53 protein-coding genes, 1 riboswitch and 1 other annotated feature (1 of these 55 only partly in view) are annotated in these 57,671 nt (G+C 37.0%); of the genes, 47 read left to right on the top strand and 6 right to left on the bottom strand.

Annotation, left to right across the window (positions count from 1 at the left end):
• Nucleotides 1-1,023 carry the 5' portion of a hypothetical protein gene (locus K0R93_RS07100; protein WP_300299409.1) on the bottom strand. The gene continues 501 nt to the left of window position 1, outside the view, so only the first 1,023 of its 1,524 coding nucleotides appear in the window; it begins with the start codon at nt 1,021-1,023; its stop codon lies off the left edge, out of view.
• A 185-nt stretch (nt 1,024-1,208) separates the two neighbouring features.
• Between K0R93_RS07100 and K0R93_RS07095 the strand changes: the two genes are divergently transcribed.
• Complete coding sequence (locus K0R93_RS07095; RefSeq protein ID WP_300299407.1) at nt 1,209-2,054, top strand: hypothetical protein; 846 nt, start codon at nt 1,209-1,211, stop codon at nt 2,052-2,054.
• A gap of 125 nt (nt 2,055-2,179) precedes the next feature.
• Here K0R93_RS07095 and K0R93_RS07090 read toward each other — a convergent pair whose 3' ends face one another.
• The 3 genes from K0R93_RS07090 to K0R93_RS07080 all read right to left on the bottom strand — a co-directional run bounded on the left by K0R93_RS07090 (nt 2,180) and on the right by K0R93_RS07080 (nt 6,161).
• Nucleotides 2,180-3,643, bottom strand: a complete 1,464-nt coding sequence (locus K0R93_RS07090) for a hypothetical protein (RefSeq protein ID WP_300299405.1) — start codon at nt 3,641-3,643, stop codon at nt 2,180-2,182.
• 191 nt (nt 3,644-3,834) lie between these two features.
• Entirely contained in the window at nt 3,835-5,091 is a 1,257-nt protein-coding gene (locus K0R93_RS07085; RefSeq protein WP_300299403.1) for a UDP-glucose dehydrogenase family protein, read from the bottom strand.
• Nucleotides 5,088-6,161, bottom strand: a complete 1,074-nt coding sequence (locus K0R93_RS07080; protein ID WP_300299402.1) for an NAD-dependent epimerase/dehydratase family protein — start codon at nt 6,159-6,161, stop codon at nt 5,088-5,090. Before K0R93_RS07080 ends, K0R93_RS07085 begins: the two co-directional genes overlap by 4 nt.
• Before the next feature lie 200 nt (nt 6,162-6,361).
• Between K0R93_RS07080 and K0R93_RS07075 the strand changes: the two genes are divergently transcribed.
• The 30 genes from K0R93_RS07075 to K0R93_RS06930 all read left to right on the top strand — a co-directional run bounded on the left by K0R93_RS07075 (nt 6,362) and on the right by K0R93_RS06930 (nt 36,870).
• Nucleotides 6,362-7,363: a glycosyltransferase family 4 protein gene (locus K0R93_RS07075; RefSeq protein WP_300299400.1), complete on the top strand. Its 1,002-nt coding sequence runs from the start codon at nt 6,362-6,364 to the stop codon at nt 7,361-7,363.
• 167 nt (nt 7,364-7,530) lie between these two features.
• Nucleotides 7,531-8,460 carry a putative nucleotide-diphospho-sugar transferase gene (locus K0R93_RS07070; RefSeq protein ID WP_300299398.1) on the top strand — a complete coding sequence of 310 codons (930 nt, stop codon included), beginning with the start codon at nt 7,531-7,533 and terminating at the stop codon, nt 8,458-8,460.
• Nucleotides 8,461-8,502: 42 nt separating this feature from the next.
• On the top strand, nt 8,503-9,363 hold the full coding sequence (locus tag K0R93_RS07065; protein ID WP_300299397.1) for a putative nucleotide-diphospho-sugar transferase: 861 nt from the start codon (nt 8,503-8,505) through the stop codon (nt 9,361-9,363).
• Between the two features lie 253 nt (nt 9,364-9,616).
• Nucleotides 9,617-10,381 carry a glucose-1-phosphate cytidylyltransferase gene (rfbF, locus tag K0R93_RS07060; protein WP_300299395.1) on the top strand — a complete coding sequence of 255 codons (765 nt, stop codon included), beginning with the start codon at nt 9,617-9,619 and terminating at the stop codon, nt 10,379-10,381.
• Between the two features lie 37 nt (nt 10,382-10,418).
• Complete coding sequence (locus K0R93_RS07055; protein ID WP_300299393.1) at nt 10,419-12,344, top strand: putative nucleotide-diphospho-sugar transferase; 1,926 nt, start codon at nt 10,419-10,421, stop codon at nt 12,342-12,344.
• A gap of 115 nt (nt 12,345-12,459) precedes the next feature.
• The gene (locus tag K0R93_RS07050; RefSeq protein ID WP_300299391.1) at nt 12,460-13,050 is read left to right on the top strand and encodes an AarF/UbiB family protein; all 591 of its coding nucleotides are present in this window, start codon (nt 12,460-12,462) and stop codon (nt 13,048-13,050) included.
• Between the two features lie 32 nt (nt 13,051-13,082).
• A complete protein-coding gene (locus K0R93_RS07045; protein ID WP_300299389.1) occupies nt 13,083-14,078 on the top strand; it encodes a phosphotransferase in 996 nt (331 codons plus the stop codon).
• Nucleotides 14,079-14,212: 134 nt separating this feature from the next.
• Nucleotides 14,213-14,662 carry an RrF2 family transcriptional regulator gene (locus tag K0R93_RS07040; protein ID WP_300299387.1) on the top strand — a complete coding sequence of 150 codons (450 nt, stop codon included), beginning with the start codon at nt 14,213-14,215 and terminating at the stop codon, nt 14,660-14,662.
• 17 nt (nt 14,663-14,679) lie between these two features.
• On the top strand, nt 14,680-15,861 hold the full coding sequence (gene nifS, locus K0R93_RS07035) for a cysteine desulfurase NifS (protein WP_300299385.1): 1,182 nt from the start codon (nt 14,680-14,682) through the stop codon (nt 15,859-15,861).
• Complete coding sequence (gene nifU / locus K0R93_RS07030) at nt 15,861-16,298, top strand: Fe-S cluster assembly scaffold protein NifU (protein WP_300299383.1); 438 nt, start codon at nt 15,861-15,863, stop codon at nt 16,296-16,298. The genes nifS and nifU overlap by 1 nt, the downstream gene beginning before the upstream one ends.
• A gap of 73 nt (nt 16,299-16,371) precedes the next feature.
• On the top strand, nt 16,372-17,478 hold the full coding sequence (mnmA, locus tag K0R93_RS07025) for a tRNA 2-thiouridine(34) synthase MnmA (RefSeq protein ID WP_300299381.1): 1,107 nt from the start codon (nt 16,372-16,374) through the stop codon (nt 17,476-17,478).
• A gap of 96 nt (nt 17,479-17,574) precedes the next feature.
• A complete protein-coding gene (locus K0R93_RS07020) occupies nt 17,575-18,099 on the top strand; it encodes a PRC-barrel domain-containing protein (RefSeq protein ID WP_300299379.1) in 525 nt (174 codons plus the stop codon).
• 35 nt (nt 18,100-18,134) lie between these two features.
• Nucleotides 18,135-18,314: a YtxH domain-containing protein gene (locus K0R93_RS07015; RefSeq protein WP_300299377.1), complete on the top strand. Its 180-nt coding sequence runs from the start codon at nt 18,135-18,137 to the stop codon at nt 18,312-18,314.
• Nucleotides 18,315-18,370: 56 nt separating this feature from the next.
• A complete protein-coding gene (locus K0R93_RS07010) occupies nt 18,371-19,591 on the top strand; it encodes an AI-2E family transporter (RefSeq protein WP_300299375.1) in 1,221 nt (406 codons plus the stop codon).
• A gap of 78 nt (nt 19,592-19,669) precedes the next feature.
• Nucleotides 19,670-19,896 (top strand) — a binding site (T-box leader).
• Nucleotides 19,897-19,987: 91 nt separating this feature from the next.
• Nucleotides 19,988-22,627 (top strand): alanine--tRNA ligase, encoded by a 2,640-nt coding sequence (gene alaS / locus K0R93_RS07005; RefSeq protein WP_300299373.1) that lies wholly within the window; start codon nt 19,988-19,990, stop codon nt 22,625-22,627.
• A 173-nt stretch (nt 22,628-22,800) separates the two neighbouring features.
• Nucleotides 22,801-23,058 (top strand): IreB family regulatory phosphoprotein, encoded by a 258-nt coding sequence (locus K0R93_RS07000; RefSeq protein WP_300299371.1) that lies wholly within the window; start codon nt 22,801-22,803, stop codon nt 23,056-23,058.
• Between the two features lie 12 nt (nt 23,059-23,070).
• Nucleotides 23,071-25,233: a hypothetical protein gene (locus tag K0R93_RS06995; RefSeq protein WP_300299369.1), complete on the top strand. Its 2,163-nt coding sequence runs from the start codon at nt 23,071-23,073 to the stop codon at nt 25,231-25,233.
• Between the two features lie 3 nt (nt 25,234-25,236).
• On the top strand, nt 25,237-26,187 hold the full coding sequence (locus K0R93_RS06990) for an aldo/keto reductase (protein ID WP_300299367.1): 951 nt from the start codon (nt 25,237-25,239) through the stop codon (nt 26,185-26,187).
• A gap of 16 nt (nt 26,188-26,203) precedes the next feature.
• Nucleotides 26,204-26,623, top strand: coding sequence for a Holliday junction resolvase RuvX (gene ruvX, locus K0R93_RS06985; protein ID WP_300299365.1), 420 nt, complete (start codon nt 26,204-26,206; stop codon nt 26,621-26,623).
• A gap of 10 nt (nt 26,624-26,633) precedes the next feature.
• Complete coding sequence (locus K0R93_RS06980) at nt 26,634-26,906, top strand: DUF1292 domain-containing protein (protein WP_300299363.1); 273 nt, start codon at nt 26,634-26,636, stop codon at nt 26,904-26,906.
• Between the two features lie 167 nt (nt 26,907-27,073).
• Nucleotides 27,074-27,799, top strand: a complete 726-nt coding sequence (gene sfsA, locus K0R93_RS06975; protein ID WP_300299361.1) for a DNA/RNA nuclease SfsA — start codon at nt 27,074-27,076, stop codon at nt 27,797-27,799.
• A gap of 228 nt (nt 27,800-28,027) precedes the next feature.
• A complete protein-coding gene (locus K0R93_RS06970; protein WP_300299358.1) occupies nt 28,028-28,174 on the top strand; it encodes a hypothetical protein in 147 nt (48 codons plus the stop codon).
• Between the two features lie 120 nt (nt 28,175-28,294).
• On the top strand, nt 28,295-28,738 hold the full coding sequence (locus K0R93_RS06965) for a Fur family transcriptional regulator (protein WP_300299356.1): 444 nt from the start codon (nt 28,295-28,297) through the stop codon (nt 28,736-28,738).
• Nucleotides 28,739-28,999: 261 nt separating this feature from the next.
• On the top strand, nt 29,000-30,667 hold the full coding sequence (locus tag K0R93_RS06960) for a ribonuclease J (RefSeq protein ID WP_300299354.1): 1,668 nt from the start codon (nt 29,000-29,002) through the stop codon (nt 30,665-30,667).
• Nucleotides 30,668-30,803: 136 nt separating this feature from the next.
• The gene (gene mltG / locus K0R93_RS06955) at nt 30,804-31,844 is read left to right on the top strand and encodes an endolytic transglycosylase MltG (protein WP_300299352.1); all 1,041 of its coding nucleotides are present in this window, start codon (nt 30,804-30,806) and stop codon (nt 31,842-31,844) included.
• 117 nt (nt 31,845-31,961) lie between these two features.
• Nucleotides 31,962-32,627 (top strand): O-methyltransferase, encoded by a 666-nt coding sequence (locus K0R93_RS06950; protein ID WP_300299350.1) that lies wholly within the window; start codon nt 31,962-31,964, stop codon nt 32,625-32,627.
• The gene (locus tag K0R93_RS06945) at nt 32,615-33,856 is read left to right on the top strand and encodes a peptidase U32 family protein (RefSeq protein ID WP_300299348.1); all 1,242 of its coding nucleotides are present in this window, start codon (nt 32,615-32,617) and stop codon (nt 33,854-33,856) included. Before K0R93_RS06950 ends, K0R93_RS06945 begins: the two co-directional genes overlap by 13 nt.
• Nucleotides 33,849-34,499: a uridine kinase gene (gene udk, locus K0R93_RS06940; protein ID WP_300299346.1), complete on the top strand. Its 651-nt coding sequence runs from the start codon at nt 33,849-33,851 to the stop codon at nt 34,497-34,499. Before K0R93_RS06945 ends, udk begins: the two co-directional genes overlap by 8 nt.
• 64 nt (nt 34,500-34,563) lie before the next feature.
• On the top strand, nt 34,564-36,270 hold the full coding sequence (locus K0R93_RS06935) for a peptidoglycan D,D-transpeptidase FtsI family protein (RefSeq protein WP_300299344.1): 1,707 nt from the start codon (nt 34,564-34,566) through the stop codon (nt 36,268-36,270).
• A 102-nt stretch (nt 36,271-36,372) separates the two neighbouring features.
• Nucleotides 36,373-36,870 carry a sigma-70 family RNA polymerase sigma factor gene (locus tag K0R93_RS06930; RefSeq protein ID WP_330685068.1) on the top strand — a complete coding sequence of 166 codons (498 nt, stop codon included), beginning with the start codon at nt 36,373-36,375 and terminating at the stop codon, nt 36,868-36,870.
• Here the strand turns inward: K0R93_RS06930 and K0R93_RS06925 are convergent.
• A complete protein-coding gene (locus K0R93_RS06925; protein WP_300299342.1) occupies nt 36,827-38,365 on the bottom strand; it encodes a recombinase family protein in 1,539 nt (512 codons plus the stop codon). The genes K0R93_RS06930 and K0R93_RS06925 overlap by 44 nt on opposite strands.
• 143 nt (nt 38,366-38,508) lie before the next feature.
• On the opposite strand from K0R93_RS06925, the gene K0R93_RS06920 reads away from it, so the two are divergent.
• On the top strand, nt 38,509-39,609 hold the full coding sequence (locus K0R93_RS06920; RefSeq protein ID WP_300299340.1) for a metallophosphoesterase: 1,101 nt from the start codon (nt 38,509-38,511) through the stop codon (nt 39,607-39,609).
• Nucleotides 39,610-39,637: 28 nt separating this feature from the next.
• Here the strand turns inward: K0R93_RS06920 and K0R93_RS06915 are convergent, their stop codons facing one another.
• The gene (locus tag K0R93_RS06915) at nt 39,638-40,936 is read right to left on the bottom strand and encodes a CapA family protein (RefSeq protein ID WP_300299338.1); all 1,299 of its coding nucleotides are present in this window, start codon (nt 40,934-40,936) and stop codon (nt 39,638-39,640) included.
• A 214-nt stretch (nt 40,937-41,150) separates the two neighbouring features.
• On the opposite strand from K0R93_RS06915, the gene K0R93_RS06910 reads away from it, so the two are divergent.
• The 15 genes from K0R93_RS06910 (at nt 41,151) to K0R93_RS06840 (ending at nt 57,652) form a co-directional block, all read left to right on the top strand.
• Complete coding sequence (locus K0R93_RS06910; RefSeq protein WP_300299336.1) at nt 41,151-42,515, top strand: S-layer homology domain-containing protein; 1,365 nt, start codon at nt 41,151-41,153, stop codon at nt 42,513-42,515.
• A 104-nt stretch (nt 42,516-42,619) separates the two neighbouring features.
• Nucleotides 42,620-42,772 (top strand): hypothetical protein, encoded by a 153-nt coding sequence (locus K0R93_RS06905; RefSeq protein WP_300299334.1) that lies wholly within the window; start codon nt 42,620-42,622, stop codon nt 42,770-42,772.
• Between the two features lie 128 nt (nt 42,773-42,900).
• Nucleotides 42,901-43,716: a CPBP family intramembrane glutamic endopeptidase gene (locus K0R93_RS06900; RefSeq protein WP_300299332.1), complete on the top strand. Its 816-nt coding sequence runs from the start codon at nt 42,901-42,903 to the stop codon at nt 43,714-43,716.
• 93 nt (nt 43,717-43,809) lie between these two features.
• Nucleotides 43,810-44,115 (top strand): sigma-70 family RNA polymerase sigma factor, encoded by a 306-nt coding sequence (locus K0R93_RS06895; protein ID WP_300299485.1) that lies wholly within the window; start codon nt 43,810-43,812, stop codon nt 44,113-44,115.
• 144 nt (nt 44,116-44,259) lie between these two features.
• A complete protein-coding gene (locus tag K0R93_RS06890) occupies nt 44,260-44,814 on the top strand; it encodes a YqeG family HAD IIIA-type phosphatase (protein ID WP_300299329.1) in 555 nt (184 codons plus the stop codon).
• A 340-nt stretch (nt 44,815-45,154) separates the two neighbouring features.
• A riboswitch (cyclic di-GMP riboswitch) is annotated at nt 45,155-45,237 on the top strand.
• An 84-nt stretch (nt 45,238-45,321) separates the two neighbouring features.
• A complete protein-coding gene (gene gspE, locus K0R93_RS06885; RefSeq protein WP_300299327.1) occupies nt 45,322-47,001 on the top strand; it encodes a type II secretion system ATPase GspE in 1,680 nt (559 codons plus the stop codon).
• A gap of 14 nt (nt 47,002-47,015) precedes the next feature.
• A complete protein-coding gene (locus K0R93_RS06880) occupies nt 47,016-48,071 on the top strand; it encodes a type IV pilus twitching motility protein PilT (RefSeq protein WP_300299325.1) in 1,056 nt (351 codons plus the stop codon).
• 69 nt (nt 48,072-48,140) lie between these two features.
• Nucleotides 48,141-49,346, top strand: coding sequence for a type II secretion system F family protein (locus tag K0R93_RS06875; protein WP_300299323.1), 1,206 nt, complete (start codon nt 48,141-48,143; stop codon nt 49,344-49,346).
• A 210-nt stretch (nt 49,347-49,556) separates the two neighbouring features.
• Nucleotides 49,557-49,961 (top strand): type II secretion system protein, encoded by a 405-nt coding sequence (locus K0R93_RS06870; protein ID WP_300299322.1) that lies wholly within the window; start codon nt 49,557-49,559, stop codon nt 49,959-49,961.
• 154 nt (nt 49,962-50,115) lie between these two features.
• Entirely contained in the window at nt 50,116-51,447 is a 1,332-nt protein-coding gene (locus tag K0R93_RS06865; RefSeq protein WP_300299320.1) for an O-antigen ligase family protein, read from the top strand.
• A gap of 105 nt (nt 51,448-51,552) precedes the next feature.
• Nucleotides 51,553-53,088: an IS1182 family transposase gene (locus K0R93_RS06860; protein ID WP_300299318.1), complete on the top strand. Its 1,536-nt coding sequence runs from the start codon at nt 51,553-51,555 to the stop codon at nt 53,086-53,088.
• 1,238 nt (nt 53,089-54,326) lie between these two features.
• The gene (locus tag K0R93_RS06855) at nt 54,327-55,415 is read left to right on the top strand and encodes a pilus assembly PilX N-terminal domain-containing protein (protein WP_300299316.1); all 1,089 of its coding nucleotides are present in this window, start codon (nt 54,327-54,329) and stop codon (nt 55,413-55,415) included.
• A gap of 23 nt (nt 55,416-55,438) precedes the next feature.
• Nucleotides 55,439-55,789, top strand: a complete 351-nt coding sequence (locus tag K0R93_RS06850; protein ID WP_300299314.1) for a type IV pilus modification PilV family protein — start codon at nt 55,439-55,441, stop codon at nt 55,787-55,789.
• 42 nt (nt 55,790-55,831) lie between these two features.
• Nucleotides 55,832-56,974 (top strand): prepilin-type N-terminal cleavage/methylation domain-containing protein, encoded by a 1,143-nt coding sequence (locus K0R93_RS06845; protein ID WP_300299312.1) that lies wholly within the window; start codon nt 55,832-55,834, stop codon nt 56,972-56,974.
• A gap of 366 nt (nt 56,975-57,340) precedes the next feature.
• The gene (locus K0R93_RS06840; protein ID WP_300299310.1) at nt 57,341-57,652 is read left to right on the top strand and encodes a DUF5658 family protein; all 312 of its coding nucleotides are present in this window, start codon (nt 57,341-57,343) and stop codon (nt 57,650-57,652) included.
• Nucleotides 57,653-57,671: the final 19 nt, after the last annotated feature.

Genomic DNA, 57,671 nt, shown 5'->3' with positions numbered 1-57,671 from the left:
TGTTAAATTATCAAACTCTTCAATCTGAATAGGATGATAATTTGAGCGTTTATCTGAAAGATAATAATTTGCCAATGAATGGCCTACACTTCCAGCAGTTTTATAGATAAAAAGATTATCAAGTTCATAGGCTGGTTCATCATAAGACCTCCATACTTGAGATGAATTGGAATCATGAAGTGGCTTGTTAAAGTGGTATATATTATTTAAGGTAATCCCATAACAGTGAATAGAATGCTTGAGAAGTGTTAGTTGATTCAAAAAAATTGGTTCGTCCAGCATCATTGTAGTAGTAGGTTGTAAATTTTCAGCTTTTGATAAAGGGATGTAAACATATTTAACACAAAATTGTTTTTTGTATTTATCTGTCCAAGCCAAATGAATACCATCATTGTTATCTACAAGAGCGTCAAGATGGAATGTTTTTATGTATATACAATTACTTATAAATATCGGGTCAGACCAATTGCGAGTTTTATGGTTAAAGACAATAAGATTTAAGTTATAGACAATATTATTATTATTTAAATAAATGACATACAAATTATTTTTTGCATCCTTAGCTAGACGATATGCCATAACGGGGTAGTTTAGAAATAATGAAGATAGGGTAGATTTTTTCCAACCTTGTGCATGAGGGGAAAAAGAGACAATCGTCCATTGGTTCGAAGTTATTTGTGTTCGCTCACACAAGGTTATAAAGGTATGGTCAGAAGTGCACTTGATTTGTAATTGCCTTACTTCATCTGTGAGTAAATTGAACTGATATATTTTGTAATTAGACCACTTTTTACCATCATATCGATAGAGATAGAGGTTTCCCTTTTGATCCAAGATGATAAGATTAATATTTCCATACGGGTCTGTGTCCAAATCATATTCTAGAATGCTGTCTTCAAATATTTTGGTTGAGTCCGCTTGCCCAATAAGTTGAGAGTAAATACCTTGCTTTGAAGGCGAAAAAAATCTTATGCTTTTTTCAGGCAATTTCAAAATAATATCTAAATTATCTTTCTGAATCATTCACAACACCTACCTTAGTAAAATATATTATTACAGGGAAGACAATATGTTAAAGCTGGATAAATGGGCTTAAAATTTTTTATCACCAAAACAACACAATCTTCATACTATACAATTAGAAAAGACATTTCTATTTGCAAAGAATATGACGCAACAAATTTTATTAAAAAGAAGGGGGAAAATGTATGTATAAACAAACACCATCAGGCTGTGGTATAAGCTTATATACACCTGGTGTTATTCCAGAAGAATTAAGGGAACAGTTTGGCAATGCTTGCGAACTTGTATGTGTGCAAGTACCAAAAGTTTATGATTCATGTTTACTAAGGTTATGTTTAGTAGGAGACTGTAAAGAAGAAGATAGAAGCCAAGGCATCGTATTTGATTCTGATTTAAGATTTAGAATCGATTGCAGTGCAGAGGAAATTATAAATCCTAGAGTAGAGGGACTTGTTCCAGATTCTTTTAGAGTCATTAGCAAGAGACCAGTATCAGGAGATCCTGATAGAAAGCTAATCACTTACACTTACGCACTTCGAATCCTATATGATATATTATTTGATGATGGTACAATTAGTGAGGACAATGAGCTTATATTAAGAAGAACTGAGACAGTTGGACCTTTGTATTGTCCTGAGTCAGTTGCCATTATCAGAGAAACTAAAATTGATCAATCTGGAACAATTAGATATCCTAAAGATGCAGATGATGAAATTATCAAATTAGAGATTATAGCAAGAGTATTAGATGCACAGGTGGTAAAAGAGAATTGCGACACTACTTGTCCAGATCCTTATGATGCTTATGAGAATGTATGCTGCGTAGTATTTACAGTAGGCATTTACAACATAATCAAATGCGAACTTGAAGTACAGTTGGTTATACCAGCATTTGGATTCTGTCCTCCGCCAGCACCATGTGAAAGACGTCCTGACAGAACACCATGTGAAGATTTCAATGAAGAATTACCACCCGAATTCTTCCCACCACAATTAGATGACTTTATAACAGGCCCTGGAATAGGATTTTAGTGATCTTTGCAAACAAAATGAAAGTTAAAAGCCGAAAGAACCCGTCAATTGCTGACGGGTTCTTTTATTCTAACGGTGGTGATAAAAATCTAGTAGGGTAGTAGTAAATACCCAAATTCTTTATATTATTTAAATAAATTAAAGAATTTTTTAAGACCAGCTTCTTGTTCTTTTAATATGGACTGATAAATTTGTTCATATAAGTAGAATAGTTGATTTATTTGATGATTTGTATCAGCCTGACGCTCTTGAATAGAAGATAATAATTGATTAATAGCGTCTTGGTTCACGGTGATACTATTAAGGGTGTCACGAAATGTGTTTAATTGTTCTTCTTTCCAATCAATCTTTTCTTCAATCGCTTTATGATGATCCTGTGTTGGTATCGTTAACACATCATTATCAACAGATATCGGGGGAATAGGGGATTCAACTTCTTGGATTTCAACTTCAGTAGAGTAACTAGGAACATCCTCTAGCTGAACAGCATTTGATAATGGAATCGTATTGCCAAGCTGCTCAAATGCACTATCCTTATCTTTACTAGTTATTTGATCCTGCTCTAAGTAAGAATCTACAGCTAAAAGGAAGAATTCATCTTTTAAATGTCCATAGGTAAAAGGGATTTTGACAAAACTGAAGGATTTATAGTTGTTACCAATAACTGTGATTGGAAATGATTTTAATTCTTTATTAAAGTATACGGGAGTTGGTAAGCTCCATTCATTCTCATTTGTATTTTTTGATAGTTTCATATACTTGCTCCCTTCATTCCATACAAGAGCAAGCGTATCTTCAACTTGAAAAATGAATGGATGAGAGCAATTTATGTTTTCAGGAGATATGGAACGAGGTTCTGTCCAGTATTTTTTATGACCATTTGGTCTGTTATTGATATAAAACACTTTAAAATGGTTATTCAGTAGACTTGACCATACGATATGCACCTGGCTATGGCGATCACAAAACAAATGTAGATGACAGTTGTCTTGGAGTGTATTGTTAAGCTTTGTTGGTGTGCTCCATATATTATGTATACCCGTGTATTGAGAATAGAATATGTCATATTTATTGTTTCGTAAAGACTTGTATACAATATGAATATTATTGTTCATATCTATGTCAGCATAGAATGGGTCATCGTATTTCTTGATAGTAATATCACAGACCTTCTTATTGAACCAAACAGAACTATTCCAATAATGGTGTTTTAAAGTCCAAACTTCAGGGTTAATAGAACTGTTAATAGCCATTAAAATATGGATATTATTTTTCAGGACAAAAATATTCAAATTCTTAAATTGATAAAGTTGAGTATTATATTTTGTTAATATGCGCGAATACCATTTTTGACCTTTATTTTTCCAATAAATCAAATCTCCTTCTGTCGTTAGGGATACCAGATGAAAAGTTCCTTTGTTGTCTGCATCTATAGCAAAATCGAGAATATTGCCAGCTATTTTTATTGAAGCACTATTTTTATAATCACTCTTCATAGTCATAAATAAATCATTATTCAAGATATAGAAAGTACTTTTGTGATTAAGATTATGAAAGTATATATATTGATGTTTTGAGCTTCGTTGCATCACAATCACCTCTTTACAATATTAGAAATATGACATTGTACTATTACAATTTATATGTACAAGAGAGTAGAAATAGGCATATTTCTTTGATAATTACATGAAGTTTATAGATTAAATTAAGGAAAACTAAAACGTAAAGAAGCTCAGAATATTTAACAACAAAGAATATTCTGAGCTTATCTAAATGGATTTTAAAGACAATATCGCCCATCAAAATGAAGTTTTGACATAATCTTCTCTGCACTTTCACGATACTCATTCCATGCTGTCGTGATGATAAGAGCTTCACAGCAGTTAATAACAACATCTAAAGAAGTTTCATAATGAATATCAAATGAATAATTCTTCTTGAATTCATCAATTGCCATTGGATCGTGGGCGATGATATTTGTAAATCCTTCTGCTAACAGGCCTTTAATGATGTAGGCTGCAGGTGTATCACGAACATCATCGCTACCTGGCTTAAAAGATAGGCCTAATATTCCTATGGTTGAGGTTCTATCTTTTATGGTATCCCGGATTTTATCAATGATATGTTGCTTAATAATACTATTTGTATCGATTACAGCGTTGAGAACTTTGGGCTCATAACCTGCAAATCGAGATCGGCTTCGCAAGGCAGCAGTATCTTTAGGCAAACAATATCCTCCAAATCCACACCCTGGATATACATATGTGCTCATATTTCCAGGGGTGCCATACCACCTTTTGTCCATATGCAATATGCTAAAAGCATCTTTAATATCTATCTCCCCAATTCTATCAGCAATGATCGACATCTCGTTTGCATAGCTTATGAGTGTGGATAGCAGCGTATTTGATAAATACTTTATAAACTCCCCTGTATTTAGGGAAACTCGGAAAACTGGTGCATTGAAACTCAAATATAGTTCAGCAACCATAGAACCACTTTTGTCATCGAATTCACCAATGACAATACGATCAGGTGCTGTGAAATCTTCCCACGAAAAGCCTTCGCGTAGAAATTCAGGGTTATTCACAAGTCCAATGTTTAAGCCTGGTTCAAACCCAAGAGAACGGATTAATGTAACAATATCTGAAGCTGTTGTAGATGGAGGAACAGTTGATTTGATGACAAGTACTTTATAATCATCAGATACAATATGAGAGAGAGTTTCTATGATAGCGCCATGAAGAATAGACAGGTCAGCGTGACCTTCTTCTCCAGTTGGAGTGCCGACACAGTAAAATATAATACTTGATTTTTGTACAACCTCCTCTATTGAAGAAGCTAAATGAAAAGTCTTTCCAAGATGTTTGCCTAGAGGTTCTATCAGGCCAGGTTCAAAAAAAGGTATATTTTTAGAAGCGATAATGGATCTTTTTTCTTTGTCTTTCTCAAAACCCCAGACTTGATTACCTGTCATTTCAGCAAGCCCAAGTGCAGTTGTAAGTCCAACAAAACCGAGTCCTATAATACCTATCAAAAGAATCCCTCCTCTTTAAGCCATCTCAGATATCTTTCGATCCCCGCTTCTACAGTTATCTCAGGGTAAAAGTTTAGCAACCGCCGGGCTTTTTCAATAGATGGACATCGTCTCTGGGGATTATCCGTAAGATAATGTTTGTCCTCTGAAACGACTCTGATGATATCTCCTTCATAGCCATATAGTGTATTGGCTATACGTTGATAAAGCATAGCAAATTCTGATATGGATAGCTCGGGACTTTCATGACCTATGTTAAAATAGTCATATTTTCCGTAGACGAGTGCTTGTAGGTATCCATATATCGCATCAGCAATATAACAGAATGTTCTAGTGGGACGCCCATCAGAGAGCATTTTTATATCCTTTCCATTAAGCACGCAATAAGCAAAATCAGCTGGAACACGGAAATCGTCGAGCCTCATTCCCGGACCAAAATCATTAAATGGACGTACAACAATAATCGGCAGATCATATACTTCTGCATAGGATCTACACATCGCTTCACCAGCACGTTTTGATTCATCATAGCAAGCCCTTGGGCCTGTGCATGAGACGAGTCCTCGGTACTCCTCATCAGTAGGAATATTCATTCCATCGGGAGTGCCATAAATTTCACTACTAGAAAAGAAAAGAATACCTTTAACAGGCTTATCTAAATAGAATTCTAAAATGCGCTTCAAGCCTACAATATTAGCATCCATTGTTTCAATGGGATATTTACGATAATAGATTGGTGAAGCAATAGAGGCTAAATGAATGATATATTCAGCTTCAGCTGCATGTTTAAGATCTTCAAGGTTATCTGTAGATATATCAAAGTTCTCAACATAGACGTTATCGAAAGACGCCATTTTGTCAATCCATTTAGGATGACCCAACAAAAAATTATCGGTTAGGATCACTCTCTTAGGATGAATGCCAATATCACCAAGGGAAACAAAATACTTGGAAAAATAATAGCCAATAAATCCTGCTGCTCCGGTTATCAAAATTGTTTTGTCATCAAATGAGAAATTTTTATCGAATTTTCGACGAATATAATCTAAATCTTGTGATTCAATAGACATTGTAAAACACCCCTTTTTAATAGTTTGATGATGTCCATTCTCTACTTCCATATATATTAATAATTTGCAAATAAAGTGTCTGTTCATAATTAGCTGATCTATAAACCTTAAAAGATAACTTTAAATGAAGGGAATTGAATATATATAGTAATAGAGTTTTACACTAAACAACATTATTAAAATTATGAGGAGTTGAGAATATGAAAGTTTTATTTCAAATACGAAAAGATTATTTAAGAAATATTGCAGGTGATAGCATAATATTTCTGAATATAAGAGAAAACTTGATGAAACAAGGGGTCAAGGTAGATATATGCACGGATGCCAATATTAATCCCATAAGCTATGACTTGGTACATATTTTTAATACTGTAAGAATTGAGGAAAGTTATGAATTTGTCATGAATGCAAAAAAATATAAGAAGAAGATAATATTACATTCTATATATTGGGATTTGAAGCAATATTTCAATCAGACAAATCAGCTAGATAAACTACAATTGTGGATGAGAGCGGAAACGAAGAGGAAAATTGTTTTTAATAACACAGATTTGATTATATCCCACTGTCGTGGGGAAAAAGAATTAATTAAACAGAACTATGGTAATGATCTAAAGTTTTCAATAATCCCCTATGGTACAGATATTTCCTTAAGCAAAGGAAAGGACAGTTATATTAAATCGAAGCTGGGAATTGATGAATTTGTATTGTGTGTAGGAAGAATAAGTCGTCAGAAAAATCAATTAAGCTTGATTAGCGCCTTATCAAAGGAGAATATACCTATCGTTTTGGTTGGATCTATAAACGATAGAGATTATTACAAACAGTGCATTCATGAAGGCAAAGAAAGAGTGGTCATTCTAGATAATATCAAAACAGGTCAACTTGACACAATTTATAATGGCGCAAGGGTTCATGTATTACCCAGCTGGATTGAATATCCGGGACTTGCAAGTCTCGAAGCGGGTATCGCTGGATGCAATGTGGTGTCAACCGAGGTCGGATCTACAAAGGAAGTATTTCAAGACTATGTAAACTACTGTAATCCAAATGACATGGAATCAATCTATCATCAGACCATGAAGGCTTTTGAAACACCACACAGTGAAGAATTTAAAAATTTCATTATAGAAAATTATTTATGGACAAAAGCAGCTGCAAAGATCAAAAACATTTACCATTCTGTTATTGAGGCTCGATAATCCTTGCCCTAGGCATATCTCTTTGTAACAAATACCCACTTGTCTACATAACTTGAAATAGAAGAAATTGAAACTGAAGTTTTCATGAGATATCTTCAGGTAGTAAAGTAGTATGTAATTTGTGTATTTCCCAAGGATATCTAATACTCACGGAAAGGTGTGGAACCATGATAAATGGATATTGTATCATTCTTTCAAAATTCAGGCTATATCAGGTCGTAGCACTTTATCACTCATTAGCTAGCAACATAAGTGATTTAAAGAGCTTCAAGGTTTTTATTCTGTGCATGGACCATGAGACCTATGATATTTTATCAAAATTAAATTTAGAGAATGTATTATTAATTCAACTTCAGCGAATAGAAACCGATGAACTACGGTCAATAAAAAAAGGAAGAAAATTAAATGAATATTGCTGGACTTTAAAACCAGTATTCCTAGAGTATGTTTTAAAAAAATACCTTGAGATTGATCGTGTGACACATCTAGATGCTGACTTGTACTTTTATGGGGATCCCACATCAATATTCATAAATCAACCGGATATTTCTATTTTATTATCAGACCATGATTATTCTGACAAGCATAAATATATAGAAGATGCTGCTGGAAAGACAAATTCAGGGATTGTAAGCTTCAAAAGAGATAAACATGGTTTCAAATGTCTAAAATGGTGGAAAGAGAGATGTTACGAATGGTGCTTTGACAGAGTTGAAGGTGATAAATTCGGTGATCAGCGATATTTGAACAAAGCACCCCAATTATTCAAAGGCGTTAGCTATATAAACACCCCAGGTGTCAATATAGCCCCATGGAATGAAGAAAAATACAAGTTCACCTTAAAAGATAGTAGAGTTCTTTTAAATAAAGATAAGCTGATTATGTATCATTTTTGTGGTTTTAGATTATTGAATAAAAATGAATATACATTGGAATTAGACTGGCACAAGAATCCAATTCCAGTGATATATGAGCCTTATGTTAACGCAATCCTTAACGCTATTACGTGTATTGAAAAAGCTGACGCTAATTTTAACGGATTTTATAAAAAAAGTGCATTAGGAACAGGTGGAAAAGTTTTTAGGTTAGCTGATTGATAATAACTTTTCTATATATATATTTATTGCGAGGTGTAAAATTTGAAAAATGGATATTGTATGGTTGTATCGAAATTCCGATTATATCAAGCAGTAGTCCTTTGCAAATCTCTGGCAGCACATATAAAACAGTCGGATACCTATAGAATATTTACATTATGTATGGATTCTGAAACGTATAATACTTTATTAAAACTCGAACTTGTAAATGTAAAACTAGTGAAATTAAAGGTGATAGAGACGGATGCGTTACGTATGGTAAAAAAAGAGAGAAAACTTAATGAATATTGCTGGACATTAAAGCCGTTTTTTTTAGAATATGTACTGCTGAGATACGGTGATCTTGATCGGGTTACTCACCTTGATGCTGATTTATATTTTTATAGTGATCCCACACGATTATTTGAAAATCAGTCTCAAAGTTCTATTCTAATATCAGATCATGATTATGCAGATATTTATAAGGAGTCAGAGCAGAGTGCTGGCAAGACAAACTCTGGAATTGTGAGCTTCAAAAGAAATAAAAATGGCATTCAATGCTTAAGATGGTGGCGTGATAAATGTTTGGAATGGTGCTACGAGAGGGTTGAGGGAAATAAATTCAGTGATCAAAGATATCTTGATGAGATACCTAGCTTGTTCGAAGGGGTAGACTATATCACTACCCCAGGTGTAAACATAGCACCATGGAATGATAAAAAGTATAAAATATCTTTATTAAATAATGAAATACTTATCGATAAAAATAGACTGATCATGTATCATTTCTCCTGCTATAAAATAATAAATAAAAAAGAGTTCCTGCTTTCCTTTGGGGATAATATTCCTATCCCTATCATTTATGAACCCTACACCCAGGCGCTTGAAAAAGCAATAAACGATATTGATAAGCTGAATGCTTAACTCACTACGTTATATGCTAGTAAATATAATGTATGAAATATGATAACGATAGCCAATAGGAAAAGCAACATCTATTAAGTGATAAGTACAAGGATCAAAAAACTTATCACTTTTTATTTGCATCAAAGGGAAGATATCATAATGGAACCAATTACGCCTTGTCTACATACCCTAAAGTAGAAGAAGGTTCTAAATCATTGTCTCAAAAAAGCGAGAATCTATAAAATGAGTTGATCTACAAGGGGGCTGAAAGATGAAAACAGTTATTCTCTGCGGAGGAAAAGGGACGAGAATGAGAGAAATCACTGAAGATATGCCAAAGCCTATGGCCTTAATAGGCGGAAGACCGATATTGTGGCATTTGATGAAAATATATCAGTTTTATGGATGCAATGATTTTGTTTTTTTGTTAGGGTACAAGGGAGACAAAATTAAAGAGTATTTTTTGGATTATCATTGGAAGAATCATAACTTTGTGCTCGATAGTGCTGAAGAAACGATACAATTGTTAGGAAAGAGAGAGCCTTGGAAAATAACATTTGTAGACACAGGGTTAGAAACGATGACTGGAAGTAGAATTAAAAGAGCACGAAACTATATTGGGGAAAATACATTTATGTTAACCTATGGAGATGGGCTATCCAATATCAATATTTTAAATCTCTTACAATATCACAAAGAGCGAGGAAAGATAGCTACGGTAACAGGGATCACCCCGAAAAGCCAATATGGCACTTTAATCGTTGAAAATGGAATAGCAAAAGCATTTCAAGAGAAACCTCAATCTGCAGAACTTATAAATGGAGGATTTTTCGTATTTAACAAAGAGATATTTGACTATTTAGATGATGATACAAATTGTATCTTGGAGCAAGAACCTATGAAAAATTTAGCAAAAGAGCAGCAGTTGGCAGTATATAACCATAAAGGATTTTGGCTGGCCATGGATACGTATAAAGATATAACCTTGGCAAATGAGATCTGGGATCGGAGAGAAGAAGGCTGGAAAACTTGGTAGTGGAATATATTTTAAAACAGATTGTGGGGTATGATGATTGAAAGATATATTTAATTCCCTAACCGCTCAATTAAAAAATAGGAATATTAAAGATGCATATTGTATTATTGTATCAAAATATAGGCTATATCAGGTAATCGCCTTATGTAGATCTATTGAAAAGTATGTAAATGGTCATACAACATCTGAAATATTTATTTTGTGCATGGATACGGAAACCTATGATATTTTAAAAAAAATAAAGCTGACCCAGGTAACGCTTCTTCAGCTTTATGACATAGAAACGAATGAATTACGTTTAATAAAAAAGCAGAGAAGATTAAATGAATATTGTTGGACCTTAAAACCCGTTCTTTTAGATTTTATTTTAGATAGGTTTCCCAGTATTCATCGTGTTACCCATCTGGATGTAGATTTATACTTCTTTAATGATCCGAGACCAATATTTGAAAACCAAGGAAAATGCTCAGTATTGTTATCAGACCATGACTATCCAGACGATGTCAAAGAGCATTCAGAAAGAATGGTAGGCAAGGTAAACTCGGGCTTTGTAAGTTTTATAAGGAATGAAAATGGGATTGCCTGTTTGAAATGGTGGAAAATCAGGTGTATTGAATGGTGCTATGATAGGATAGAACCAAATAGATTTAGTGATCAAAAATATTTAGAAGAAGCACCCCATTTATTTGAAGGCATTTGCTACATCAAAACCCATGGTGTAAACATTGCCCCATGGAACGAAAAAAAATATACGGTATCACTGCGCAACAATGAGATATGTGTAAACAACGACAGACTAATCATGTATCATTTTGGTGGTTTTAGATTAAGAAACAAAAATGAATATTCCTTAGCCCTTGACGGTCATAATGAGCCGATTGCTCTTATATATGAGCCATATACACAAGCTCTTAGAGAAGCAATTTCAGATGTAGAAAAAGTTGATTCAAGATTTAATGCCTACCTAGTGGAGGAAAAATATAAAAAGAATGACCGGATATTTAAGTTTAACGGGAAGACAGTATTACAACAGGAGGGGGACTGCTTTTACGCAACGATCGTTTCTGATAGATATATTTGTAAAGCAATTACAATGTATAAGTCTTTAGCAAGGCACAGCAAGAGTTTCCATTTATTCATGCTTTGTACCGATGAGGTTGCGTATAAAATGATTAACAGTATGAACTTAAAGAAAGTTACCTGTATTATGTTAGATGAAGTAGAAGATAGAGATTTATTAAGTATTAAATCTCGACGGACGAAAACGGAATATAGTTGGACCTTAAAGCCAGCTTTACTGCACTACATCATGACACATTATTCAACCGCCCAATACTATGCAATGATTGATTCAGATCTGTTCTTTTTTGCTGATCCAATAAAGATATTTAATGAAGCACCTCAGGCATCACTTTATTTAACCGATCACTATAACTCGAAAAGATTCCAGCATTATTATAACAAATCTGGGAAGATAAATTCTGGATTCGTAGGATGTAAAAATAATGAAACAGCGTTAGCTGCAGTGGAATGGTGGAAATCTAGATGTATCGCATGGTGCTTCAATAGGTTCGACCAAGTAAAAAAACTGTATGGTGACCAGCGACACTTAGAGACATGGCCCAAGTTGTTCTCAAATGTACACATTGTTCGGTCCAAAGGAGCCCATGTGGCACCTTGGAACATCGAAGGCTATCAATTATCTGAAAGAGATGGCAAGTTATATGTCAATGATCAAAGGATCGTACTTTATCATTTTTCTGGGTTTGGAATTTATTCGCCGAGGGAATTCTCCTTATCCTGGTTTAATCGAGTAGAGGATCAAGTTGTAAATTCTATCTATTTGCCCTATATAAAGACATTGACAAAGGTTATCGAAGAAGTCAAAGAATTATACCCAGACTTTGAAGCAGGCTTTGTAAAAAGAGGGGATTATCCTGAACAACATTATTACAAAACGTAAGAAGCGGGGAGAAAAAGACCAGAGGATGGGCTCTCCGTCGATTTCTCCTCACGAAAGATGAACCATGAACAATCAGCATGATATTCATAAAATCCGAGCGTTAGGGGGACATACAATGTATGATTTTAGTTCAATCCAAGTGAAACAAATTTCAACCTTGGAATTGCAAGTAGAAAACAATTCGCAGTATACCTTTATTGACAAAGGTGCACAGGGAGCAGTATTCAAAATTGCTGAAGACAAATGCGTCAAAATCTATGGTGAAAAAGATAATTGTGATCTTGAGAAAAAAGCTTATGCTGCTGCTCAAGATTCGATTATTGTGCCGAAAGTATATGAGACAGGTGAAAACTATATCGTCATGGACTATATTGATGGTCCGTCCTTACAAAAGTACCTTTTGAGGAAAGGTAGAATTACAACAAATATTGCTAAACAAATCGTACTTATTACAAGGGAAATGGAAAGGGTTGGATTTCAAAGACTCGATGTAGCACCTAGACATGTTATTGTCAATAAAAATAAGGAATTTAAGGTAATTGATCTTGTTAACGTATATATTAAAAAAGAACCCAACCCCCATAGATTATTTATGGAATTAAAGAGACAGAACCTTGTACAAAGCCTAATGAACGAGATAAAGCATATAGATAAGGGACTATATGAAAAGTGGAGATTGGAAATGAAAGAATATCTACAGAATTGATGCATTTCTTATGATAATAAGGAGGAGACTAGGTGGACAGGATAAGCTGGAAAGAAAAGAAGCATTTAAATGATCGCCTACTGGGCATTGAGGATGTAGAATATATATGTATGCAGTTTGATATCGGTAAATTAAAGTATATTCATGGTCATATTAAGAACACAGTCAATATAAATATCTTAACAGAAACGGAAAAGGGAAAGTATATAATTAAGTTTTCGTATATAGACGAGCATCAACTCATCAACATTGTCGAGGCAATAAAAACTCTCAAGGAAAATGGAATACCCGCCTTGTTACCCCTTCAAACCATCAATAACCAGCATTATATCAAACTAAAGAATTATAGGATTCAAGTAACGCCCTTCATAGTAGGTCATAGCTTTAATCGAAATCCCAAACAGATGTTTTCAAGTGGTGAAGTTTTGAAAAAGATGCATGATGTCTTGAGTGACTATGATAAAATCCCCGTTCCAAGATCCTCTGTCTATCCATCTACAGAGGTATTGAATAAAGGAATTACAAGACTTGAGTTAATAAAGCACAATTTCAATAAAGAAAAAATCTTATTGATATATCGCCTATACGATGAAATTCAAAAAGGATGGAATGATAAAGAGAAAGAACTTCCTCATACAGTGATACATGGAGATTGGCATGAACGAAATCAGTTATTTACAAAGGAAGGAACAGTATGCTGTGTTTTCGATTTTGATTATATACAGAGAAAAGAACGTCTTTTCGATATTGCCTATGCTTTGTGGAACTTCTTGAACAGATCCCAAATGAAGATATTTGCGGAACCCTTTATGCAAGGTTATGGTCTATTAGAAGAACAGGAAATAGCTGCACTGCAGCTCGCCATTGCAAGGGTAAGTTTTTTCTTTCTTTGCACTGCATCATTAAATGAAAAACCAATCAATGAAATGGACCGTCAGCTGCGAGAACAAGTGCCTTTTCTTGAATATATTCTATCAAAGGATGGACAAAAAAGAATTGGGGAGTTATGTTATGCGTTTAAAAGATAGATATGAGTTACTCGAAAAGCCTATTCATTAGGCTTTATTTTTTTTATTATTGAATGTTGACAAAAATAGTGGGGTATAATATACTTAAAATGAATTCTGAGCAATTTACTTGGAATTTTGAAGGGAGTGATGAGATGAGACTTTCTACAAAAGGAAGATATGGTCTCAAGGCGATGTTCGATTTAGCGCTTAATGTTGGTGAAGGGCCAGTGGCATTAAATAGCATTGCAGAACGCCAAAATATTTCTGTACACTATTTAGAGCAACTGTTTTCGAATTTAAGAAAAGCAGGACTGGTCAAGAGTATACGAGGTGCCCAGGGTGGATATATTTTAGCGGATCAACCCTATAACATCACAGTAGGAGATATCATTCGCACCTTAGAAGGTCCTTTAGCACCTACGGAATGTGTTTCCAGTGACGATAGCACTGAGTGCTCTAAAGCTGACTGTTGTGTAACCAGAACCATATGGGAAAAAATTAGGGACAGCATAAATACTGTTGTGGATTCAATAACACTCCAGGATATGTTAGATGACTATAAAAAGCTCCAAAATAGCGACTCTTTTATGTATTATATATAATTTAAGGAGATGATCGGATGAACCAAAGAATATATCTTGATTATTCAGCTACTACCCCAGTGAAGCAGGAAGTACTTAATGAAATGCTGCCATATTTTACGGAGAAATTTGGAAATCCGTCTAGTATACATTCATTTGGTAGAGAAGCAAAGCAGGCTGTAGATGTTGCTAGAGATCGAATTGCAAAAGCAATTGGGGCAAAGCAGGAGGAAATTTTCTTCACGGGTGGAGGTTCGGAGGCTGATAACTGGGCTATAAAAGGTATTGTCTATGCAAACAAAGAAAAAGGCAATCATATCATCACAACAAAGATCGAACACCATGCCGTATTGCACACTTGTGAGTATTTAGAAAAAAATGGTTTTGAAGTTACTTACTTAGATGTAGACCAATATGGGATGATCGATATAGACCAGTTAAAAAATGCCATAACAGACAAAACGATATTGATTACTTTAATGTTTGCAAATAATGAAATTGGTACAATTCAACCTATAAAAGAGATTGGGGCATTGGCAAAGGAAAGAAAAGTTTATTTCCATACCGATGCTGTACAGGCATTTGGTAATGTCAACATAAATGTAAATGACTTGAATATTGATATGATGTCTATATCTGCCCATAAGATATATGGTCCTAAGGGTGTAGGTGCATTATATATTCGCAAGGGAGTAAAGATTAATGCGCTGCTTCACGGTGGTGCACAAGAAAGAAGAAGAAGAGCCGGGACAGAGAATTTACCAGGCATTGTGGGTTTTGGGAAAGCAGCTGAACTAGCCATGCAAAATCTAGATACCCATATCACCCATACTGCCAGTCTCAGAGATCGACTCGTGAAAGGAATTTTGGATAAGGTAGATTTCGTAAAGGTAAATGGACATCCAATTCACAGGCTTCCTGGCAATGTAAATTTTGCCTTTGAGTTCATCGAAGGGGAATCCCTACTGCTTAGCTTAGATATGTTAGGTATTTCAGGATCCAGTGGATCTGCATGCACATCGGGTTCATTAGATCCATCCCATGTTCTTATGGCTATTGGACTTACCCATGAAATAGCCCATGGATCACTAAGATTATCCATCGGTGATTTCACAAAAGAAGAAGACATCGATTATGTGATAAATGAACTGCCAAAAATAGTAGACCGGTTGAGACAAATGTCGCCGCTATATGAGAAGGTAAAGGGAGGACAAAAGTAATGTATAGTGAAAAAGTGATGGATCATTTTATGAATCCAAGAAATGTTGGAGAGATTGAAAATGCTGATGGCGTAGGCCAAGTAGGTAATGTAAAGTGCGGAGATATCATGAAAATGTATCTTAAGATAGAAGATGATGTGATTGTCGATGTAAAGTTCAAAACTTTTGGATGCGGTTCAGCCATCGCAACCTCAAGCATTGCTACAGAAATGATCAAAGGCAAAACAATACAAGATGCGTTGAAATTAACGAACAGAGCCGTGGTTGAAGCCCTTGATGGACTACCTGCTCAAAAAGTTCATTGTTCTGTTTTGGCTGAGCAAGCGGTAAAATCTGCATTATTCGATTATGCACAAAAGCGCAACATTGTTTTAGAAGGGCTTGAAGATTTCAAACCAGATGAAGATCACCATGATCATGAAGAAGAACATGAATAAGCCTAGGGAATCCTAGGCTTTTCTTTTAGATTTATTTTTTTTATTTTGCACAAAATATAGAGTAGGTGAAAGAATGACAAGCTTAGATAAAAAGAAAGTTGTAATTGGTATGAGTGGAGGTGTAGACAGTTCAGTAGCTGCATATGTTTTAAAACAGCAAGGTTATGAAGTTATTGGTGTCACGATGAAAATTTGGTCTGATACTGACAATTCAGATACACTTGATGATACAGGAGGCTGTTGTGGACTATCTGCGGTAGATGATGCAAGAAGAGTTGCGAACCATCTTGAGATACCGTTTTATGTAATGAACTTTAAGGAACAGTTCCAAAACAAAGTCGTGCAGTATTTTATAGATGAATATCTTAAAGGTAGAACTCCGAATCCATGTATTGCATGTAATAAACATATGAAATTTGATGAATTGCTTAAACGTGCCCATGGACTAGGTGCTTATTATGTAGCAACTGGTCATTATGCAAAGATTAGGAAAGATGTTTCAACAGATAAATATATCATTGAGAAATCCAATGCAGTATCAAAGGATCAAACCTATGCCCTATATAATTTCACCCAAGAGCAGCTGAAGCATACCCTCATGCCCTTAGGAGACTTTGTATCCAAGGAAGAAGTGAGGAAGATTGCCAATGAACTAGGTCTATCTACTGCCAATAAGCCAGATAGTCAAGAAATATGCTTTGTTCAAGACAATAATTATGGAAAATTCATTCAAGGTCAGGTTCCTGAAAAAATAAAGCCAGGTAGATTTATAGATACCTTGGGAAATGAAATTGGACATCACCAAGGAATTACCAACTATACCATTGGACAAAGGAAAGGTTTAGGTATCGCCATTGGTAAGCCTGCATATGTTGTGGATATTCATCCAGATAGAAACGAAGTTGTAATAGGTAATAACTGTGATGTATTTGGCTATGAATTGCTTGCAGAAAATGTAAATTTCATTGATCCTGATTTTATCTACGACAGCATGAGCATAGAAGCGCAAATAAGGTACAATGCAAAGCCATCTAGAGCAACACTTCGTTTCATCGATCAACATCTGATAAAAGTGATATTTGATTCACCTGTGAGAGCGATCACGCCGGGGCAAGCTGTGGTACTTTATAGTAATTCAGTTTTGTTAGGTGGTGGAACCATCATTAAAAAAGTAAGATAATTGAAATGCACCCGAGGGTGCATTATTTATTTTTTGATGTGGAATAATAAATAAGAAGTAAACTACCTTTACTATAAAGTGTGGTGACTTAATTTGATGAAGAGAGGATATGACATTATTGGCCTTCCAGTGATTTGTATAGAAGAAGGCTGTAAAAATTTGGAGATTAAAGATATACTTTACGACAGGACAGCAATGGCTGCTGTAAGCTTTATGATACAAGAAGCAGGGTACTTTAGAGATCAAAAAATTATAAATCTTCACAACATCAAAAGTATAGGTTCAGACGCAGTCGTTATACAGAATAAATCAGTAATAGAAGAATCGCAACATCAAGATCATATTCAAAGCTACCAAAATCTAATAGGAATAGATGTTATTAGTAATCAAGGCCAAAATGTTGGGATTGTTCAAGATATCCTTTTCGATATTCATACAGGAAGGTTATCAGGCTTAATCCTTTCTGAAGGATTGTTTCATGATTTGGTGGAAGGTAGATCTATCTTGCCTCTGATTGAAAATTTCAATGTGGACAACAAAACAATTATTATTACAAATTCAGAAGAACAATCTATTTTATCTAATACAGGTGGTTTAAAAAGATTATTTTCATTAGAATAATCAGAACTAGAGCTAACACTAAAGGAGTGTTTATGATGAGAGATAATTTTATGACAGGTGTTATCGCAGGTGGTATTATTGGTGCAACTGCTGGGCTTTATGCATTCAGCAAAATGTCTCCCCGTCAGCGAAAAAAGTTGATGAAAAGAGGTAATAACGTTATTAAAAATGCATCAAATATGATGAACATGACAAATGCTATGAATATGTTCTAGATAAAGGCAGCTAATTTATTAGCTGCTTTTCAATAACTTGAAAAGGGTGTTTACGCGTGAATAGTGCTTTTAATGTTATAGATTTAGTGTATTCAAAACCAACATCATATTTAATAGCAAGTATTTTTCTGTTGATGAGCATATTTTTTACTATCCTTCTAATTTTTTCAATCTATTATCTGATACATATAGGCAATAGATTTGTTGATATCAAAAGCAAACTTACATTGAAAAAGAAGCATTTCTTTTATCTGAGTATTTTTCTTGTAGGAGTTTTATGTGTACTACTCATATATCATCATAGAAAAATCGTCTCACAATTCTTAGGACCTTTGATCTGGGCTGTAATCATCGCATATTTATTAAGTCCCATGGTCCATTTTTTAGAGAGAAAAGGCTTTAAAAGAATATGGGCAGTCGTATTGTTGTATACTGCTGGAATTAGTGCTATCATTTTTCTATCCATTACGATAACACCTAAGATTACAAGAGAAATCAGTAACTTAATTGATTTATTACCTCAATACTCTAGACAGACCAATGTGCTTGTAAATCGAATATATACGCGGATAAAGCAACTAGATGACATATCACCCCAGCTTTCAGGTGTAAAAGAGGTCATCGAAGGGAATATTGTAAATATTGAATATGAAATTATCGATGTTCTGAGGCAATTGACAAACAGTATCATTGGTACGCTTTCCCATATCGTTACCTTAGCATTGATTCCCATATTCTCATTTTATTTCTTAAAGGATGCTGACTATTTTAAGAAAAAAATAATATTTCTTATTCCTAAAACTTGTAGAGAGGAATGTATCAATATCGGTAGAGATATCGATAAGCTTTTAAGCAAATTTATTAGAGGCCAAATTATTGTAGCAATGATTGTAGGTTTGTTAAGTACGGTAGCCTTATTCATATTAGGCATAGACTTTGCTTTTTTAATAGGCTTTATTGCTGGAGTTTCCAATATTATTCCCTATGTAGGACCCATAATAGGCGCTATACCGGCGGTAGTGATTGCGTTATTGGATACACCGGCCAAATCCATATGGGTAATCCTTGCCTTTACAACCATCCAACAAATAGAAAGCGCAGTTTTATCACCCAAAATAGTAGGGGACAGTGTGGGCTTGCATCCTATTGTGGTTATATTATCCCTTCTAATTGGCAATGAATGGTATGGCGTTATTGGTATGCTATTTGCAGTGCCTATAGCAGCAAGTATAAAAATCGTAGGAAAGCATATCATAAACTTAATTGTTCGTTTCTAATACAGAATCTCCTGAAAAAAGAAACATGATGATTGACAGATAAAACTAATTTTTATATAATTTTCTATAGTGAATATGAAAAATACGATGATGAAGAGGAGTATATAGATATTTTATCCTCAGAGAGGGGATCCATGGCTGGGAGATCTCTGATAATGGTCTATAGAAGCAGCTTCGGAGTACTGGGCTCGAACTTAAGTAGCGTCCAGCGGATTGCAACCGTTAGATTGCATGGTATTTTACTGAAAGAGTGACCAATGACTTGGTAAGTAGGGTGGTACCGCGAGCATACTCTCGTCCCTATATTTATGTAGGAATGAGAGTGTATTTTTTTGTAATTATTTTGTTAAAAATTAACAACTTTTTAATATGATCAAAAAATTGGAGGATGATACGATGGATAAAATGAGTTTAAATGAAGTAAGAAGTAAATTTTTGAGCTTCTTCGAAGGCAAAGACCACTTGGTAAGATCGAGCTTCCCTTTAGTTCCGCAAAATGATAAAAGCCTTTTGTTAATCAATTCAGGTATGGCACCCCTAAAGCCCTACTTCATGGGTGTAGATACACCACCACACAAGAGAATGGTCACATGCCAAAAATGTATTCGTACAGGAGATATCGAAAATGTAGGAAAAACTGCACGTCATGGAACATTTTTCGAAATGCTGGGTAACTTCTCATTTGGTGATTATTTTAAGAATGAATCTATCAAGTGGGGTTGGGAATTTGTTACAGACTGGCTAAAGATGCCTATTGAAAGGTTATGGGTATCGGTATATGAAAATGATGATGAAGCTTACGAAATCTGGAATAAAACCATTGGTGTACCCGAAGAACGGATCGTAAGGCTAGGCAAAGCAGATAATTTCTGGGAAATAGGATTAGGACCTTGTGGACCTTGCTCAGAGATTTATTTCGATCGTGGCGAGAAATACGGTTGTGATTCATCCCATTGCAAGCCGGGCTGTGATTGTGACAGATACGTAGAATTTTGGAATCACGTATTTACCCAATATGACAAGGATGAGCAAGGCAATTATAATCCACTGCCAAAACCTAATATAGATACGGGAATGGGCCTTGAGCGTGTGGCATGTATCATGCAAGATGTGGATTCTATTTTCGAAGTAGATACAATTCGATATATTTTAGATGGTGTGGTTGAAATTTCAGGACAAAGCTATGGCGTTGATCCGAAGAAAGATATCTCCATACGAATTATCACAGATCACATTCGTTCAGTAACCTTTATGGTCAGCGACGGTATCATGCCTAGCAATGAAGGCAGGGGTTATGTTTTGAGACGACTTTTAAGGAGAGCTGCGAGACACGGAAAGCTTCTAGGCATCAAGAATAATTTCTTAAATATTCTTGTTGAACGTGTGATAAAGGTGTCTGGAGATGGATACCCTGAATTAAGGGAAAAAAGTGAATATATCAATAAAGTGATAGGCATTGAAGAGGAACGATTCCATGAAACGATCGATCAGGGCAGTGAGATATTGAAGAATTATATTGAAGAGTTAAAGTTGGGTGGGCATACAGTATTATCCGGCGAGCAGGCTTTTAGACTATATGATACATATGGCTTCCCATTAGAACTAACAAAAGAAATACTTGAAGAAGAAAGAATGGCTGTCGATGAAAACTCATTTAAAGCAGAAATGGAGAAACAGCGGGAAAGAGCCCGATCTGCTCGTCAGGATATGGAAGGTGAAGGCTGGAAAGAGGATGTATTTAGTCAACTCGATCAGCAGATTAAATCAAGTTTTAATGGATACGATACCCTAACCCTTCCTGCTACAGTCCTGGCCATGGTGAAGGGGAGTGAAATCGTTCATGAAGCCAACATAGGCGATCAGGTTACGATTATTCTTGATAAGACACCGTTTTATCCCGAGGGTGGCGGTCAGACTGGTGACAAAGGTGTTCTATGGAACGAAGCCTGTAAAGCAAGAGTCATTGACGTGAAAAAAGGGCATAATGATCGTATCCTTCACATCTGTGAAATCATCGATGGAAAAATCGGAACAGGTGTCATGATCCATACAGAAGTTGACCGAGAAACAAGGATTAGCACTGCAAGAAATCATACAGCTACCCATTTGCTTCATAAAGCATTGAAAAGTATTTTGGGTCAGCATGTTGAACAAGCTGGCTCTATGGTTACCTCGGAACGATTGAGATTTGACTTCTCACATTTCCAACCTTTATCCGATGAAGAAGTTGAAAGGGTAGAAGAAATTGTGAATATGAAAATACTCGAATCTCTACAGGTAGATGCATCTGAAATGGCCATTGAAGAAGCGAAGAAGAAGGGTGCAACGGCATTGTTTGGTGAAAAATACGGTGACCATGTACGGGTAGTTTCTATTGGTGATTATAGCATGGAGCTTTGCGGTGGCACCCATGTTCAAAGTGTCAGTCAGATAGGTTTGTTTAAAATCATCAGTGAAAGCGGTGTAGCAGCAGGTATACGTAGAATTGAAGCGGTAACAGGATTAAAAGCTTATCAATATATTAAAGAAAAAGAAGCTAAACTGAAAGAGGTATCTATTCTGCTTAAGACAACCCCAAAGGAGGTCGTAACAAGGGTAGAAAATCTAATAAATGATTTAAAAAGTGTACAAAAAGAAGCAGAGACATTAAAAAATAAAATGGCTACAGGTTCCGTTGACGAGATTTTATCCAATGTAAACCAAATCAAAGGAATTAACGTGGTTGTCCATAAGCTGGCAGGCCTAGATATGGACAGTTTACGAAATTTAGGGGATCATCTCCGAGATAAGTTGGGTTCTGGTCTTGTCGTACTTGGAACAGACTTTAATGACAAGGTAAATTTCCTTGCCATGGCTACCCAAGATGTGGTTGACCAAGGTGTACACGCAGGAAATATTATTAAAGAAATTGCTAAAATTGCCGGCGGTGGCGGCGGTGGAAGACCAAATATGGCTCAAGCTGGTGCCAAGGATGTATCCAAGATTGATGAAGCTTTAAAAGAAGTAGCTGTTCTGGTTGAGAGACAAGTAAAATAGTCAGACTACTTATAGACGGAGGATAGATCTATCCTTCGTCTATTCATTCCGCGATTATCCATAGGTTTAACACAGGAATCTTGGAAAGAAGCTTTCAAATAATTAAAGGATTATGTATAATTGTAGAGAATAAATGAAATATACTAATAGATAGGAAAGGAGCGGTTTATATCATGGGTGAGAAGTTTAACTTTACAATGAAATTTAATGTGGATAAAGAAAAAGTGAACGAAGCAGAGGAAATATTGGTTAATGTATATAAGGCACTTAAAGAAAAAGGTTATAATCCTATCAATCAATTAGTAGGGTATATCTTGTCAGGAGATCCTACCTACATTACGAGTCACAATAATGCAAGAAGCCTTATTCGTCAGCTTGAAAGAGATGAACTCTTAGAAGAATTAATTAAAAAATATCTAGAAAACAAGTAGGTGGAATTCGTTTTGAACAAATCGTTTTTAAAAATACTTTTGATAGGTCTAGTTTTACTTGCCTTTTTTTCTTCAGAATTTGCTTATGGAACAGAGAACAAGAAGGTTCTCCTTATCACCATCAATGAAGTAAGTTTTGAGGATCTATATAGCATGGATTCTGTGAAGGATATGGTAGATGACGGCGCTATTGCGTTAATGAACAATCGAACCTCCACACGGGCAAATAGCATCAAAGCTTATATGACCATTGGTACAGGTGTGAGAGCAGAAGCTTCGTTAGAGGCTGCGGCTTTTGAGGATATTAACAATGAAAATGTCCAAATCTATCATAGACGTTTGGGACCCATAGAAGCTAATCAGGGAATTATCAATCTTGAAATGCCTAAATTGATCGCCCTTAATGAGCTAGGCGATTATGGTGCTGCTCCTGGAGCCCTTGGCAAAGCGTTACATCTGGCAGGCTTAAAAACTGCTGCTATTGGCAACGGAGATACAAGCGAAAATCGTGTTCGATTAGCTCCGCTGATCGCAATGGATGAAATGGGATTTGTAGATTATGGTTCCGTAGATCCAGGGTTAAACCTAGTGGACCCAACGTATCCCTTTGGTATCAAATCAAATTATGATAAATATAGAGAAACCATACATGCTGTTTGGAGTCATGCAGATTTTGTTACAGTGGATCTTGAGGACATTAGTCGTTTAGAAAGATACAAGAATCATATGACTGAGGAACGATACTTGTTACATAAGCATACTGTACTTCAAGACATGAGCCGATTTATAAATACAATTTTAGCGGATATCGATCTTGAGAACACGAGAGTTATACTGGTAACACCCTATCCTTCAGCCGAAAATATTAAAAGCGGAAATACTCTAACCCCAATCATTGTCTATGGTTCAGGGATCAGTCAAGGTGTTATGACATCTGATACGACTAGAAGAGAAGGTATTGTTGGTAACGTGGATATTGGTCCTTCTGTATTGGACTATTTGGAAACATCTTCTGATGAAATGACAGGCAGAACCTTGCGTGTTATCCCTAAAACTGACAATTATACCTACATCCAAGATTTGAATACGAAGACAGTTGCAACTTCAAATTTTAGATATCCTGTATTGTCAACTTTTGCCATCTTTGAAATTATTGTATCTATATTGGCCCTAATCATCATTTTAATTAAAGATCGATTAAATTCAAAATGGGTAAATCGGTTTAAAAATGTTTTACTAAGTACAATGACTGCGCCTTTTGTATTGCTGATTTTACCAGTCTTTGTGCGCACCAATTTAGCGATGACATTCATTCTGCTTATAGGCATCACTACGATCATCACATATGCAACCAAAAGTATACGAAAAGAAACTATTGACAGCATATTGCTACTTTCACTTATTACAACCATAGGGCTGCTGATTGACATCTCTACAAACGGCACGCTGATTAAAAGTTCTTTGCTCGGTTATGACCCAATCATTGGGGCAAGATACTATGGAATTGGAAATGAATACATGGGCGTACTCATAGGAGCAACCTTGGTTTTTGCAACTTCCCTCCTTGACCGCTTCAAAGTAAATAAAGTCTGGTGTTTAGCGATCTTTTTCGTTACCATTGTCATCATTGGTTACCCGGGATTTGGTGCCAATGTGGGTGGAACCATGACCGCTGTAGCAGCATTTCTATTTGTATCCTTAAGGTTATTTAAGGTTCGTATTGGCATCAAGCAGCTTTTCTTTATCGGGACAGCAATTGTGGCGGCAGTAGCATTTATGGCTTTTATTGACATCTATCTGCTAGGAAGTAAATCCCACCTTGCTGGGGCAATTCAACAAATTGTTACTGAGGGACCTGGCATTATATTTCTCATTATAAAGAGAAAAATAGCTATGAATTTAAAGCTTGTTGGTGTTACAATATGGAGTAAGGTTTTGTTAAGTGCTATCCTCATCATAGCAATCTTAATCTATAGACCAGTAGGTACATTATATAAGCTTACATCCCTGTATCCTAACTTAGCGTTGGGTTGGTCTGGGATTGTAGTCGCCTGTATCGTAGGATTCTTAGTAAATGATTCTGGGATTGTGGCATCAGCCACTGGGATCATATTCTTGGTGATGAGTATGCTGTATTTGGCATTCTATATTCCCAAAGAACAACAGAGACCATAGCCTATGGAGTATCGATTTTTAGGGAATACAGGTATTAAGGTATCAAGACTGTGCTTCGGCGGACTAACGGTAGGGCCGTTACAAGCAAATCTTAGTCCAGAAGCAGGCGGAGAAATCATTGCCGAAGCTTTCAGGCAAGGAGTAAATTTTATCGATACAGCAGAACTCTACGGTACTTATCCTCATATCAAAAGGGCCCTGACCCTTTATAAGGATAACCCCATTATCATCGCTACAAAATCCTATGCATATGACGAAGAGACTGCAAAAAAAAGTGTTGATTTGGCGTTGTCATCTATGGATTTACATCACCTCGATATATTTTTGCTTCATGAGCAAGAAAGTGAACATACCCTGCGAGGCCATGATGGTGCGTTGAAATACTACTTAAAAATGAAGGAACAGGGTATAATAAAAGCAGTGGGCATCTCGACCCATACAATCAAAGCTGTAAAGGCTGCATCAAAAATGCCTGAAATTGATGTGATTCACCCGATCATCAATAAAGCTGGTCTTGGTATCCAGGATGGGCCAGTGGAGGATATGCTGAAAGCCTTAGTAATTGCCAAGGAAAGCGGAAAAGGTATTTATGGCATGAAACCCCTGGGCGGTGGAAATTTAATCCATTCATCTGCTGAGTGTTTTCAATTTGTATTAAATTTACCTATGCTGGATTCTATTGCTGTAGGTATGCAAACGAAGGAAGAAGTTCAGGCAAACATCATGGTTTTCAGCGGCAAAGAAGTCCCTGCTGCTGTACAAAGCAGTATTTCGAGTCATTTAAGAAAACTACATATAGACTTTTGGTGTGAAAAGTGCAGCAAATGTATAGACCATTGTCGCCATGGCGCACTGATGTTAACAGAAGAAGGTATTTCTGTGAAACGAGATCAATGCGTTTTATGCGGGTATTGCAGCAGTTATTGTCCAAACTTCTGCATAAAAATTGTTTAGAGATGAGGAAGTATATATGAGAATCATGGGTTTAGATGTAGGCGATAAAACAATTGGCATTGCAGTAAGTGATGCTCTTGGTTGGACTGCACAAGGGGTAGAAACCATCAGAAGAACCAATATAAAAGCAGACCTAAGAAGGCTAGAGGAATTGGTGAAGGAAAAAGAGGTCCATAAGATGATTGTCGGCCTACCCAAAAATATGAATGGCACTCTTGGTCCCCAAGGAGAAAAAGTATTGGAATTTGTGGAAAGGCTTAAAAAACGTTTCAATACGCTGGAAATCATTCTTTGGGATGAAAGACTGACGACGGTTGCCGCTGAAAGAACACTCATCAGTGCCGACGTCCGTCGTGAAAAGAGAAAGCAAGTTATAGATATGGTGGCTGCCACATATATTTTACAAGGCTATCTAGATGGCCATAATACTAAATGAGGTGATAAAAATGGAAAATGATAACATTGTAACGCTCCTTGATGAGCATGGAAAGGAAACAGAATTTGAAGTTATCGCGACATTAGAAGTAAATGAGGCTGAGTACGCAATCCTATTGCCATTAGATGCAGAGGATGAAGAGGCATTTATCTTCAAAATGGTTGAAGAAGATGGGAAATATACATTAGAGTGTGTAGAAAACGACGAAGAATTCGATGCCGTAGCTGCTGCTTACGAAGATTTGTTAGAAAACGAAGAGTATGATGAAGAGGAAGAAGAATAGAATAGTATCAAGATAAAAATGAGAATTCTTTATAAGGGTTCTCTTTTTTATATATCTTCCCTTGGGCAGACACACAGGTCTGCCCCCATTTGAATTTTTTATCTTGGTTTCGTTTCTATAGAATTTGGTATAATAAATAGTAATCATTAGAAATTGGAGGCATATTCTTGAAAGTACATATAGAAGGCACACTACATGAAGCTGTATTTATAAAAAGAATCAATCGCTTTTTAGCTGAAATACAATGGGAGGGCACCATACACAAAGCCCATGTGCCCAATACAGGGCGAATGAAGGAACTGCTGATTGTGGGAACTCGCGTTATTGTGAGACCAATTCAAGATGAAAAACGAAAAACAAAATTTGATTTATTGATGGTGCGCAAGGAGAATTATTGGGTAGCCATTGACTCAAAGCTACCGAATGTCATCCTAGAAGCTGCTTTTCGAAATCATCAAATAGACTACCTAAAAGATTATGATTTTCTCAAAAGGGAAGTCAAATACGGACAAAGCCGTATTGATCTTCTCTTAAACAGAGAAAAAGAGCTTGCGTTTATTGAAGCCAAATGTGTGACGTATGTTCGCGAAGACCATGCCGCTTCTTTTCCCGATGCCCCCACTGAGCGTGGTAGAAAGCACATTTTTGAGCTAATGAATGTGGTGAAAGAAAATATGAGGGGAATTGTCATATTTGTTATTCAGCGGGAAGATGCCCTATATTTCACGCCGAATCGGGAAAGGGATCCTCAATTTGCTGCAGTGGTAGAAGAAGCATCCAAAGCAGGCGTGGAGTTTTATGCCTATACTTGTAGGGTTTCCAAAAACAAAGTTGAGATCTTAAAAGAGATACCCGTAATATTGACACAAGAAAAGAATAGTGATACCATGTAGTTGAAAATCTATCTCATTAAACAAATTATCTATTGATAAATGCTTTTATTTAATAGGAAAGTTCTACTTTCCTATTAAATAAAAATCAGGGGTGCAGGGGAAGTATTCCCATGCCGTAGTCAGAGGGGTGCTCAGGCTGCTTTGCAGCCGTCGAAGGGGAACTAGGTTCCCCTAGCGAAGGCATCGTTAGATGCATTTTTATTGTATTTTCAATTAGGAGATGAAATCATGAGTCTAGTATGTAAAACCTGTGGAAATAAAATTGAAGATTCTCAATTACAAAGATGTCCTAGATGCTATACTATATTAAAAGAACCGCCGAAATGTGGCGATTGCAAAGGCTGCAGCATAGGCTTAAAAAACTGTAATAAATAATGGACTCTTAATTATTTTGATAATTACCCCTCGAATTCTAGATTATTCCTTGACTTTACTATTTTTTACAATTAAACTATTAAGTAAGATGCTTTATTAATTGAAAAAGAAGGTGTTATGATGTCAGAAATGATAGAAAGCTTAAAAGATAAATTGAAAGAAAAAGGCTATAAGCTTACGCCTCAAAGACGCGCCACATTAGATACAATCATGGAGAATCAAGGAAAACATATGAGTACTGAAGAAATCTATGATCTAGTGAAGGAAAAATGCCCAGAAATTGGCTTAGCAACAGTATATAGAACCCTTCAGCTGTTGGATGAACTTGATGTGATTTCCAAGATTAATTTTGATGATGGCTGCAGTAGATATGAATTAAATAATCATGAAGAAGACCATCAACATCATCATCTTATTTGCTTAAAATGCGGCAAGGTTATTGAAGTAGAAGTGGACTTACTGGAGACGCTTGAAAAAGAGATTGAAGAGAATTATAGCTTTGAAATTAAGGATCATAAAGTTAAATTTTTCGGATACTGTAATACTTGTAAGAAAATCCTGTAACGTTTGATACAGGATTTTCTTATGTATTACAGGACAAATTACCGTAAAAGAATTCTATATTTTGATGCAAACTAGGTTTACTTATGATGAAAATAGTAATAATAAATGATAAGGGTAGTTGATGGCACTGAGATGCTTTTATATTGCTAAGATATACCAAATACAGTATAATAGTCTTAATGCAATCTGTTCGTGTGAATTCATTTTACGGTAAATATAGGTCGGATTAGTATACATAGTTTAGATAGGGAGAGTGATTACGTGGCACGTAAAACAGCAAAAATTAGAGTAATTCCTTTAGGGGGTTTAAATGAAATTGGGAAAAATATGATGGCGTTTGAATATAAAGACGATATCATTGTCATAGATTGTGGGATGAGTTTCCCTGAGGATGAAATGCTGGGAATTGATATTGTGATACCTGATATCACATACCTAATGAAGAATAGAGATAAGGTTCGTGGGATTGTTCTTACCCATGGACATGAAGATCATATAGGTGCATTACCATATGTATTGAAAAAACTAAATGTACCAATTTATGGATCAAAACTGACCTTAGGTTTAGTAGACAACAAATTGAAAGAACATAAATTAAACGGCAGTGTTGAAACCCATGTGATCAAACATGGCGACACAGTGAAGTTAGGCGAGTTTAAGGTTGAAGCGATACGAACCAGTCATAGCATAGCAGATGCTCTTTGCTTGGCGATTCATACCTCATTAGGTACAATTGTACACACGGGAGATTTTAAAATCGACTATACGCCCATCGGAGGAGATGTCCTAGATTTCCACAGATTGGCTGAACTAGGTCAAAAAGGTGTATTGTTAATGCTCGCCGATAGTACAAATGTAGAACGCCCTGGGTATACCATGTCGGAGCGGACGGTAGGGGTAACCTTTGAAAACATCTTTAGAAATGCAAGTCAAAGAATTATTGTAGCGACCTTTGCTTCAAATGTTCATAGAGTACAACAGATTGTAAATGCAGCCCAAAAATTTAATAGGAAAGTTTCTTTTTCTGGCCGGAGCATGGTAAATGTGGTGAATGTTGCCATGGATTTAGGTTATTTAAGTGTTCCTGAAGATGTACTGATCGACATTAATGAAATTAACAGATATCCTGATAATGAAATTGTTATTGTCACAACGGGTAGTCAAGGAGAGCCTATGTCAGCACTGTCTAGAATGGCGAATGCTGAGCATCGAAAACTAGAAATACAGCCTGGAGACATGGTTATACTTTCTGCCACACCGATACCTGGAAACGAAAAGACCGTTGCCCGTGTTGTAAATCTGCTGTTTGAAAAAGGTGCAAACGTCATCTATGAAGCATTGGCTGATGTCCATGTGTCCGGCCATGCATGTCAAGAAGAGCTAAAATTAATGCATTCATTGGTCAAGCCTCAGTTTTTTATACCTGTTCATGGAGAATATAGACATCTCCGTCAGCATGGAAAGCTAGCCCAAAGTCTGGGGATGAGCAGTGAAGACATTTTTATTCTTGAAAATGGGGAAGTCCTGGAAATATCCAAAGAAGGTGCAAAACAATCCGGCAATGTAACCGCAGGAAATATTCTAGTTGATGGTTTGGGTGTAGGGGATGTAGGTAATATCGTTTTAAGGGATCGTAAACATTTATCAGAGGATGGACTTATGGTGGTGGTTGTAACGATTACCAAAGAAAACGGTCAAATCCTTGCAGGACCAGATATCATATCCCGAGGATTTGTATATGTAAGGGAATCTGAGGACTTGATGGACGAAGCTAGAACTGTTGTAAGAAATGCGCTGCAGTCCTGTCAAAGCAATAATGTCAGGGAATGGGCATCATTGAAGTCTGCCATAAAGGATAGTCTAAAAACATTTTTATATGAAAAAACCAAAAGAAGTCCTATGATTCTACCGATTATTATGGAAGTCTAAAAACTCGCATGCTGTCAAAGGCAGTATGCGAGTTTTATTTGTAAATCCAAGAGAAATTTTGAGACCCTAAGAGTTGTAATGTTCTGTTGAGAATTGTATAATTATATCATATGAATACAAACTTGGAGGTAGAATGATGAAATATTCTACAGCAGAAAAAACTTTTTCAAGAAAAATCCTTCGATTGATGTCTATCATTGTCACTTTTGCCGTGCTTTTGGGAATAGGAGGCATACTCTATTACTATCAATCTATAGGACCTGTAAATGCTCAAAATCAAGATGTTGTTGTGATTGAAATTCCCAAGGGTGCCTCTACGCTGAAGATTGCTCAAATATTAAAAGAAAACCATTTGATCAAGAATGACTTTAGCTTTAGAATACTAAGCAAGCTTTCAAAGGCTGAAGGGAAAATGCAGGCTGGCCGTTATCAAATGAATAGGGGAATGGATGCTGCCTCAATTATCGATAACCTAATAGAGGGAAGTGTCTTACGGGATGCTGTTAAATTTACTATACCTGAGGGTTTCGAGCTTAGACAGATTGCAGATCGTTTAGAGAGTTTAGGCCTTATAAACCGGGAAAAATTTATGGATTTTGCCAACAATGGTGATTTTCAATATAAATTTTTAGAGGGTATCCCAAAAGGTGTAAACCGACTTGAGGGATTCTTATTTCCTGATACCTATGAGATCTCAAAGGGTGCCACAGAGGAAGAAATTCTCACAAAAATGTTAGACCGATTCGATTCAGTATTCACCGAAGACGACTATAAACGTGCAGAAGAATTGAATATGACAGTCCAAGAGGTGATTACTTTGGCTTCTATTGTTGAACGTGAGGCACAGCTCGAAAAGGAAAGGCCCATAATATCTGGAGTTTTTCATAATCGTTTGAACAGGGGCATGTTATTACAATCCTGTGCCACCGTTCAATATGTATTAGGAGAAAGAAAAGTGAATTTAAGCCTTAAAGATATCAACATAGATTCACCATATAATACCTATAAGAATATCGGATTGCCGCCAGCACCTATAGCATCACCTGGTAAAGCATCGTTAGAAGCAGCATTATATCCAAGTAAAACCGACTTTTATTATTTTGTTGTGAAAAGCGATGGGGAGCATTCCTTTAGCAAAACGTATGAAGAACATTTGAAAGCAAAGAATGGGAATTGATTTATAGGGAAAAATAATACGTGGATAGATGCCACGTATTCATTTTTGCACAAATATATGAAATTATGGCTCATGATTTCTCATATTTGTGCGATTACATAAAAGGAGTTGCTGTATTTGAATAATATTGTTAATGAAGCAGTAGAATCTTACATCAGAGATGTGCTGCCAAAAAATGACGGACTCTTAAAAGAAATGGAGACCTATGCAGAAGATAATCATGTTCCAATCATCCATCCTGAGGTTGCAAAGCTCCTTGAGGTCTTAACAAAGATCCAAAAGCCTCAGCAGATTCTAGAGGTAGGTACAGCCATTGGATATTCTGCTATTGTCTTATGTAGTGCTACTGAGGAAGGACAGCTCATCAGCATCGAACGAAGAGAAGACATGATTGAAAAAGCTGAGTCTTTTATACATCGTGCTGGACTGGACAATCAAATACATATCCTTCAAGGAAATGCGGAGGATGTATTACCTACCATAGATCAGAAATTCGATATGATTTTTCTCGATGCAGCAAAGGGCCAATACATGGAGTTTCTAGCTTCATGCATCCACTTGCTTCGAGAGGGAGGTGTGCTGATTTCGGATAATGTACTCTATAAAGGGATGGTTGCATCGAATGAATATGTAATTCGCAGAAAAAAGACCATCGTAAAGAGGATGCGTACATATTTAGATTATATCATGGATCATCCCAGCCTTACATCTTGCCTCTTGCCTGTGGGCGATGGGGTAGCGATCAGCTATAAAAACAAGGAGGTTAACCTATGCAAAAAGTAGAACTGCTGGCACCCGCTGGAGATTTGGAAAAATTAAAAATGGCTTTTATTTATGGTGCAGACGCCGTTTACATAGGAGGGCAGACCTTTGGATTAAGGGCCAGTGCCAGGAATTTTTCCTTTGAAGATATGGCAGAAGGAATTAAATTTGCCCATGAACGGGGCAAAAAGGTATATGTAACACTAAATATCATACCCCATAATGAAGATCTCCAAGAACTTCCTGGATATCTTCAAAAACTAAATGATTTGGGGATCGATGCCCTTATCCTTTCAGATCCCGGTACGCTTATGTACGTAAAGCAATATGCCCCAGATTTAGAGATACATTTAAGCACACAGGCAAACAATACAAATTTTATGAGTGCACGCTTCTGGTATGAACAGGGAATACGAAGAATAATTTTAGCCAGGGAGCTTTCTTTTCAAGAGATCAAAGAAACAAGGGATAACATTCCTCAGGATTTGGAATTAGAAGCCTTTATTCATGGTGCTATGTGTATTTCATACTCCGGCAGATGCTTACTGAGTAACTATATGGCGAATCGAGATGCCAATCGGGGTGAATGTGCCCACCCTTGTCGATGGCAATATTATTTGGTAGAGGAGAAGCGACCTGGGGAATGTATGCCGGTATTCGAAGATGAGAATGGTACATACTTCTTCAATTCCAAGGACTTATGTATGATCCAATATATTCCCGAGCTTATTGAATCAGGGTTATCTAGTCTTAAGATCGAAGGTAGAATGAAGAGTGTTTATTATGTGGCAAATATCGTTCGGATTTATCGAGAGGCCATCGATCAATACTATAAGTTGGGCAGCGGCTATCAGTATAGTCCTCAATGGCTTGATGAAATCAAAAAAGCAAGCCATCGTGATTTCACTACTGGTTTTTATGTGGATAAACCCGGACCCCAAGAACAGATCTATGGCACCAGTGCCTACGTTCGTGAGTATGATTTCGTGGGATTGGTTCTTGACTATGACGAAGAAACTCAAATTGCTGTGATTGAGCAAAGGAATAGAATATTTCAAGGAGATGAACTGGAAATTATTGGTCCGAATATGAAGCAGTTTATACAAAATGTTGGACTCATGTGGAACCAAAATGATGAGGCAATCGATGTGGCTCCCCATGCCCAACAAATAATTAAGATGAAGATGGAACAGCCGGTAGAGAAGTTCGATATACTAAGAAAAGATAGGAAGGATGATCGGGTTGAGTAGACCTATATTGATTGGAATAACAGGGGGGACTGGGTCTGGTAAAAGCACCATCGCGAAAGCTATTTTTGAATGTTTGCCTGAGAAGAACATCGCGATTATCGAGCAAGATTCCTATTATAAGAGTCAAAATCATCTCTCCTTAGAAGATCGAGTGCATACAAATTATGACCATCCTTTGGCCTTCGATACAGGATTATTGGTTCAACATCTGAAGGACCTACTGAATGGACAGAGAATACAGAAACCTATTTATAATTTTTCAATTCACACAAGAGAAGAAGCAACGGAGGTTGTTGAATCAAAAGATATTATTGTTTTAGAAGGCATCATGATTCTAGACGATGAAGCATTAAGAGAATTAATGGATATCAAAATTTTCGTGGATACAGACCCTGATGTTCGCATTATTCGAAGAATCCTCAGGGATATTAAGGAACGAGGCAGAACTCTAGATTCTGTCGTTGATCAATATTTAAATACGGTACGACCTGCCCATCAACAGTTTATTGAACCCTATAAAAAGTACGCAGACATCATCATCCCCGAGGGTGGATACAATAAAGTAGCTATCGATATCATGGTAGCTAAGGTAAGATCTATTATTTATGAAAAACAAAATGGAAGCAGTATGGAGCTTTTATAACGTATACGCCTTTCTGAAGTTGGAGAGAATCTAAATATCCAACTTGCACAGGAAGGTGTTTTTTTTGCAAACAAGAACAGAAAAGAAAAAGAAAGAACAATGGGCATCCCTTGAGCCCATAAATCAAAATAGATTGTTTTTTATAGGTATATTTTTTACATTTGCCATCTTTATGCTTATCGGGAGATTGGCAGTTATCCAAATCATCGACGGACCCGAGTATCAAAAGAAAGCAATGGGACAATGGTTCAAAGAGCTGCCAGCAGGTATGGATAGGGGAAAGATTTTTGACCGTAACATGATTCCCCTTACCAATCGAAAAACAACGAGTAACTTGATCATATATCCAGAAATCTTTCCTATGACAGATACAAATATTCAGCTTCTCAGTCAATTAACTAAGCTTTCAATCTATGTTTTAAAATATGAAGAATTATCAAGCAATCGCCCTATTCAACTGGAAATAAAGAATTACGATACAGGCTTGATCAGGGAAGCGTTGGGGATTAAGGGGGTCTATTCTATGGATAGTGCTGAACGATACAGCCAATCACAGATAGCTGCCCACGTCATAGGCTATATTAACAAGATTGATAATGTGGGAAACAAAGGTATAGAAAAACAATATGACCAAATACTGACGGAATATCGATCAAACGTTATAGGAGCCATAGTTGATGCTCAAAAACGAGTGATTCCTGGGTTAGGATATAGAACCCTCACAAAAGACAGCCATGGAATAGGAAAAAATGTTGTACTTACCCTAGATTATGATATACAGAAAATTATCGAAGAAGAGTTTGATAAGCTTTATGAGAAAGGCAGTGTCGTTGTAACAGATGTGAAAAGCGGAGATGTTTTAGGATTAATGAGTCGCCCGAATTTCGATCAAGATAAAGTTGCCAACTATTTAGAGAGCAATAACAAAGAGTTCTACAATCGGGGAATTCAGATTGGTTATCCCCCAGGATCTGTATTTAAGATTATTGTTGCTGCTGCTGCCCTGGAAAATAATATCATTCATCATGATACCAAATTTCATTGTAATGGTTATGAAGAAATTGATGGGGTGGTTATTAAATGCAGCAGCTTTGATAAAGGCGGACATGGAGAAATAGATTTTGAACGGGCCTTTGCTGTCTCATGCAACTCTGCTTTCATACAGCTAGGACAGCAGGTAGGAGGCAAAAAGATTCTTGAAATGTCACAAAGATTAGGGCTTGGTTCTTTAACGAATATCGAACTACCCGAAGAAATCCCTGGACAATTACCAACAGAAGATTATATAAAAGGTGCAGGTATTGGGAATATCTCTATCGGACAAGGCACCCTAGAGGTTACCCCTTTGCAGATTGCCAGAGTAACAGCTGCAATTGCAAACGATGGGATATTAACGGACATAAGCATTGTAAAAGATATTATAGACGATAACAATCAGTTGGTGCTCGATGAACAACAATCAGAGAGGGTCTCTGTTTTATCAGAGGAAGTGTCAAGTAAAATACAATATCTGATGAAAAAAGTAGTCACAGAAGGAACAGGAAATAAAATCCGCTTGGAGAATGAAGGTGGTGCTGCTGGAAAAACTGGTTCAGCTGAAGGGTCCTCTGAAGGAAGAAATGTTGTTCATGCATGGTTTACGGGCTATTTCCCTACGGATGAACCTAAATATGGGATTACCATACTTGTGGAGGATGGCGGAGGCGGAGGCACCGTGGCGGCACCATTGTTTCATGAAATTGGTAAACGTATTGCAGAAGTGGAAAAGTAGAAAGATTGATCTTTGGAGGGGCTATTTTACAAAGACATGCACATTTCTATCTTTTTTTACATATAATTTTAAATGACCTAAATTTAGGAGGTGGATCGTTACATGTGGGCTACTTTTATCACGTTGTCTGCGGTATTGGCAAAACCATTGATTGCCCTTGTATCCTATGTTTCTACAAATAATTCATTTCCCAAGCCTTTGACCCCGGAAGAAGAAAATCATCAATTGGCCCTTTATGAACAAGGAGATGAAGAAGCGAAAAATATTCTTGTTGAAAGAAATCTAAGGCTTGTGGCCCATATCGTTAAAAAATACCATAATACTGGAAGAGAAGTAGATGATCTTATTTCCATTGGAACCATCGGGTTGATCAAAGCTATCACCACCTTTGATCGTCATAAAGGCACGCGATTGGCAACCTACGCAGCCCGGTGCATTGAAAATGAAATCTTGATGACCATTCGTTCTAGCAAGAAAACAAAAAGTGAAGTATCGCTGCAAGACCCAATTGGAGTTGATAAAGAAGGCAATGAATTGCCTTCTTTTTATTATCAACCTATTCTTGATGATTGGGCAGTTTTGGATAAAGAATCAATGTGAACTGATCGTCGCGATGATGTTTTTCTTTGAAATAGACCCCATAGCTGATAACAGATTTTAAGAATCTGTTTTTTTTCTCAGGAGTTTGCGCTAGATGATATATATCAAGAAGAGAACTGAATTCCATAGATGAAGCAGTAGGTATAATATCCTTAAGTTGTGCGGATTTAACTCGAGTATCGGTGAGTAGTTTTTCCATTTCAAGAATCTTCGTGCTAAGATATCCTATCCGATTGTTAAATGTATCCAAGTCATAGATGTTTTTCTCAAATAAGTCATATACATTGTTCTTTTGGATTTGTAAATCCCGAAGATTGCTTTCAATGGTTTGCATAATATTATTATGTAAATCAATTTTGGTTTGAAGTTGATTTTGAACGTTAAGAATCTGATCCCACTGGACAGCGTATTCTGATAGCCAAAGCTTTAAAGACTCAGTTAATCGATGTTCTACATATAGCAGCTTGCTGCTTTTGTTGCTGCAATGCTGATAGCACATTAGTTGTGAATCTTTTGTTTTGTAAGTCCGGAGAACCATAGAGGCTCCACATATGCCGCAGCGGATTAACCCTGCTAAGGGATTGACTATCTGATGATTGTCTGTGAAAGGAACATTGCTTCGATTTTTCAAAACGTGCTGTGCCTTCTCGAACAATTCTTCTGAGATGATCGGTGGATGTTGACCCTCAGTAATCAACCACTCATCCCTTACACGTAGTCGTGAATTCTTCTTTTTTTCAGCAGTCAATGATTTTTTAATCTCTCTCTTTTTCCAGGTGATTTTTCCAATATAAATGGGATTTTTTAAGATATTTAATACCGCTGATGATGACCAAGGCTTACCTGTACTGGTGGGATACCTGAGCTCATTTAAACGTGCAGCGATTTTATTGCCGCCAATTCCTAAGCTGGTGTACCAATCATAAATCATTTTGACTACCTTTGTTTGTTCCTCATTAGGTATAAGACTCCTGTGATTATTCGTATTATGAATATCATACCCATATGGGGGGATAGGGGATAGGTAATTGCCTTCTTCTATGGAACGCAATCTGCCTCTCTGTAGACGTCTATTGATTATTTTAAGTTCTTTACGTGCCATAAAAGCCTCAAACTCGCTATACTCCTCATCAAATTCATCGTGAAGATCATATGTTTTTCTAGGCGTAATAATCTTTGTGGCTGATTTTTTAAAAGTATCTAAAATTAGGCCCTGCTCCTGCATATTCCCTCTGCCCAAACGGTCCATGTCCATACATAATACAGCTTCGTACGCTCCAGCTTCTACTTCATGAAGCAGTGCAATCATCTCAGGCCTGTGCATGAGGCTTTCACCAGAAACAACCTCTTCCTTAACATCTATGATATTTAGATTATATTCCTGAGCAAACTTGGAAAGATATTGTTTATGTTTGCTCAAGGTTTCACCTTCACCACGGGCCTCGGCCTCTACATCTGCCCGGGATTTTCTTAAATACATACATACCTTTTCCATATGTCCCTCCTCAAGCCTAGTGCTAACCTATATTTATTAAAAAGATACTTACAATATGCGCGATATTGTCTTCCTTAACGAAGTTTGTTACAATATTCAATATTGATAGTACTTTTGTTCAATAAGTTATGGGAGGAATCATTTTGACGTTTTTACGGATGGCTTTTTTTATTTTTGTGGCATCTTCTTTGTACTTTGGGCTGCATTATTATATCTATTGGAGTATTGTAAGAAGTATTTTCCTAACAAGCACTGTCAAAGCTTTTATAAAGATTTTCATGTCCATTGGAGGGTTGAGTTTTTTTCTAGGAGAGTTCTTACGGCGTAGAAGCGGACTAGAATTTCTCATCTATGGAGGGCACATATGGTTAGGCGTGCTTTCTATTACCTTCACAATCTTTGTGTTAAAAGATATATTTTCTATTTTTTTACCGGAGCATCGAAAAATCCTCACCTATGCCAGCATAGTGGTGTCCATCGCCGCCATTGCCTTTGCGATCATTCAGGTTAAGCAGCCACCCAAGTTAAAGGAGATTCAAATCCCAGTGGCTAGACTATCTCAAAGCCAGTCAGGCTTTAGAATCATTCATCTATCAGATATTCATATTAACCACTTCACATCAAAAGAATGGATCGAGTCCTTGGTTGAGCGTGTGAATCAGCAAAATCCAGATGTCATATTGATAACAGGTGACGTTATTGACGATCATTTAGATAGAATAAAGGAGTTTCCTCCAATCCTACGTCAACTAAAAAGCAAGCACGGCATTTATGTGGTATCAGGCAATCATGAATACTATGGCGGTATCCAGCATTTTAATGATTTTTGCGATCAATCGAATTTTCATATACTTAACAATGAGACGATTACCATCGATAAAGGTCTCCATATTGTTGGGATTCCAGACGATACAGCGAAAAGCTTTTCACTGCCGGGTCCAGATCTAGGGATAGCCATGAGAAACATTCAAGATGACCAGCCTATCATCTTAATGTCCCATAAGCCAGTGGGATTTCCTGAAGCTGTAAAGAAGGGTGTTAGCCTTCAGTTATCAGGACATACCCATAGCGGTCAGATTTTACCCCTAAATCTATTGGTTCCATTGGCATTTAAGTACTCCTACGGACTCTATGAGCTGGACACGGCCTATATTTATACGACGTCAGGTACTGGCCTCTGGGGGCCGCCCATGCGTATCTTTACAAGCTCAGAAATTGTCTCCATTGATCTAATTTCCCAATGATATAGAATAAGCCCCTCAGACGAGGGGCTTATTCTATATCATTTTTGTGAACTTTTCTTTTTGGCCCAGAAAAAGGCATAGATCCAGGAAGCTCCTGCTGCAGCAGACTGGTGGTGTTATGATAGGAAAGCTTCGCCCTATGCTGAGCGTCGCTGGATGACAGGTGAAATACTTGTGGATTCTGCAATGCTTGGGGTAATGGCAATATCTCGAAAATACGCTTACCTCCACGGACATATTTATGAACCCATGTGGGTTGATATCCTACATGGGAAATGACAGTCCCATTGCTGACCAAATCCTTTTGTATTTTGATGTGAACTAGCATACCATCTTCAGTATAGCGATTTTTTAGGATTTCATATCTCTGATTAGACAAAAAATTTCCAAGAGAATACACGACCAGGGTTTGGTGATCATGGTCAGGATGCTTTATCCACTCTATGGGCTGCAGCACGTGGGGATGACTTCCAAAAATGATATCGACACCATGGGCGTTAAGATCTTGGGCAATCTGTTTTTGAGATTGATTGGGGCTACGCTGAAATTCTTCTCCCCAATGAAGGTAGAAGACAATGATTTCAGCACCAGCGACTCTCATGGCATCGATGGTAGACTTTATCTGAGATAGATCCTCCTTCCAGCGATCAAAGCGAAATGAGTTGATAAGAGGCTCCAGTACGGATGGCATGATAAGGGCATTGATGGTTTTGTTTTTGCCATAGGCAGGTGTTTCATAAGTATAGGCAGTAATACCAACCTTGATGCCTTGAACATCTTCAATTAAGAACCTACTTTCTTCCACAGATTTTCTCGTGCCTATCGTTTTGAAGCCTTGTGCCTGTAGTACCTCCAAGGTTCTAACCACACCATCCATACCCGTATCAATTGTATGGTTGTTGGCAGTTACAGCTACATCAAAACCTGCAGTTTTAAGGGCTTCTGCCAAGGAGTCAGGACTATTGAAGCGCGGGAAACTCGAGTATCCCTTTTCTTCACCCCCAAAGGTTGTCTCTAAGTTGAGAAGGGCAAGGTCAGCACTTTCGATATAAGGCTTAATGAATTGAAAATTGTTGTGGAAATCGAACTGGCCGGAAATACGATCATACTGCGCTTTTAACTGAGGTCCATGAACCATGACATCACCAACGGCGGTAATCTGAATCTCAATAGGCTTAGGCGATGTTACAGATTCATGAGAAATTTCATCTATCGAAGCATCCTCACCCATATTCGCAGCTGGAACAGCTTTTGGACGGATAGAATTATTACAAGCGCTTAACAGAATGACACATAAAAAAAGCATGGATATCCATCTCATTTTCATCTTTTCACCTTCATTCCTTCGTCAACATTACCATAATAAGGTAATGATTCTATGGATTTAGTCTAATCTATATGAGGAAATATTTCAATTGTTTATTTCAAGATACCCTAGGGTAAGAAATAAAGGAAAAAATATGGAAAAAATCATGATTTCATGAAACAAAAATGAAATTTCTTCGTCTATATATAGAAGACGTTTTTAAGGGAGGTACAGAATGTTAAAAATGAAGAAGCAGTGGATCATTTGTTTGGTCTGCTTTTTAATGATACATGTAGTAACTGGGTATGGCTATGAGGGACAAGCCAATCCTTCGGAATGGGCTAAAGAAAGTATTTTGATGTTATCTTCACATGGCCTGCTGACAGAAGATCTTTTAGATGATGGAAAATATCAGAATCCTATTACAAGGGAAGAATTTTCGGAACTGGCTTTATCGGTTTACATAAAGGCCATGAATATATCAGCAGAAGAAATTGATATGGACCATCCTTTTACAGATACGACCAATCCTAACATTGGTCGGGCATATAATCTGGGTATTATCAAAGGTGTCAGCGATCGTAAGTTTGCACCCAATAAAGAAATTACCCGTCAAGAAATTGCCACGATTCTATGGCGTCAAATAAATACAATGGGTCTTCCTACTGAATTGTATAAAAAAGCAGATTTTGTTGACATGTTTTGGGTCGCAAGATGGGCAAAAGAAGCGGTATCTTTCTTGGCACAGGAAGGATTTATGAAGGGTATCGGAAACAATCGGATAGCACCCAATGAAAACACGACAAGAGAACAAGCCATGGTATTGCTGGCAAATATGAGCAAGAAGTATGGATGGCTGTACGTCCATGACTACAGCAATGATTTTGAGATGTTAGAGAACGGCTATCTCATTCCATCTAACACAGAACTACTGATTCGAATGAATGAAGCCACTAAGCTTCATCTCCAGCTTACAACGGACCCATATGCCCAAAAGGAAAGTCTTCATGGGTATATGGCGGAGATATTGGATACCTTAAGAATAAACAAGATTTCTGAAATCATTGTGATGAAGCTAAAGCAGAAGCTCGAAGATAGCTGGCATGAAGCCTACAATGCCCCTGTTTTGTATGATCCTTATAATGTAGAATTAGATGACGGCAGAAGAATAGAATTGCGCTGTGATAAAGGAATAGATGTAACGATTTATACACCTCTTTTCCATCGAGACCAAACCAAAACTATGGATATCACAGCATTTAAAGAACTGCCCAATGGCTATTTTGTACCAAAAGAATCAAAACTCTTTATCCAATCTGACGATGGAAGGGGTATAAGATTAAACCTTCTGGCCAACAGCTATACCGACAATGAAGAAATCTATGAGCAAATTAGCCAGTTATTAGATACCCTGGAAATAAACAAAATACCCCTGGAAATCATACAAGAAATTGAAAGAAAGCTCTCCTCCAGTTGGGATCATATCGAAAATAAGCCAGGTAAAATTGAAATAACCTATCGAGAACTCTCTGACGGTAACCGGTTGGTATACTCCAGTGACCGATATATGCAAGTAAAGATATTTCATATGGCTCTATAAATAAATCCTGGGTGTCAAATGACACCCAGGATTTATTTATAAAAAGAAGCCTGCATAGTACAAACTGGTGAACACATAAGGATGGTATGGGGAGGGGTGTAGAGATGGAATATGATCAAACCCATACAATCGGCCAGAGTACCATCCATATCATTGTCCAAGAGAACCTAACACAAGATCAAATCGATGGGATACTCAATGAGTGCTATGCCATAGCTAGAGAAATCATCCAAGCGATTCAAAGGGAATCCGAATAGTTCAAAACAAACGTAGGGAACAGGCATGCCAGTTCCGCAAGCAAATCCATTCTGAATTTACAATGAATTTGAAATGGTGTATGATTAAACCCTAGGGGTCATTCACCACTTTATTTAGGAGGACATACATGACAAAATATTTGAAAATGATAGGTAATATATTGTTATATACTCTAATCTATTTTTTCCTGCAATTAGGGGCAGGGTTGAGTATGGGAATTGGTTATACCATGAAGTATATTGGAATCCTCACAGAGCCACAAATTCAAGACAAGCTAAATCATGATATTTATTTTGGAATCGCAGCAGCAGCCCTATGTTCTATAGCCATCTATGTGCTGCTTTTAAGGAAGAAAGATGAAAGTTTTCTTCAAAAATGTAAGTTTCGAAAAGAAGGCCTTGAGAAATCTCCCTATGTGGTGTTAGCATCTATAGGGCTAGCTGCTGTATCCAGCAGTTTCGTACTGCTAAGCTATGAGAAATTTGAGAGCTATGAGGAAGTGTCCCAGAACATAAACGCTGGTTTAAGTACACTTTTAGGGATGCTATGCATCATTATTTTGATTCCTATTTTTGAAGAAATATTGTTTAGGGGCTTGGTGCAGAATGAGCTTAAAAAACAATTACCTATCTCTGGCGCTATTGTTATACAAGCTGCCGTTTTCGCCATCTATCATGGCAATCCACTGCAGGGCATCTATACCTTTGTTCTTGGTATTGCCTTGGGTGTCATTTATCTGTGGTCCAATAACCTTTGGCTGCCAATCTTGCTTCATGTGACGTACAACCTTCTCGGAACTTTGATATTTCCAGTACTTCTTTACTATACAGAATCCTTTGCCGTGGCATATATGGCAGGAGGCACAGTCCTTTTCATGTTTGCTATGGGTTTTTTATACAAAAAAAGAGAATTTTCGTCACCTATAGAAGTGCCAGTTGAGTAAAAAATGTCTTTAAAGAACTAATAAAGGCATAAAATGTTGAAAATTCACTATTTCCAAGGAAATACCCGTTGATAACCTGTAGAAGGCAATGAAATATCACTCATTGATATTCTCGGTACTGAAGCTGACGAAGTCTTGGATGAGGTGGAATTGAAGATCCAAGTAAAGAAGCTTTATCAGAAGATGACAAAAATTTTAAAAAATCGCGAGCGCACTGTTTTAGAGCTAAGATATGGTCTAGCCAATGGTGGAAGCAAAACCCAGAGAGAGATCGCAAAAATGTTGGGAATATCTCGCTCATATGTATCCAGAATCGAAAAGAGGGCTATAAAGAAGCTTAGTAAAGCATTTAACGCCAATGTAAAGATTGATATAGATGATGAGGACGATGAAGATTAGTAAAAAAAGATTCTTTCATCAAATGACTTATTGTTCAATTGCAGCGGAGACTTTCGTCTCCGCTTGTTGTTTTTTGCGAGTCCTATAAATACTACAAATCTATTTTTGATTACTGCTGCCACTTTTCGGATATATAATGTATAAATGAAAACCTATTATTCTACAGATAATAATACAAACAACAAATATATATCGGGAGTGGAAAACATGCTAGAGAGACTAAAACCCAAGTTATATGTGGATTCAATCTTTCATCTAGATCTAGAGCAATTAAAGAAATTTAACATCAAAGGTTTCATCATAGATATAGACAATACTTTGGTGGAGTGGGAAGAAAAAACAGCCAGTGAACGGGTAAAAACCTGGCTTCGTAATCTTGAATTGGAAGCCTTTAAGGTCTGCTTGGTTTCAAACAATACGGAGGATCGAGTCGTAAAGTTTAATGAAGAGTTAAAGCTTCCTGCAATCCATCGCGCTGTAAAGCCTAGAGTTAGTGCATTCCATAAAGCCATGGAGCTTATGGGCACCACACCCGAAACCACGGCTGTTATCGGAGATCAATTATTTACCGATGTATTGGGAGGTAATCGGTTAGATCTATTCACCATCCTGGTCATCCCTTTAGGCAATCAAGAACTTACCTGGACAAAATTCGTGAGAAAAATTGAAAAGGTAGTCCTAAAAAAGGTATTACACTAAGCCATGCGTACGCATGGTTTTTTATTTTATTTATAACACAGAGAAAACCTGTAGGGGCAATTCACGAATTGCCCGCTGATTAATGGAACGACACAAATTAAAATCATCGCGCTGATTTTCGATTAACGTTCAACAAATACGTTAAAACCATAAAGAATTTCTTCCTGTTTATTCATAAAAAGAAGAGGGTAATAACTAAATATTCACGCTAGAAATATCCACCTATACGCCGATGTAATATTATGTCTGAAATTGCGAATAAAAATTTATGCCCAATTGCAGGATTTTTGCATAATTTGGTGAAATTTTATTAATCAGTATAAGAATTCAGTTTATTTTACTAATCGTTAGAGCATAAGAAGCATGATTATACTTGGACGCTTAAATCATGTGGATGCAGTGGCGTAACCGGCTAACAATATTTAAATATTGTTAGCTTTTTTTGAATAATTAAAACAGTATACATTTCTAATCATTATGTCCAACGATCTGAAGGGATGGAAGCAGATGGCCAGCAAAGTAAAAAGACTAGGAGATCTATTGGTTGATGCACAGCTCATAACAATGGAGCAGCTTCAAGATGCACTAAAGCTGCAGAAAAGCTCCAATAAAAAACTGGGAGAAGTATTGATCGAGCAAGGCTTTGTAAATGAAAATCAAATTATTGAAGCCTTGGAATTTCAGCTAGGTATACCCCATGTGTCATTAGATAAATATTTTATAGAACCAGACATTCCCAAGCTGATCAGCGAGCGCCTTGCCCGAAGGCACTGTCTGATTCCTATAAAAATCGAATGGGGCAAGCTGGTGGTAGCCATGTCAGATCCTTTGAATATCTTTGCCATGGATGACATCAAACTCGCAACAGGCTATACGGTGGAACCTGTCATCGCTACACAAAAGGATGTTCTAGCTGCCATTGATCAATACTATCAAAAGCTGACAGCAGAAAAAGCCTTAGAAGAATTTAAAGAAAACTACGAAGATGAAATCATAGAGGAAATCGACGAGGAGCTGTTGGCCCAAGTCAACAATGCACCTGTTGTAAAGCTAGTCAACTCCATCATTTCCCAAGCAGTAAAGATGAGAGCCAGTGATATACATATAGAGCCCTATGAAAAAAACGTCCGAGTTCGCTATCGTATTGACGGTGAGCTCCAGGAGAATATCTCTCCAGCTAGATCCAGCCACTCCGCCATCGTGACGAGAATCAAGATCATGGGGAAAATGAACATAGCCGAAAGGCGAATCCCCCAAGACGGCAGGGTAGAAATGAATGTGGACGGTCGTGACATCGATATGCGTATCTCCATATTGCCTACGGTTTATGGGGAAAAAATTGTAATCCGTCTCCTGGATCGCAGCAACAAAGCGTTATCCAAGGAGCAATTAGGATTTACACCCGATAACTTAAAAGTATTTGACGACATTCTTAAAAATCCTTATGGAATCCTGCTCGTAACAGGACCTACAGGAAGCGGTAAAAGTACCACCCTTTATGCGGCTTTAAAGGAACTCAATGATGTTCATAAAAATATCATTACTGTTGAAGACCCTGTAGAATACAGACTTGAAGGGGTTAATCAATCTCAAGTAAACAATAAGGCTGGAATGACCTTTGCAAGCGGTCTTCGTTCCATACTAAGACAGGACCCTGATATCATTATGATCGGAGAGATACGGGATGGTGAAACCGCTCAGATCGCTATCAGAGCAGCGATTACCGGTCACCTGGTACTCAGTACCCTTCATACCAACGATACCGCCTCTACGGTGGCTCGATTGGTTGATATGGGCATCGAGCCTTACCTGATCTCAAGCTCCGTGGTGGGAATTGTGGCACAACGTTTGGTTAAAAAAATCTGTGATAACTGCAAAGTTTCCTATAGACCAGATAACGGTGAAATTCAGCTGCTGCAGATCAGACCTGATGTATTGCTTCATAAAGGCCAAGGATGTAATGTATGTAACCATACAGGATATAAGGGCAGAACTGCAATCCATGAAGTGATGCCCATGACAAAGGCTGTTAAGCAGCTCATAGATTCTAGACAAAATACGGAGAGTCTCAGAGCTGCTGCTGTAGAACAAGGGATGAAAACATTGCGTCAAAGCTGTAGACAGCTGGTTCTTCAAGGTGTGACAACCAGCGATGAACTGCTCCGAATGACCTATAATCTTGATTAAGGAGGGAAATAGGAATGGAGATTTTATCACTTTTAGAAAAAGCCACTGGAGCTAGGGCCTCTGACTTACATATCACTGTGGGTTTACCGCCTATCATCCGCGTGGATGGACAACTGGTGCATATGGGAGAATCCCCATTATCCACTGAGGACACAGCCATCTTGGCGCGGCAGATGCTGACTGTGGAACAAATGAAGCACTTGGAGCAAAAAGGAGAACTTGACCTTTCTTTTTCTAACTCGGGCCTAGGAAGATTCAGAATGAACGTTTATAAGCAGCGGGGCAGCTATTGTATGGCAATCCGTGTGGTAAATATCAATATTCCTACCCTGGAAGAGCTAGGCTTGCCACCGAGTGTGAGGGAGCTTACCAAAAAGACCAGGGGCTTGATTTTAGTAACAGGCCCAACCGGTAGTGGTAAATCCACCACCCTAGCTTCCATGATTGATTTGATCAATCAGGAGAGACGCTGCCATATCATAACACTGGAAGATCCGATTGAATATTTACATCGACACAACAAAAGCATCATCAACCAACGTGAAGTAGGAGACGACACCCAATCTTTTAGTAATGGACTTCGTGCTGCCCTCCGTCAAGATCCAGATATCATTCTCGTCGGAGAGATGCGTGATTTAGAAACCATCAGTATCGCTATTACCGCTGCTGAAACAGGTCACTTGGTACTGTCGACCCTCCATACCCTGGGTGCTGCGAAAACCGTGGACAGGATTATTGACGTATTTCCGCCCCATCAACAGCAGCAGATCCGAATCCAACTAGGTGCTGTATTGGAAGGAATCATTTCTCAGCAGTTGTTACCTAAGGCCAACGAACCGGGTAGAGTGGCAGCCTTTGAAGTCATGCTGGCCAATAATGCCATCAGGAACTTGATTCGAGAGGGAAAAACCCATCAAATCCAGACATCTATCCAAACTGGACTCAAATTCGGCATGCAAACCATGGATCATTCTCTTCTGGAATTATATAAACGTACTATTATTAGTAAAGAAAATGCATTAACCTACTCATTGGACCTAGATATGATGAAGAAAACCATAGGATTTTAAGAATGCTATAATGAACACTTTATCCAATTACATACAATCTATATTGCTTACTAGAAACGAGGTGAGATGATGCCTGTTTATCGTTACAAAGCTGTGGGTATCAATGGACAAAACCTGCAGGGCAGCTTTACAGCCAACACAAGAAATGAAGTTGTTCAGATGCTGCGGAGCAACCAGAGCTATCCTGTGATGATCCAGGAAGATGTTTCTACCCTAGGTAGAGAAGTACAGCTTTTTGGAGGCGTCAAGGTAAAAGATATCGCTGTTTTTTGTCGCCAGCTCTATGCCATGCTCAACGCAGGGGTACCCATTACCAACTGTTTAGAAATCCTTAAAACCCAAACGGAGCAGAAGAAGCTACGCAATACATTGGGAGAGGTCTACGAAGGGGTTCAAAAGGGCTTAACCTTTTCTGAGGCATTGAAAAAGCACTTGGATGTATTCCCTGAGCTGTTGATTTATATGGTAGAAGCAGGGGAAGCCAGTGGATCATTGGATGTCATCATCGAACGGATGGCAGTCCACTACGAGAAGGAAACAAAGATCAATAACAAAATCAAAGGTGCCATGGTGTATCCGATCATCCTTAGCGTTGTAGCGGTATCCGTTGTCGTTTTCCTGCTAACCTTCGTGATGCCAACCTTCATAGGGATGTTTGAGGGAAGTGGCGTACCATTGCCGCTGCCAACACGAATACTCATGAAGTTTAGTGAGATATTAAAGAACTTTTGGTATATACACATCATTGTATTTTTCGCAGTAGTTTATGGAATCAAACGTTATACCTTAACCATCAAAGGCAGACTGCAGTACGATAAATTAAAGCTCAGTATCCCCGTAATGAAGGGATTAAACCAAAAGATCATCACCGCAAGGTTTACAAGAACATTATCAACACTCCTTTCCAGCGGTATCCCACTGCTACAGGCCATGGAGAATGTGGCGGGGATCCTGGGCAATAAAGTAGCTGCTGATGGGATCATGAAGGTACGAGAGGAAGTAAGAAGGGGAGTCCCCTTATCACAGCCGATTAAAAGACTAGGACTCTTCCCACCCATGGTGGACAATATGATTCACATCGGGGAAGAGTCAGGTACCTTAGATGATATCTTGGATAAAACAGCAAATTTCTTCGATGATGAGGTTGATACGGCACTGCAGAAGATGATCACCTTATTCGAGCCTATCATGATCTTGGTCATGGGTGCCCTCATCGGGTTTATCGTTGTCGCCATGGTATTACCTATGTTCGATATGCTAAAAACGGTACAGTAATAGATTACTAAGGATTTTATTTTCCCCAATGATAGTCCCCTAGATACTGCTAACGGTTAACTAGATTAGGAAATATCTAAGAGGAGGATTAAAGAATTTAATAAATATATTTTAAACTTATGCATTAATGTTTGGGAGGTGATGGGGGCCGAGATTTTAGCTGAACTGGTTTATTCAAAATATATTTTCACCATTAAAGGAGGAGAAAAAATGTTACAAATGATCAACAAAAAATTAAGAAACAGAAAAGGCTTCACTCTTATTGAACTGATTGTAGTTATTGCAATCTTAGGTATTTTGGCTGTGATTGCTATACCAAGGTTTGTAGGCATGAGAGAAAGTGCAAATGAAGGAGCTGTAATTGCGAATTTAAGGACGATTCAAAACGCAGCAGAAATTGCTGCAGCGGAGAATAATATCGCTATTACAGCTGTAACTGATGATCAGATTTCCGAAGTTTTGACAGGGGCTGCAGGAAACTTTCCTGGAGATTTTGCTGATTCACCAGATGGTGCTGTATATTCCTTTGCTAGTGGAGTTGCGACTTTAGCAACAGCCCCAAGTGTTTATCCAACTGGTGGGGTAAATGATTATACAGATATTGCATCTAATTAGCACTATTACTTAACATATTTATATTAAAAATTAGAGAGCCAATCATCTAGATTGGCTCTCTTTTGAAGAATAAGTCATACTTACTACAGAATCAGTTTACTGGAAAAAAACAGTACATTTACACTTAGTTAATCAGCATACTTAAGGAGAGAATATGGATTCTGATAAAATTCTAAATAATTTGTTAACAATGATTATTAGTATAACGCCATTAATTATAGCGCCATTTTACATGGATTATTTTTATTACCCCAAAATGCTCTTCGTTTATGTAACAGCATCAGCATTATCAATAATATGGTTTTTAAATAGAAAAAGCAATAATATAAAGATTGATTTGATAGAAAAAATGATTGTCATATATCTGATATTAATTGTAACTTCAACATTTTTTTCTGTTAACATAGGTCGCTCTACTTGGGGGAATTCGTATAGAGAAGAAGGAATATTTGCAATTATTGTTTATGTTTTTATGTTTATTTTAGTTAGAAGAAAGTATCAATTCTCAAAAGCGCATGTCAGCATTCTACTGTTATCAGCATCTTTAGTAGCATTATATGGAATTTCTCAATACTTTGGATATGATCCTATTCCAAGAGACCCATTTCGTGTTAATTGGAAAGGAAGGGCTTTTTCAACCATGGGCAACCCTAACTTCTTGGGAGCCTATCTTACGTTGATATTACCGATTAGTGCATTTGCTTATGTCTACTCCAAGAAAGCAATTTATTTGATCGCTTCTGGTGTCCTATATCTCTCATTACTTTGCACAATGACGAGAGGGTCATGGGTAGGTGCATTTTTTAGCTTCATTATTTTTATATGGTTTTCATATAGACACAAGTATAGCTTTAAGCATCTAGCAATTATTTTATCACTATTTTTGGTGATTACTATTTTAGTTAATATTCACAGTGATGGTAGAGTTTTCGGTAGGTTTCTAACTATTACAAAAGACATGGAAACAGTTATAAGTCAATCCTCAGGGTATGAAAGAGCAGGAGCCAATAGAATATTTATTTGGGAAAGAGTAATAGAACTTATTAAACTGAGGCCAATACTCGGTTATGGCTTAGAAACATTAGGCGTTGTTTTTACGGATACATACCGAGAAGACATCATGACTGCTTATAAGAGATTAATAATCTTTGATAAAGCACATAATGAGTACCTTCATATTGCTGTATCAACAGGAATACCGTCTCTACTGTTATATCTAGCATTTGTTTCAAGCATTGTTTATAAGGCATTTAAGAGTGAAAAAAACAATCCTCTAATTATTCCGTTGCTCTGCAGTATTATTGGTTACTTAGTTCAAGCATTTTTCAATATAAGCGTTGTCTCAGTTGCATATATTTACTGGATGTTCCTTGGGATTCTATTAAAGTTTTCTTTGGATTCCTCTTCAGTATCATCGATGGAGCAACCCACAACAGAAGACATGCGACATGAGGACGGTTCGAAACCACTGAAAAACACATCCTAAATATTGGAATATCCTGCCTAAAATAAGCATAAACGATAGAGAAAAACCCGCTAATTTGATATGATAGTGTTGTCGAGACAATATCATAGAAAAGGGGGTTTCTCCATGCTTAAAGACAAAAATATGCAGTTAAGCATCTATTCCATATTATACGATAGAATTCCAGAAAATCATATATTAAAATTGATAAATAACGCTGTTGATTTTAATTTCATCAACAAACTTCTTGAAAACTCATACTGTAAGTTCTATGGAAGACCAGCTAAGGAACCAGAAATGATGGCTAAATTGTTAATACTCCAATATTTATACAATCTTTCAGATGTACAGGTAGTAGAAGATACAAAGGTAAACCTAGCATATATGTGGTTTATCGGTATCAATCCAGAGGATAAACTTCCAGACCCAAGTCTTCTAGCTAAATTTAGAACCCAGAGGCTTAAAGAAACAACATTGGATGATATCATCCAAGAAATTGTAAAACAATGTGTTAATAGAGGTATCATTAAGGGAACTGGTATTAGCATAGATGCTACCCATACAGAAGCCAACACCATTAAAAAAGTACCAGAGAGAATTATGAAGCACCTTGCCAAAAGAATTTTTATAAGCATCGAAGAGGAAAACAGCGTAGCTGCTGAACAGGTAGCTAAAGAAATACCTAATTACAAAGAAATACAGGATCACAATCTAGCAAAGGAAACTATGAAAAACTATCTAGAAAAGGTCACAGAGACAATGGAAGAGAATTTTGATTTAGCCACTTGCCCTAAAACTCTTCAATCCATTAAAAACGCTAAAGAAATATTAGACTCTCCTAAGTTTATACAACAAAAAGGTATCCGATCTCTCGTTGATAAAGATGCAAGAGTGGGTTACAAATCTAAAACCGATAGTTTCTTTGGATACAAGGTTGAATATGCTATGAGCCCTGAAGAACGCATGATAACAGCAGTCGTTGTACAAGGCGGAGCTTACGTTGATGGAACTGAATTTAAAAATCTCTACACCAAAACGAAAGAATGTGGAATAAGTATAAAGGAAGCATATGGTGATAAAGCATATTTTCGAAAGCCAATATTGGATTTATTGAAGGAAGAGACTGTAGAGGCATATATTCCAGTAAGTGAATCGGTATATAAATTAGATGATTCCAAGTTTACATACAACAAGGACTCAGATCAATGGATTTGTGATGAAGGAAATAAAACGATTAAAAAGAAAAAAGGTAATAGCAAGGACAGAGTAAGCCATTATTACTATTTTGAAAAAGAATGCTGCAAAAACTGTCCAAAGAGCCACGAGTGTCTAAATAAAGGCAAAGCAAGAAAAATTCTTGAGATAACCGCAAATACTTTTGAGTTCTATGAATATAGTCAATTTACCAAGCAGGAAGGATTTTTAGACAAGTATAAAAAGCGAGCAAGTCATGAGTGGAAGAATGGGGAAATGAAAAGATTTCATGGATTAGACCGAGCCAGGGGTTACGGTCTGCGTAGCATGGGCATACAAGCAAAATTAACTGCAATAGCAGTAAATTTAAAGAGGATAGCCAAGCTGGTATCCTCTTTTTCAGGAATGTTTATTAATTTTTTGATGATCAGAACCAATATTGCTATTGTCGGCTCACTTCGTGATTAAAATAGTTTAAAAAACAAGACTTTTTCAGTGGTTTCGGACGGTTCTCAACTGTCGCATGCATCTGTATAGAATCTAAAGATTCAGACCTGATGGAGAGAAAACTCTGTTAGGTTTTTTTGTGTTGCCAGAGAGGAATGGGATTTACCACTGAGTAGTGGGAAAGGTACCTAGGATTTTTCGTGTCCAGAGAGTGGCAACTAGGAAGACGTGATTTTTCAGCGAGTCAGTTGTCCTAGTTGGAACTGGTAAAAAAAAAGAGACAAAACTAGCTGAAAAACAGTGGCGAATGATTGTAGATTGAAACATTTGGAGTGATTGCAATCATTGCTCCGACAATCAGCATCAAAAAATAGGTTGAAGAATTCAAATTCTACAGCCAGTTTTTAAATTTTAGTAGAAAGGAGAAGTGAAAAATGACAAGTACAATTGAATTGATATAGAAATTTGAGCAAGACCTAGTTGCAGACGGAAAGAGCAGAAAGACAATCCTTTTCTACGTGGGTGATGTGAGGTGATTTCTCCAATGGTTAGATAAAAAACTACATTCAATAAGTATCTTCTTGAGACCAACTATGAGGTCAATACCATTAACTAGCGCATTCCAAAGCAGAGATAGGAAACTAAATTACAAATTATGTATTTTCTTGTGAACTATTCATGCACGATGTATAGTTCACAAGAAGATAGGGGGATAAAAAACAGGAGAGATGAATAGTGACTATTAAAAGGATTTTTGATAGTGTAATAATGATCACAGTGGTAAAACAAATATCCTGTCAATACTTGTAACATGGTAGCATTTGACAATATAAAGCCTAGATTGTATACTTAAAATATGGGTAATATTACCCATATTTTAAGTATACAACAAATGAAAAATAAAAAATGCTAGATTTTTCTCGTTTGACATAATTGTTGCTTGCTGTAGGAATAGATTGGGTATATGAATTGTAATACTAATCTACTTACTTGATAAATGTCTGTGTTGGTAGTCAAAAGGATATTTGAATAATCACTAAAGTAGAGGTGGTAGACACCTTAACTAAATACCTAAACGTTAATGGGGGTCAATTAGAATGATTGACTCCCATTTAAGAATTTTTTCTGAAAATTAACATCAGCTATTGGCTAAAGTGTCTTCGTATATTAACTGAAATTTTCTTGAATGATAAATTGCAAAATATAAGTAAAGCGTATAACATAACCCACTCTTAAAATCATATCCAGGAGGGATAATGATGAACAAAGCATTTAAAAATAAGAAAGGTTCCTCATTAGTTTTGATCATAATTGTTATGGCTGTTCTTTCTATTCTTGGTGCGGCGCTTCTTCAAGTAAGTCTTGCAGAGAATAATTTTGCGATCCATGAGGAAAAGCGACTTAAAGCCTATTATATTGCAAGAGCAGGTGCGGAAGCTGCTTCAACTTGGATAGAAGATCCAACCCATACCCTAAGTACAATTGATACATTGATTTCAAGCAACACCACGAACGTTGATAAATGGACAACATTTGCAGATGGTCGCTTTAAAATCAGTTTTTCAGGAGATAAATATAAACCGACTATCCATAGTGTGGGTGAATACAGTGGCGTTGAGCAGAAGGTTAACCTTGCACTAGAAAAAAACTATTTTTTTGATTCTACAGTAACCGTCACAAACTCATTGCACATAGATCAGCCAAACTGTGAGGTAACTGGCAGCGTATCAAGGACTCCTACCGCTAGTATCACTGGCTATACGAGTAATATAAGTGTGCAGCCCCCCAAAATAACAAATAGAACATTTCCAGAACCTTCAGACCCTGTTTTGCTAGAAGCTGACCCAACGCTGAGTTGGCCTCCTTTAGGTTTTAATATTAACAGTGGTGACGGTTACGCAGACCGTAAATTTGACGCTGTAAACCTTGGCAGTGATACCTACTACATCAATCTTTCAGGAGATATGAAAATTCAATTCAACTCACTGTCTGGAAACAATGCAAATATTTACGTTACTGGCAATGGTACCTTATCCCTATACACGAATAGTATTTATTTTAAAGGAAACCTATTTACTGGCCCCAATGCAAAGACGATACTCAATATTTTTAATTCGGGTACATTGGATTTCCAAACTGGTAATAGTGAATTTCAGGGATTTATTTATGGACCAGGTGCAGATATGACCATTAAGGCAAATATGGATAGCGTAGGTGCTATTGTAGCAAAAAACCTAACTTTAGAATCAGGAGGAGATGTTGCAGCTTCAGCTGCTGTAGGGAACTTATATCCTGAAGATCTTGGTTTTCAGTCAGAAGGATATAGCCGTGATTTATGGGGTGATTAATTTTCTTGGAAGGTATGATAAATATGAATAGACTAAAAGAAAATAGAGGAATGACACTTATTGAGATCATAGTGTCTGTAGCGATTTTAGGTATATTGGTTATTGCTTTTTTGAATCTCTTTACATTTGGGTATGTCCAGGTTGTTAATGCAGGTCACAAAAGTGGAGCAGGATTTAAAGCGCATCAAGCAGCCGAGCAGAAAATTGCAGGCGGCACACCTGCCCCAAGTATTGTGGAAACGTCGAGTCCTACTACCATTACTATCGAGTTGCCATCTCCACCGTCACCCGGGATGACGGTATCAGGACAATCGATTTCATTTGAAGCTGAGATAAATGCTAAGAAATCTAAAGTAACCACGTTTGTACCGTAGTAATTCCAACATCCAAACTAATTTAGAAAGGATCGGGTGATTTTGACTATCAAAAGTAGTGCTAATGAAAGAAAAAGAAATAGACAAAGTGGCTTTACTCTAATAGAGCTGATTATTACAATCGGATTATTGAGTATCATATTAGGCATAATATTCTCCTTTCAATCATTTGGAACAAAAGTTTTTAATAAAGGCGTCACGCAATCTGACATTCAATCTACACTTAGATTAGCCTCTGATTTTATTATAAAAGATGTAAGAAATGCCACGGAAATTATGCTTACAACACCAGCTAATCCCAATGATTATAATCAAATATACGTAAGTGGTAACAAGTTAAAATATAAGCCTTTTGGTGGAACTACCATAGATAAAACAGATGCTATAATACAGAATCCATCCACCGATTTACAGTTTTCACTTGTACAAATAGGTTCGAAATATACTCTTGATTTTTCAATCAATGGAAAAAATCAAGGGAATGCGTACACCTTAGCCTCTAGCGTAATGTTGAATAACATCGAGACAGCAACAACTTTAACAAACAGCCAAAGTATATATTATAAAAAAGGAATAAGTGCCCCTGTACCCGTTCCAGCAAATGCTCAACTAAGCAACCTTACATTAAGTAGTGGTACGCTAACCCCAGCATTTGATTCCTCAATAACCTACTATACCGTATCATTACCTCATGGAACAACTATCCCACCAACAATAGTTACTGCAACAGGTAAGGATGGTGCTACGGTCTCAAGTATAACAGATGCTGCTAGTCTACCAGGTACAGCAACGATTCAAGTTACCTCTGCAGATGGTACAAGAAGCGCTACATACACAATTGAGTTTATACTTTTGCCATCAAATGAGCAAATTATACAAGATGCACTTGATACTTTGGCAGTTTTGAGTGTCTCTAATGCCGGAAATAAAAACAATCAGGCGAAACCAACAATAAATCTGCCCGCAAGTATTAATGGGATAGCTTTTTCTTTCATCTCTAGAACAGTAGAGAGCGGAGCAGCAATTGCCATTCCAAGTGGAGAAGTTACAAGACATGGTAGCGATCACAAATCGGGAACAATTACATTGCAAGGTAGTTTAAATGGAGCTACCATCACTAAGGTTTTTGATGTTTATATTCCATCAAACCATGGAAGTCCAGGCGATGTTACTGTAACTGAGTAATAATATCTCTTTCTTTAAATTTGGGAGTCAATCATTTTGATTGACTCTTTTTCATGTTCAAAAAGTAAGAGTAAAGAGGTAATAAATTAAAATCACCCGACCTGGTAATACGGTAATGAATATCTTGACGATTTCCAGTGTTAAAGCCCTCCTAGTATATGAGCCAGTCTTAGGGAGCTATTTTCAGTATGACTACGATAATCGCTCGCTTTCATGACATAACTTATTTCACTGATTAGGCAAGACACTAAATCTCGGAATATCTTTGGAAGTAAATACCACAGTTCATAACCCGATAAGTACAAATACTATCATACAACAGATAATTATAATTAGCATACATGTCTATTAAGGAGTTGTATGATTATGAAATGGTCACGTTTTGTTTACTATATCATATATTTGCTTACAGTGCTTGATATTGCTTTTACACTATTCGGGTTGCAATTAGGGATTATACAAGAGGGTAATCCTATCATGAATTACTTTATCTGCTTATCAACGGAAGCAACGGCTTTTTGTGTCTTGGCATATGTGGCGATTGCATTGGTTTTCCTCTATAAAGTAAGTGAAAAGGTTAAGTGGTTGAATATGATGTTAACAGGTTTAGCCAGCATCAAGGCCTATGTACTTATACTACATTTTAGATGGTTAAGTGTGTATTTTGGAGAATTTTGACTAATGCTGTCAATAGGTA

The sequence above is a fragment of the Anaerosolibacter sp. genome (assembly GCF_029240175.1).
GTDB lineage: Bacteria > Bacillota > Clostridia > Peptostreptococcales > Thermotaleaceae > Anaerosolibacter.
Note: the sequence above shows the minus strand (reverse complement) of the source record. Positions and strands in the feature narration are given on the sequence as shown.

Coding starts and splice junctions, on each gene's coding strand:
- K0R93_RS07095 (WP_300299407.1), top strand. CDS start 1,209: ATGTATAAACAAACACCATCAGGCTGTGGTATAAGCTTATATACACCT.
- K0R93_RS07090 (WP_300299405.1), bottom strand. CDS start 3,643: ATGCAACGAAGCTCAAAACATCAATATATATACTTTCATAATCTTAAT.
- K0R93_RS07080 (WP_300299402.1), bottom strand. CDS start 6,161: ATGTCTATTGAATCACAAGATTTAGATTATATTCGTCGAAAATTCGAT.
- K0R93_RS07075 (WP_300299400.1), top strand. CDS start 6,362: ATGAAAGTTTTATTTCAAATACGAAAAGATTATTTAAGAAATATTGCA.
- K0R93_RS07070 (WP_300299398.1), top strand. CDS start 7,531: ATGATAAATGGATATTGTATCATTCTTTCAAAATTCAGGCTATATCAG.
- rfbF (WP_300299395.1), top strand. CDS start 9,617: ATGAAAACAGTTATTCTCTGCGGAGGAAAAGGGACGAGAATGAGAGAA.
- K0R93_RS07050 (WP_300299391.1), top strand. CDS start 12,460: ATGTATGATTTTAGTTCAATCCAAGTGAAACAAATTTCAACCTTGGAA.
- K0R93_RS07040 (WP_300299387.1), top strand. CDS start 14,213: ATGAGACTTTCTACAAAAGGAAGATATGGTCTCAAGGCGATGTTCGAT.
- nifS (WP_300299385.1), top strand. CDS start 14,680: ATGAACCAAAGAATATATCTTGATTATTCAGCTACTACCCCAGTGAAG.
- nifU (WP_300299383.1), top strand. CDS start 15,861: ATGTATAGTGAAAAAGTGATGGATCATTTTATGAATCCAAGAAATGTT.
- mnmA (WP_300299381.1), top strand. CDS start 16,372: ATGACAAGCTTAGATAAAAAGAAAGTTGTAATTGGTATGAGTGGAGGT.
- K0R93_RS07020 (WP_300299379.1), top strand. CDS start 17,575: ATGAAGAGAGGATATGACATTATTGGCCTTCCAGTGATTTGTATAGAA.
- K0R93_RS07015 (WP_300299377.1), top strand. CDS start 18,135: ATGAGAGATAATTTTATGACAGGTGTTATCGCAGGTGGTATTATTGGT.
- alaS (WP_300299373.1), top strand. CDS start 19,988: ATGGATAAAATGAGTTTAAATGAAGTAAGAAGTAAATTTTTGAGCTTC.
- K0R93_RS07000 (WP_300299371.1), top strand. CDS start 22,801: ATGGGTGAGAAGTTTAACTTTACAATGAAATTTAATGTGGATAAAGAA.
- K0R93_RS06990 (WP_300299367.1), top strand. CDS start 25,237: ATGGAGTATCGATTTTTAGGGAATACAGGTATTAAGGTATCAAGACTG.
- ruvX (WP_300299365.1), top strand. CDS start 26,204: ATGAGAATCATGGGTTTAGATGTAGGCGATAAAACAATTGGCATTGCA.
- K0R93_RS06980 (WP_300299363.1), top strand. CDS start 26,634: ATGGAAAATGATAACATTGTAACGCTCCTTGATGAGCATGGAAAGGAA.
- K0R93_RS06970 (WP_300299358.1), top strand. CDS start 28,028: ATGAGTCTAGTATGTAAAACCTGTGGAAATAAAATTGAAGATTCTCAA.
- K0R93_RS06965 (WP_300299356.1), top strand. CDS start 28,295: ATGTCAGAAATGATAGAAAGCTTAAAAGATAAATTGAAAGAAAAAGGC.
- mltG (WP_300299352.1), top strand. CDS start 30,804: ATGAAATATTCTACAGCAGAAAAAACTTTTTCAAGAAAAATCCTTCGA.
- K0R93_RS06945 (WP_300299348.1), top strand. CDS start 32,615: ATGCAAAAAGTAGAACTGCTGGCACCCGCTGGAGATTTGGAAAAATTA.
- K0R93_RS06930 (WP_330685068.1), top strand. CDS start 36,373: ATGTGGGCTACTTTTATCACGTTGTCTGCGGTATTGGCAAAACCATTG.
- K0R93_RS06925 (WP_300299342.1), bottom strand. CDS start 38,365: ATGGAAAAGGTATGTATGTATTTAAGAAAATCCCGGGCAGATGTAGAG.
- K0R93_RS06915 (WP_300299338.1), bottom strand. CDS start 40,936: ATGAAAATGAGATGGATATCCATGCTTTTTTTATGTGTCATTCTGTTA.
- K0R93_RS06910 (WP_300299336.1), top strand. CDS start 41,151: ATGTTAAAAATGAAGAAGCAGTGGATCATTTGTTTGGTCTGCTTTTTA.
- K0R93_RS06905 (WP_300299334.1), top strand. CDS start 42,620: ATGGAATATGATCAAACCCATACAATCGGCCAGAGTACCATCCATATC.
- K0R93_RS06900 (WP_300299332.1), top strand. CDS start 42,901: ATGACAAAATATTTGAAAATGATAGGTAATATATTGTTATATACTCTA.
- K0R93_RS06890 (WP_300299329.1), top strand. CDS start 44,260: ATGAAAACCTATTATTCTACAGATAATAATACAAACAACAAATATATA.
- gspE (WP_300299327.1), top strand. CDS start 45,322: ATGGCCAGCAAAGTAAAAAGACTAGGAGATCTATTGGTTGATGCACAG.
- K0R93_RS06880 (WP_300299325.1), top strand. CDS start 47,016: ATGGAGATTTTATCACTTTTAGAAAAAGCCACTGGAGCTAGGGCCTCT.
- K0R93_RS06875 (WP_300299323.1), top strand. CDS start 48,141: ATGCCTGTTTATCGTTACAAAGCTGTGGGTATCAATGGACAAAACCTG.
- K0R93_RS06870 (WP_300299322.1), top strand. CDS start 49,557: ATGTTACAAATGATCAACAAAAAATTAAGAAACAGAAAAGGCTTCACT.
- K0R93_RS06865 (WP_300299320.1), top strand. CDS start 50,116: ATGGATTCTGATAAAATTCTAAATAATTTGTTAACAATGATTATTAGT.
- K0R93_RS06860 (WP_300299318.1), top strand. CDS start 51,553: ATGCTTAAAGACAAAAATATGCAGTTAAGCATCTATTCCATATTATAC.
- K0R93_RS06855 (WP_300299316.1), top strand. CDS start 54,327: ATGAACAAAGCATTTAAAAATAAGAAAGGTTCCTCATTAGTTTTGATC.
- K0R93_RS06850 (WP_300299314.1), top strand. CDS start 55,439: ATGAATAGACTAAAAGAAAATAGAGGAATGACACTTATTGAGATCATA.
- K0R93_RS06840 (WP_300299310.1), top strand. CDS start 57,341: ATGAAATGGTCACGTTTTGTTTACTATATCATATATTTGCTTACAGTG.